The 56,393-nt window shown below is 67.7% G+C and carries 51 protein-coding genes, 1 tRNA gene, 1 other RNA gene and 3 pseudogenes (1 of these 56 running past the window's edge); 31 read left to right on the top strand and 25 right to left on the bottom strand.

Annotated elements, in window-relative coordinates:
• The 3 genes from nusB to EV657_RS17505 form a co-directional block, all read left to right on the top strand.
• Positions 1 to 205 carry the final stretch of a transcription antitermination factor NusB gene (gene nusB, locus EV657_RS17515; RefSeq protein ID WP_075787085.1) on the top strand. It extends 269 nt beyond the left edge of the window, so only the last 205 of its 474 coding nucleotides appear in the window; its start codon lies beyond the left edge, outside the window; its stop codon occupies positions 203 to 205.
• A 278-nt stretch (positions 206 to 483) separates the two neighbouring features.
• A complete protein-coding gene (locus EV657_RS17510) occupies positions 484 to 813 on the top strand; it encodes a hypothetical protein (protein ID WP_075787084.1) in 330 nt (109 codons plus the stop codon).
• A gap of 382 nt (positions 814 to 1,195) precedes the next feature.
• Entirely contained in the window at positions 1,196 to 1,660 is a 465-nt protein-coding gene (locus EV657_RS17505) for an MmcB family DNA repair protein (protein WP_134079124.1), read from the top strand.
• Here the strand turns inward: EV657_RS17505 and EV657_RS17500 are convergent.
• Positions 1,635 to 1,853: a DUF6324 family protein gene (locus EV657_RS17500; RefSeq protein WP_075787082.1), complete on the bottom strand. Its 219-nt coding sequence runs from the start codon at positions 1,851 to 1,853 to the stop codon at positions 1,635 to 1,637. The two genes, EV657_RS17505 and EV657_RS17500, sit on opposite strands and share 26 nt — an antisense overlap.
• 189 nt (positions 1,854 to 2,042) lie before the next feature.
• Here EV657_RS17500 and EV657_RS17495 point away from each other — a divergent pair.
• A tRNA-His gene (locus tag EV657_RS17495) sits at positions 2,043 to 2,119 on the top strand.
• Between the two features lie 163 nt (positions 2,120 to 2,282).
• On the opposite strand, the gene EV657_RS17490 is transcribed toward EV657_RS17495, so the two are convergent.
• A complete protein-coding gene (locus EV657_RS17490) occupies positions 2,283 to 2,537 on the bottom strand; it encodes a hypothetical protein (RefSeq protein ID WP_134079108.1) in 255 nt (84 codons plus the stop codon).
• Positions 2,538 to 2,747: 210 nt separating this feature from the next.
• The gene (locus tag EV657_RS17485) at positions 2,748 to 4,652 is read right to left on the bottom strand and encodes a bifunctional 2',3'-cyclic-nucleotide 2'-phosphodiesterase/3'-nucleotidase (protein ID WP_279587402.1); all 1,905 of its coding nucleotides are present in this window, start codon (positions 4,650 to 4,652) and stop codon (positions 2,748 to 2,750) included.
• 249 nt (positions 4,653 to 4,901) lie between these two features.
• Here EV657_RS17485 and nudC point away from each other — a divergent pair, with 249 nt between their 5' ends.
• Together nudC and EV657_RS17475 are read left to right on the top strand one after the other, a co-directional pair.
• Complete coding sequence (gene nudC / locus EV657_RS17480; protein WP_075787080.1) at positions 4,902 to 5,852, top strand: NAD(+) diphosphatase; 951 nt, start codon at positions 4,902 to 4,904, stop codon at positions 5,850 to 5,852.
• A gap of 34 nt (positions 5,853 to 5,886) precedes the next feature.
• Positions 5,887 to 6,354: an SRPBCC family protein gene (locus EV657_RS17475; RefSeq protein WP_113669195.1), complete on the top strand. Its 468-nt coding sequence runs from the start codon at positions 5,887 to 5,889 to the stop codon at positions 6,352 to 6,354.
• 113 nt (positions 6,355 to 6,467) lie between these two features.
• On the opposite strand, the gene rpsU is transcribed toward EV657_RS17475, so the two are convergent.
• Complete coding sequence (gene rpsU, locus EV657_RS17470) at positions 6,468 to 6,674, bottom strand: 30S ribosomal protein S21 (protein ID WP_042458983.1); 207 nt, start codon at positions 6,672 to 6,674, stop codon at positions 6,468 to 6,470.
• Between the two features lie 110 nt (positions 6,675 to 6,784).
• On the opposite strand from rpsU, the gene EV657_RS17465 reads away from it, so the two are divergent.
• The 3 genes from EV657_RS17465 (at position 6,785) to EV657_RS17455 (ending at position 9,277) form a co-directional block, all read left to right on the top strand.
• Entirely contained in the window at positions 6,785 to 7,501 is a 717-nt protein-coding gene (locus EV657_RS17465) for a COQ9 family protein (protein WP_134079106.1), read from the top strand.
• A complete protein-coding gene (locus EV657_RS17460; RefSeq protein ID WP_134079104.1) occupies positions 7,498 to 8,487 on the top strand; it encodes an NAD(P)H-quinone oxidoreductase in 990 nt (329 codons plus the stop codon). Before EV657_RS17465 ends, EV657_RS17460 begins: the two co-directional genes overlap by 4 nt.
• Before the next feature lie 124 nt (positions 8,488 to 8,611).
• Positions 8,612 to 9,277 (top strand): hypothetical protein, encoded by a 666-nt coding sequence (locus EV657_RS17455; protein WP_075787076.1) that lies wholly within the window; start codon positions 8,612 to 8,614, stop codon positions 9,275 to 9,277.
• A 43-nt stretch (positions 9,278 to 9,320) separates the two neighbouring features.
• Here EV657_RS17455 and EV657_RS17450 read toward each other — a convergent pair whose 3' ends face one another.
• Positions 9,321 to 9,950 (bottom strand): ribonuclease T2 family protein, encoded by a 630-nt coding sequence (locus tag EV657_RS17450; RefSeq protein WP_075787075.1) that lies wholly within the window; start codon positions 9,948 to 9,950, stop codon positions 9,321 to 9,323.
• 130 nt (positions 9,951 to 10,080) lie between these two features.
• Between EV657_RS17450 and EV657_RS17445 the strand changes: the two genes are divergently transcribed.
• Positions 10,081 to 10,845 carry a DUF1013 domain-containing protein gene (locus tag EV657_RS17445; RefSeq protein ID WP_134079102.1) on the top strand — a complete coding sequence of 255 codons (765 nt, stop codon included), beginning with the start codon at positions 10,081 to 10,083 and terminating at the stop codon, positions 10,843 to 10,845.
• A gap of 92 nt (positions 10,846 to 10,937) precedes the next feature.
• Here the strand turns inward: EV657_RS17445 and EV657_RS17440 are convergent, their stop codons facing one another.
• Positions 10,938 to 11,444: a c-type cytochrome gene (locus EV657_RS17440; RefSeq protein WP_075787073.1), complete on the bottom strand. Its 507-nt coding sequence runs from the start codon at positions 11,442 to 11,444 to the stop codon at positions 10,938 to 10,940.
• 121 nt (positions 11,445 to 11,565) lie between these two features.
• Between EV657_RS17440 and EV657_RS17435 the strand changes: the two genes are divergently transcribed.
• The 9 genes from EV657_RS17435 (at position 11,566) to EV657_RS17395 (ending at position 21,375) form a co-directional block, all read left to right on the top strand.
• Positions 11,566 to 12,399, top strand: a complete 834-nt coding sequence (locus tag EV657_RS17435) for a prephenate dehydratase (protein WP_134079101.1) — start codon at positions 11,566 to 11,568, stop codon at positions 12,397 to 12,399.
• A gap of 71 nt (positions 12,400 to 12,470) precedes the next feature.
• Positions 12,471 to 12,567, top strand: an RNA gene (ffs, locus tag EV657_RS17430) — signal recognition particle sRNA small type.
• Between the two features lie 148 nt (positions 12,568 to 12,715).
• Complete coding sequence (locus tag EV657_RS17425; protein ID WP_134079099.1) at positions 12,716 to 14,476, top strand: DNA polymerase III subunit gamma/tau; 1,761 nt, start codon at positions 12,716 to 12,718, stop codon at positions 14,474 to 14,476.
• 26 nt (positions 14,477 to 14,502) lie between these two features.
• Positions 14,503 to 14,847, top strand: coding sequence for a YbaB/EbfC family nucleoid-associated protein (locus EV657_RS17420; RefSeq protein WP_108027371.1), 345 nt, complete (start codon positions 14,503 to 14,505; stop codon positions 14,845 to 14,847).
• 16 nt (positions 14,848 to 14,863) lie between these two features.
• A complete protein-coding gene (recR, locus tag EV657_RS17415; protein WP_113669203.1) occupies positions 14,864 to 15,463 on the top strand; it encodes a recombination mediator RecR in 600 nt (199 codons plus the stop codon).
• Between the two features lie 124 nt (positions 15,464 to 15,587).
• Positions 15,588 to 17,537, top strand: a complete 1,950-nt coding sequence (locus EV657_RS17410; RefSeq protein WP_134079097.1) for an extracellular solute-binding protein — start codon at positions 15,588 to 15,590, stop codon at positions 17,535 to 17,537.
• 19 nt (positions 17,538 to 17,556) lie between these two features.
• Entirely contained in the window at positions 17,557 to 18,657 is a 1,101-nt protein-coding gene (locus EV657_RS17405; protein WP_134079095.1) for a microcin C ABC transporter permease YejB, read from the top strand.
• Position 18,658: 1 nt separating this feature from the next.
• Positions 18,659 to 19,768: an ABC transporter permease gene (locus tag EV657_RS17400; protein WP_113669205.1), complete on the top strand. Its 1,110-nt coding sequence runs from the start codon at positions 18,659 to 18,661 to the stop codon at positions 19,766 to 19,768.
• A complete protein-coding gene (locus EV657_RS17395; protein WP_134079093.1) occupies positions 19,765 to 21,375 on the top strand; it encodes an ABC transporter ATP-binding protein in 1,611 nt (536 codons plus the stop codon). Before EV657_RS17400 ends, EV657_RS17395 begins: the two co-directional genes overlap by 4 nt.
• Before the next feature lie 5 nt (positions 21,376 to 21,380).
• Here the strand turns inward: EV657_RS17395 and hemN are convergent, their stop codons facing one another.
• Complete coding sequence (gene hemN, locus EV657_RS17390) at positions 21,381 to 22,736, bottom strand: oxygen-independent coproporphyrinogen III oxidase (RefSeq protein ID WP_113669206.1); 1,356 nt, start codon at positions 22,734 to 22,736, stop codon at positions 21,381 to 21,383.
• 62 nt (positions 22,737 to 22,798) lie between these two features.
• Between hemN and fnrL the strand changes: the two genes are divergently transcribed.
• On the top strand, positions 22,799 to 23,545 hold the full coding sequence (gene fnrL, locus EV657_RS17385; protein ID WP_134079091.1) for a transcriptional regulator FnrL: 747 nt from the start codon (positions 22,799 to 22,801) through the stop codon (positions 23,543 to 23,545).
• A 33-nt stretch (positions 23,546 to 23,578) separates the two neighbouring features.
• Here fnrL and EV657_RS17380 read toward each other — a convergent pair whose 3' ends face one another.
• Positions 23,579 to 24,418, bottom strand: a complete 840-nt coding sequence (locus EV657_RS17380; RefSeq protein ID WP_134079090.1) for a universal stress protein — start codon at positions 24,416 to 24,418, stop codon at positions 23,579 to 23,581.
• Between the two features lie 212 nt (positions 24,419 to 24,630).
• Between EV657_RS17380 and ccoN the strand changes: the two genes are divergently transcribed.
• The 8 genes from ccoN to ccoS all read left to right on the top strand — a co-directional run bounded on the left by ccoN (position 24,631) and on the right by ccoS (position 32,678).
• Complete coding sequence (ccoN, locus tag EV657_RS17375) at positions 24,631 to 26,232, top strand: cytochrome-c oxidase, cbb3-type subunit I (RefSeq protein WP_113669207.1); 1,602 nt, start codon at positions 24,631 to 24,633, stop codon at positions 26,230 to 26,232.
• Between the two features lie 11 nt (positions 26,233 to 26,243).
• Complete coding sequence (gene ccoO / locus EV657_RS17370) at positions 26,244 to 26,972, top strand: cytochrome-c oxidase, cbb3-type subunit II (RefSeq protein WP_134079088.1); 729 nt, start codon at positions 26,244 to 26,246, stop codon at positions 26,970 to 26,972.
• Between the two features lie 10 nt (positions 26,973 to 26,982).
• Positions 26,983 to 27,189 carry a cbb3-type cytochrome c oxidase subunit 3 gene (locus EV657_RS17365; protein WP_075787059.1) on the top strand — a complete coding sequence of 69 codons (207 nt, stop codon included), beginning with the start codon at positions 26,983 to 26,985 and terminating at the stop codon, positions 27,187 to 27,189.
• On the top strand, positions 27,186 to 28,073 hold the full coding sequence (gene ccoP / locus EV657_RS17360) for a cytochrome-c oxidase, cbb3-type subunit III (RefSeq protein WP_134079086.1): 888 nt from the start codon (positions 27,186 to 27,188) through the stop codon (positions 28,071 to 28,073). The genes EV657_RS17365 and ccoP overlap by 4 nt, the downstream gene beginning before the upstream one ends.
• A gap of 351 nt (positions 28,074 to 28,424) precedes the next feature.
• Entirely contained in the window at positions 28,425 to 29,858 is a 1,434-nt protein-coding gene (ccoG, locus tag EV657_RS17355; protein ID WP_075787057.1) for a cytochrome c oxidase accessory protein CcoG, read from the top strand.
• A complete protein-coding gene (locus EV657_RS17350) occupies positions 29,858 to 30,319 on the top strand; it encodes a FixH family protein (RefSeq protein WP_134079084.1) in 462 nt (153 codons plus the stop codon). Before ccoG ends, EV657_RS17350 begins: the two co-directional genes overlap by 1 nt.
• Positions 30,320 to 30,322: 3 nt before the next feature.
• A complete protein-coding gene (locus EV657_RS17345) occupies positions 30,323 to 32,512 on the top strand; it encodes a heavy metal translocating P-type ATPase (RefSeq protein ID WP_134079082.1) in 2,190 nt (729 codons plus the stop codon).
• Positions 32,513 to 32,519: 7 nt separating this feature from the next.
• Positions 32,520 to 32,678: a cbb3-type cytochrome oxidase assembly protein CcoS gene (gene ccoS / locus EV657_RS17340; RefSeq protein ID WP_075787054.1), complete on the top strand. Its 159-nt coding sequence runs from the start codon at positions 32,520 to 32,522 to the stop codon at positions 32,676 to 32,678.
• Between the two features lie 10 nt (positions 32,679 to 32,688).
• On the opposite strand, the gene EV657_RS17335 is transcribed toward ccoS, so the two are convergent.
• The 6 genes from EV657_RS17335 to EV657_RS17310 all read right to left on the bottom strand — a co-directional run bounded on the left by EV657_RS17335 (position 32,689) and on the right by EV657_RS17310 (position 37,978).
• Positions 32,689 to 33,399 carry a glycosyltransferase family 25 protein gene (locus EV657_RS17335; RefSeq protein WP_166673731.1) on the bottom strand — a complete coding sequence of 237 codons (711 nt, stop codon included), beginning with the start codon at positions 33,397 to 33,399 and terminating at the stop codon, positions 32,689 to 32,691.
• A 77-nt stretch (positions 33,400 to 33,476) separates the two neighbouring features.
• On the bottom strand, positions 33,477 to 34,010 hold the full coding sequence (rfbC, locus tag EV657_RS17330; RefSeq protein ID WP_134079078.1) for a dTDP-4-dehydrorhamnose 3,5-epimerase: 534 nt from the start codon (positions 34,008 to 34,010) through the stop codon (positions 33,477 to 33,479).
• A complete protein-coding gene (locus EV657_RS17325) occupies positions 34,007 to 35,236 on the bottom strand; it encodes a class I SAM-dependent methyltransferase (RefSeq protein ID WP_134079076.1) in 1,230 nt (409 codons plus the stop codon). Before EV657_RS17325 ends, rfbC begins: the two co-directional genes overlap by 4 nt.
• Positions 35,233 to 36,285 carry a CDP-glucose 4,6-dehydratase gene (gene rfbG / locus EV657_RS17320; RefSeq protein WP_208323299.1) on the bottom strand — a complete coding sequence of 351 codons (1,053 nt, stop codon included), beginning with the start codon at positions 36,283 to 36,285 and terminating at the stop codon, positions 35,233 to 35,235. The genes EV657_RS17325 and rfbG overlap by 4 nt, the downstream gene beginning before the upstream one ends.
• Positions 36,282 to 37,052, bottom strand: a complete 771-nt coding sequence (gene rfbF / locus EV657_RS17315) for a glucose-1-phosphate cytidylyltransferase (protein ID WP_075787049.1) — start codon at positions 37,050 to 37,052, stop codon at positions 36,282 to 36,284. Before rfbF ends, rfbG begins: the two co-directional genes overlap by 4 nt.
• Before the next feature lie 236 nt (positions 37,053 to 37,288).
• Positions 37,289 to 37,978, bottom strand: coding sequence for a hypothetical protein (locus EV657_RS17310; RefSeq protein ID WP_134079073.1), 690 nt, complete (start codon positions 37,976 to 37,978; stop codon positions 37,289 to 37,291).
• A 369-nt stretch (positions 37,979 to 38,347) separates the two neighbouring features.
• On the opposite strand from EV657_RS17310, the gene EV657_RS17305 reads away from it, so the two are divergent.
• Positions 38,348 to 39,487, top strand: a complete 1,140-nt coding sequence (locus EV657_RS17305; RefSeq protein WP_134079071.1) for a DegT/DnrJ/EryC1/StrS family aminotransferase — start codon at positions 38,348 to 38,350, stop codon at positions 39,485 to 39,487.
• A gap of 752 nt (positions 39,488 to 40,239) precedes the next feature.
• Here EV657_RS17305 and EV657_RS21945 read toward each other — a convergent pair.
• A pseudogene (locus EV657_RS21945) lies at positions 40,240 to 40,456 on the bottom strand (IS481 family transposase); the annotation flags it as partial.
• A 322-nt stretch (positions 40,457 to 40,778) separates the two neighbouring features.
• On the opposite strand from EV657_RS21945, the pseudogene EV657_RS22620 reads away from it, so the two are divergent.
• Positions 40,779 to 41,369: pseudogene (locus EV657_RS22620) on the top strand (ATP-binding protein); the annotation flags it as partial.
• Between the two features lie 69 nt (positions 41,370 to 41,438).
• Here EV657_RS22620 and EV657_RS17290 read toward each other — a convergent pair.
• The 10 genes and pseudogenes from EV657_RS17290 to EV657_RS17245 all read right to left on the bottom strand — a co-directional run.
• A pseudogene (locus EV657_RS17290) lies at positions 41,439 to 41,858 on the bottom strand (VOC family protein); the annotation flags it as partial.
• 171 nt (positions 41,859 to 42,029) lie between these two features.
• Positions 42,030 to 44,351, bottom strand: a complete 2,322-nt coding sequence (locus EV657_RS17285) for a multicopper oxidase family protein (RefSeq protein WP_134079070.1) — start codon at positions 44,349 to 44,351, stop codon at positions 42,030 to 42,032.
• 300 nt (positions 44,352 to 44,651) lie between these two features.
• Positions 44,652 to 45,149 (bottom strand): DUF411 domain-containing protein, encoded by a 498-nt coding sequence (locus tag EV657_RS17280; RefSeq protein ID WP_134079068.1) that lies wholly within the window; start codon positions 45,147 to 45,149, stop codon positions 44,652 to 44,654.
• Between the two features lie 58 nt (positions 45,150 to 45,207).
• Positions 45,208 to 45,678, bottom strand: a complete 471-nt coding sequence (locus tag EV657_RS17275) for a cupredoxin domain-containing protein (protein ID WP_134079066.1) — start codon at positions 45,676 to 45,678, stop codon at positions 45,208 to 45,210.
• 100 nt (positions 45,679 to 45,778) lie between these two features.
• Positions 45,779 to 46,168 carry a hypothetical protein gene (locus tag EV657_RS17270; RefSeq protein ID WP_134079065.1) on the bottom strand — a complete coding sequence of 130 codons (390 nt, stop codon included), beginning with the start codon at positions 46,166 to 46,168 and terminating at the stop codon, positions 45,779 to 45,781.
• Between the two features lie 238 nt (positions 46,169 to 46,406).
• Positions 46,407 to 48,638 (bottom strand): patatin-like phospholipase family protein, encoded by a 2,232-nt coding sequence (locus EV657_RS17265; RefSeq protein ID WP_134079063.1) that lies wholly within the window; start codon positions 48,636 to 48,638, stop codon positions 46,407 to 46,409.
• A gap of 28 nt (positions 48,639 to 48,666) precedes the next feature.
• The gene (locus EV657_RS17260) at positions 48,667 to 50,340 is read right to left on the bottom strand and encodes a peroxidase family protein (protein ID WP_134079061.1); all 1,674 of its coding nucleotides are present in this window, start codon (positions 50,338 to 50,340) and stop codon (positions 48,667 to 48,669) included.
• Between the two features lie 47 nt (positions 50,341 to 50,387).
• On the bottom strand, positions 50,388 to 52,382 hold the full coding sequence (locus EV657_RS21940; protein ID WP_208323297.1) for a catalase family protein: 1,995 nt from the start codon (positions 52,380 to 52,382) through the stop codon (positions 50,388 to 50,390).
• A gap of 72 nt (positions 52,383 to 52,454) precedes the next feature.
• The gene (locus EV657_RS17250; RefSeq protein WP_134079060.1) at positions 52,455 to 54,332 is read right to left on the bottom strand and encodes a c-type cytochrome; all 1,878 of its coding nucleotides are present in this window, start codon (positions 54,330 to 54,332) and stop codon (positions 52,455 to 52,457) included.
• Positions 54,333 to 54,604: 272 nt separating this feature from the next.
• Complete coding sequence (locus EV657_RS17245; protein WP_075787041.1) at positions 54,605 to 55,204, bottom strand: LysE family translocator; 600 nt, start codon at positions 55,202 to 55,204, stop codon at positions 54,605 to 54,607.
• 106 nt (positions 55,205 to 55,310) lie between these two features.
• On the opposite strand from EV657_RS17245, the gene EV657_RS17240 reads away from it, so the two are divergent.
• Entirely contained in the window at positions 55,311 to 55,757 is a 447-nt protein-coding gene (locus EV657_RS17240) for an Lrp/AsnC family transcriptional regulator (RefSeq protein WP_134079058.1), read from the top strand.
• The last annotated feature ends 636 nt before the right edge of the window (positions 55,758 to 56,393 follow it).

Raw genomic sequence — 56,393 nt, 5'->3', positions numbered from 1 at the left:
GCCGATTGCCCGGATCGACCCGACGCTGAGGGCGCTGTTTCGCGCCGCCGGGGCGGAACTGGTCGAGGCCAAGGCGCCGCCGAAGGTCGTCATCACCGAATATGTCGACGTGGCCAAGGCGTTCTTTCCCGAAGGCCGCGAGCCCAAATTCGTGAATGCCGTGCTCGATCACATGGCCCGCGAAGCGCGCCCCGAGGCGTTCTGAGCCTGACGCTTCGGGCCGTCGCATCGTTTCCGGTCTTTGCTTTTTGCGTCCGCGACTCTTCGGATTGTTCGGGGCTGCTTCGGCGGCCCCGGCGGGGTTGGTGCGCCCGAGTCGGCTTTCGGTAACCTTCTCTTAACCGTTCTAGCGCCATGATGACGCAACGGAAACAGGCGGCCTGACGCTGCGCCGGGCCGGGCCGATCGACAGGTGCTCCGAAGTTTGCTCTTGGAATCCTTCTCGGAATGGCTACCTAATTGGCGCAAGGAACGGAGACACCGATGCCAAAGCTCGTGACCCTCTACATACGCCAGACTGCCATCGGGTTCGTCCTGTCGGGTCTGTTCGTCGGCCTTCTGATGTATTTCGACGTCGCCAATCTCTGGCATCTCGTGACCAACGTCTCGGGGGGCTGGCTGGCCGGGGCGCTTCTGTTCCTGTTCAACGGGATCGTCTTTGCCGGGGTGCAGTTCGGCATCGCGGTGATGGCGATGGGCCGGGACGACGACGCCGATAACGGACGCCGCGGCCGGGAACCGGTGCGCGGCCTGGCCGAAGTTCTGGTGCCGATCCCGGTGCCGGTGAAGGACGACCGCCGGATGCGGCGCTGACCCGCCGCTTCCCACGTTTCAGATGCACGATTCTGGCGGCCCTTGGGCCGCCTTTTTCATGCGCCGGGGACGGGCCTTGCCGCAGGGCCGCCGCATCGCGGGCGGTCCCGCCGGGACGCGGTCGACATCGACAAGGTGCGGAAGAACGGGCGGGACCACCGCAAACGTGGAGGCATTGCAATTCCCGAGGACCTGTTACTACAGGTGGGCGCCGGGTAACCGGACCAGGATCCGGACAGAGCCAGCTCCCTCGGATTTGCTTAAGGCCACCGGAATTTGACCTCTGCACGGGAAGGGCAGACCCCGCCTCGGCGATAGATAGGATGCCGGTGCCGTGCCGACAAGGCTTGTCGAAGGGCGGCGCGTCGATCATGGTCGCGCCATGTCCGATCCCGGCCCGATCCCGCTTGCCCCCGGCCAGCTTCTGGCCCGCGGCGTCTGCCGCCACCTGCGCGATCTGGGCTTTGCCACGGTCGAGGAACTGGTGCCCGCGCCGGGGCTGCGGGTCGACGTGATGGCGCTGGGCCCGAAGGACGAGATCTGGGTGATCGAGTGCAAGTCGAGCCGCGCCGATTTCACCTCGGACCGGAAATGGACCGGCTATCTCGACTGGTGCGACCGGTTCTTCTGGGCGGTGGATGCCGATTTCCCGTCCGAGCTGCTGCCGCTGGACACCGGGCTGATCCTTGCCGATGGCTATGGCGCCGACCTGGTGCGCGAGGCCCCCGAAGCCCGGCTGGCGCCGGCGCGGCGCAAGGCGCTGGTCCACAGATTCGCCCGCCATGCCGCGCTGCGGCTGCAGGCGCTCCGCGATCCCGGGCTCAGCCCTTCGGCTTGGGGGGCTTGACCTTCTTCTCGGTCATGGCGCGCGCCTGCGCCGCGGCGGCGCGCAGTTCGTCCGCGATTTCCTCGGCTTCCTCGGGGTCGAAATCCATCGGGATCTCCAGCCCCTCGCCTTCGACATAGATCCGCACCATGCCAAGGCTGGTCGGTCCGATCTGCAGATTGGCGGCGAAATCGCTTTGCTTGTCGATGCCCATGGCGCTGGTTCCCCGGGGTGATGAAGCCGCCGGGTTACCGCGTTGGCCCGGGTCTGGCAAGGGTGGCGAGGGCGACGCGGGCCGCTCGGGGCCTGTTTATCAGGGGTGCGGCTGTCTTGCGATGGCGTGCCTGCGGTCGAGAACGGGTCTTGCAATCGTACCGGGGGGGCGCTAAATCGCGCGGACAGTGCCGCCTTAGCTCAGTTGGTTAGAGCACCAGATTGTGGATCTGGGGGTCCCCCGTTCGAGCCGGGGAGGCGGTACCAAAAACCCGGACGAAAATCGAACGCTCCGTCTCTGGTGTGGGATTATCGATCCGGCGGGATCACATCCCGCGTCATTCGCCGGGATCTGCAGCCGCATCCCTTCCCTGATCCGTCCAATGTCCCGCGCCGCCCCCGGATTTTTGTGCAGGGTCTGGAAAACCACCTAACGCGCCGGGGTCACGAAGATGCCTGCGACCGCCGCGGCCCGCATCCCGCCCCCGAGGCTGCCAGCAGCAACCAGTCCCAAGATCGACCGTCGGAGGACCGGCGCGCGCGCCGCCGCCTCGGCCGTGCGAAAGGCGCCGTCGGCCTCCTTGACCGTGGTTTCGAACGGGTCCTTCTCGATGCGGAACAGCACCTGGGCCTTGGCAACCAAACCCCGGGGGTCGCAGCCGATCTTTCCAGGCATCCCGCGCATGCGCGCGAAAATCCGACGGGGACGGCATCTGCCGGGCCTGGGCTGCGCCGGCAAGTCAGAGCATCCCAGGACCCAGGCGTGGTGCGGTCACGCCGAAATCCCTCCCCTTGGGCGTGCATCGGAGAGGGTCCGGGGATAGTTTTCCGGGTTTGGCGCTTTCTATGGGGGATTTCCGATCCGGGCGTTTCCCGACTGCCATTCGGACCGGCGCTAAAGCGAGATCCGCAGCCGCACAAAGCCATCGGGACCCTCGCCTGCGGGTTCGAGCGCGAGGTCGCGCAGCTCGTCGAGATGGTCGAGCGCGGCCGGGCTGGTGTCGAACAGGACGGTGGTGCCCGGCAGAGCCTCGAACCGCCAGGTGGCATCGGCCCGGGGCGCGACGGTGCCGTGCTCTGCGATATAGCGCAGCAGGACGTCGCGGTTCGCATCGGGCGCCTCGAACGCCATGCTTTCGACCCCTGTGCCCGGAAAGCCGCCGCCGCCGCTGGCCCGGAAACTGTTGGTCGCGACCACGAACTCCATGTCGTCGCTCACCGGCTGCCCCCGCCAGCTGAGACCCGCGATGCGCCCGGCAGTCGGGTCCACGAGCCGCCCCCCCGGCCCGAAGCGCGGCGGTCGGCTGAGGTCGATCCGGTATTCGACCCCGCCGATCACGTCGAAATCATAGCACGGGGCCTCGGGGTTCAGCAGGATCTGGTCGGGCTGGCCCGGCTCGATCCGGTTGAAGATCGCGGCCGAGCGCTCGAGCCAGCCGCGCAGCTGGGCGCCGGTGACACGCACCGCGCGCACCGTGTTGGGGTAAAGGTAAAGATCGGCGACGTTGCGGATCGCGATGTCGCCCACGGGGACGTCGGTGTAGTAATCGGGTCCGCCATGACCGCCCGCCTTGAAGGGCGCCGCCGCCGACAGCAGCGGCAGGCCCTCGTGGGGGGTGCCCTTCAGCATCTCGGCCAGGTACCAGCGCTGGGCATCGGCGACGATCTTGACCGAGGCGTCGTTCGTCACCAGCGAGAAATAGCTGTGCAGCGGCACCGCGGTGCGGCCGACGGCGCGGCGGGTATAGGCCAGCGTCTCGGCATGGGCGCGGGCCGCCGCGGTCATCACGGCGGGATTGCTGGGCGCCAGCGGCACGACCCCGCAGCCGGGCTTGCGGATGGCGATGGGGTGCAGCGTGCTCTGGTGCTCGGCCACCCGCCAGCCCGGCCCGTCACGGTCCAGCAGCAGGTCGATCACGCCAAGATGCGACCCCCAGAAGCCGGGCATGACGGCGGGCTTGCCGCAGATTGTGCCGGCCTCGGCATCGACCCCGGCGATGCCCGCGAAATCGGGGCCGGGGAAGGTCAGGTGCTGATGGCCCGACAGGATCGCGTCGATCCCCTCGATCCCGGCCAGCGGCAGGCAGGCATTCTCCTGACGCGCGACATGGCCGGGCTCGCCGATGCCCGAATGGGCCAGCGCCACGACCAGATCGGCGCCTTCGGCGCGCATCTTCGGCACCAGAGCCCGGGCGGCCGCGACGATGTCGCCCCCCTCGGCCCGGCCGTCCAGATGGCGGCGGTCCCAGACCGCGATGGGCGGCGGCAGGAAGCCGATCACCCCGATCCTCAGTCGATGGGTCGCTCCGGCGCCATCGCGCACGGGTCTCTCGAGCAGCGTATAGCGGGGCAGGGCGGCCAGCCCGGGCGGGGCGAGCGGGCCGGGCAGCAGATTGGCCGACACGACCGGGAACCGCGCGCCATCGAGCGCGGTCAGCAAGAAATCGAGCCCGTAGTTGAAATCGTGATTGCCCAGCGTCGCCGCGTCATAGCCGACCGCATTCATCGCGGCGATCATCGGATGCATCTCGCCCGGGCGCAGACCGCGCTCATGGGCGATATAGTCGCCCATCGGGTTGCCCTGCAGGAAATCGCCATTGTCGAACAGAAGCGTATTGGCCGCCTCGGCCCTGAGCGCTGCGATCAGCGCAGCGGTGCGCGCCAGCCCGGCCGAGTCGATCGGCCGGTCGGAATAATAGTCATAGGGAAAGACATGCACATGCAGGTCCGAGGTTTCCATCAGCCGCAGATGCACGCGGTCGGCGGCGGGCGAAGCGGAAAATGGGTGCAGCGCGTTCAAGGATGCCCCCGCCTAGATGCCGGCCGACAAGAGGCGCGGCTGGCCGATGCCAAACTACTCTGGCCGCGTCCGCAGCCTGCCGGGGAAATGGCTTTGACTTGGGGGCGGAATGCGACCATCACCAGCCTGCGACAGTAAAGGGTTCGCGGGCGGATGGCGAGAGCCAATTCGCGTCAGACGAATGTCGGATTGTTAGCATTCGCCTCAGAATGACGCCCGCCCTGCACCATTGCAAGAAAAGGAGCGGCCATGCGACCGGCCGAGCAGGTGACTTTCGGAGGCGGCGGCCTGGACCGGGCCGCGCTCCGGCGTGGCGATGCCGTCTGGCTGGACGACGCCTGGGCGAAGGGGCGGGTTCTGCCGCTTTGGCGTGGCAAGCCGCTGTGTTGCGAGGATGGGCTTGGCTGGGTGCCCTGCGCGAACCCGGTTGCGGCTGAGCGGCGCGCGCGGGCGATCTTTCTCGGGCTGGCCGATGGCGCGCCGCATTTCGCCGTCGACATCTCGGACTGGCGCCCGGACGAGATCCCCGACACGCTGGGGCTGTTTCTCGATCCGTCCGAACAGCGCCATCCCGATCTGCCCGAGGATCACCTCTTTCGCGAGCTGCGCCGGGTCATGGCGGGGCTCGACCCGCTGCAGGCCGAACTGGCGGCGACCGCCAAGGGGATCTGCGAATGGCATCGCACCCACCGGTTCTGTTCGCGTTGCGGCCAGCCCAGCCGAATGGTCGACGCGGGCTGGCGCCGGGTCTGCGAGGCCTGCAGCACGCCGCATTTCCCGCGCACCGATCCTTGCGTCATCATGCTGATCCTTCATGGCAATTCGGTTCTGCTGGGGCGTTCGCCCGGCTGGCCCGAGGGGATGTTCTCGCTGCTGGCGGGCTTCATCGAACCGGGCGAGTCGGTCGAGGCCGCGGTGCGGCGCGAGGTCGCCGAGGAAACGGGCATCCGCGTCGGCCGGGTCCGCTATCTGGCCAGCCAGCCCTGGCCGTTTCCGGCCTCGCTGATGCTGGGCTGCCGAGGCGAGGCCCTGTCGCTCGACATCACCGTGGATCCGGCCGAGATCGCCGAGGCGCGCTGGGTTTCGCGTGAAGAGATGTTGGCGGTTCTCGCGGGCGAACGCACCGACATGCTGCCGCCCCGCCCGGGCGCGATTGCCGGGCACCTGATCCGCAGGTGGCTTGCGGACCGGCTGGATTGAGGCCAGAACGGTCAAAGCCAGCCCGGAGCCAGACATGCAGCTTACCGCCCGCGAAGACATTGCCGCGCCGATCGAGGAGGTCTTTGCCGTGCTGTCGGACTTTCCGCGGGTCGAGGCCGCGGCCGGTCGCCGCGGGGCAGACTTGCGCCGGCTCGACGACCGCAGCGAACCCGGGCCGGGCATGGCCTGGGCGGCCGAATTCACGCTGCAGGGCGCCCGGCGCGCGGTCGAGACCGAACTGGTCGCCTTCGAGCCGCCGCAACAGATCCGGCTGCAGTCGCGCTCGGGCGGGCTGCAGGCCGCCAGCGCCATCGAGCTTCAGCTTCTGGCGCCGCGCCTGACCCGGCTGGCGATCTCGATCGACCTGGCCTCGAAGACCATCGGTGCGCGGGTGCTGCTGCAGACGCTGCGGCTTGCCCATCACCGGCTGGCCGATCAGCTTGAGACCGCCGTCGCCCGGCTGGCCCGCGAGATCGAGGCGGGCCGCTTCCGCCAGGGCTGAGCCCCGGCCGCAAGGCAAAGATTTTCAGGGTGCCAGAATCGACAAACCCCCGGGCGGGGCCTCGGGGGTCGTCTCGCTGGAGCATTGCTGCTCCGGTTCGCATGCCGACGGTCTTACAGAAGACCTTCGCGCTGGGCTTTCTTCCGCGCCAGTTTGCGCGCACGGCGGACGGCTTCCGCCTTCTCGCGCGCTTTCTTCTCGGACGGTTTCTCGAAATGCTGCTTGAGCTTCATTTCGCGGAACACGCCTTCGCGCTGAAGTTTCTTCTTCAGAGCCCGAAGCGCCTGGTCGACATTGTTGTCGCGAACGCTGACCTGCATGTGGTTGTCACCACCTTTCTTGCTGGAGTTTCGAATTTCGCAGGAGGTGGCCGTATAGCAAAGCCGCGCGAACTTGTCTATAGAGGGGACCGTCGAAAGGAGGCCCCCGCATGACCGACACGCCCCAAGGCCTGGATGCCATCAAGCAAGAGCTTCTGGATGCTGCCCTGATCCACGTCCCGTTCGATGGCTGGAGCGAGGCCGCCTTCTGCGCCGCCATCGCCGATTCCGGCGCCGATGCCGCCATGGCCCGCGCGGCCTGCCCGCGCGGTGCGGTCGATCTGGCGGTCGCCTATCATTTGCGCGGCGACGACGAGATGGTGCGCCGCCTGACCGAAACCGATCTGTCCGCGATGCGCTTCCGCGACCGCGTGGCGCTTGCCGTGCGCTACCGGCTGGACGCGGCCGAGGACAAGGAGGCCGTGCGCCGGGGCGCCACGCTGTTCGCGCTGCCGCCTTACGCGGCCGAAGGCTCGCGCCTCGTCTGGGGCACCGCCGACCGGATCTGGACCGCGCTCGGCGACAGCTCCGACGACGTGAACTGGTACACCAAGCGCGCCTCGCTGGCGGCGGTCTATGGCGCGACCGTTCTTTACTGGCTTGGCGATGAAAGCCCGGGCCATGCCGAGACCGACGCCTTTCTGGACCGCCGGATCGGCGACGTGATGCAGGTCGAAAAGGTCAAGGCGCAGGTCAACAAGGCCTGGGTGCTCAAACCGCTGATGCTGGGGCCGAACTGGCTGGCGCGGCAGATCCGTCCGCCGCATCTGCGGCCGGAGCGGCGGCTGCCCGGCTCGGTCCGTCCCTGCCTGCAGGATCGCACATGACGCTTCCGTCGACGATGCGGGCGGTCGAGATTTCCGAACCCGGCGGCCCCGAGGTCCTGCGTCCGACCGAACGCCCGGTGCCGGTGCCGCGGGCGGGCGAGGTTCTGATCCGGCTGGCCTATGCCGGTGTGAACCGCCCCGACGCGCTGCAGCGCGCGGGGTCCTACGCGCCGCCGCCGCAGGCCTCGGACCTGCCCGGGCTGGAAGGCGCGGGCGAGGTTGTGGCGCTGGGCGAGGGTGTGTCGGGACTGCGTGTCGGCGACCGGGTCTGCGCACTGTTGCCGGGCGGCGGCTATGCCGACTACGTTGCGACCCCCGCGGCGCATGCGCTGCCGGTGCCGGACGGGCTGGGGCTGAAAGAGGCCGCCTGCCTGCCCGAGACCTTCTTCACCGTCTGGTCCAACGTCTTCATGCGCGGCGGGCTGAAGGCGGGCGAACGGTTTCTGGTGCATGGCGGGTCCTCCGGGATCGGCACGACCGCGATCCAGCTGGCCTCGGTCTTCGGGGCGCGGGTCTTCGCCACCGCCGGCAACCCGACGAAATGCGCGGCCTGCCGCGATCTGGGCGCCGAGCGGGCGATCAACTACGCCAGCGAGGATTTCGTCGAGATTTTGCGGGCCGAGGGCGGGGCCGACCTGATCCTCGACATGGTGGGCGGCGACTATCTTCCGCGCAACGTGCGGGCGCTGGCCGATGACGGCCGGCTGGTGCAGATCGCCTTCCTGCAGGGGCCCAAGGTGGCGCTGAACTTTGCGCAGGTGATGATGCGGCGGCTGACCATCACCGGGTCGACTCTGCGCCCGCAATCGGATCTGGCCAAGGCGCGGATCGCGGACGAGCTGCGCGGACGGGTCTGGCCGCTGCTGGCCTCGGGCCGCATCGCGCCGGTGATGGACAGCGAATTCGACCTGACCCAGGCGGCGCTGGCCCATGCAAGGATGGAACAAAGCGCCCATGTCGGGAAGATTGTCCTGAAGATCGCCTGAGACTGCCCTGCGGCCTGGAAACACACCGTTTCCGGGGCGCGTAAGGCCTTGCAAAAGCCATGGAATCATCACAATCCCGATCCCCGGTGGCAGCGGCCGCCGGGTTTTTGAAGGGGTGATTTCGATGAAGGGCATTTTCTCTCTCGCGGGGCTGGCGCTGGCCGCCGGACTGGGAACGGCGCAGGCCAGCACGCTGACGCTGGACTATACCGGGCAGACCCCCGGCGCGAAGACGGTCTATTATTCCTTCTACGGCCGGTCGGACTCGGTCAGTGCCGGACAGTTCGCCTTCGATGTCGCGGGGCAAAGCGACCCGCTTCTGGCCTGGTGCGTGGACCTGACCCATGCGCTGAGCAAGACCGCGACCGGCTACGCGACCGGCGCGTCGCTCTTCGGCAGCACCGTCCTGACCAATCTCGACCGCCTCTTCACCCAGCATTACGCCGATGTGGTCGACGCGGTCAGCTCGGCCGCGTTCCAGGTCGCGATCTGGGAGGTCGTCTATGACAGCAACAGCCTCAACCTCGGGCGCGGCGCTTTCCGCCTGAGCCGCTGGACCGACGACCGGGTCGAGCGCAAGGCCGCCGATTTCCTTGCGCTGACCGACGAGACCGGGGGCTATCAGCTGGACTTCCTGAAATCGACCTCGTGGTGGCGGCCGAGCCAGAGCCTTGTGACCGCGGTCGCCACGCCCGACCCGGCGCCGGTGCCGCTTCCGGCCCCGGTCCTGATGCTGGGCTCGGGGCTTCTGGCGCTGCTGGGCCTGTCCCGGCGCCGCAAGGCGGCCTGAGCGCCTCCGTCCGACACCATGCGGCCCCCGGTCCGGCTGACGGTCAGCGGATCGGGGGCATCGCCGCGTCGCGCAGCGTGCAATCCTCGACCGTGTCGGCGGCGCAGGGGCGGGGCCTCAGATCCCTGGTCAGGCAGATCCGCACCTCCTGGATGCGGCCCGCCTTGCAGGTCACCGTCAGCATGTCGGGCAAGAGGCCGGGATTGGCCTGCAGGAAGGCCTCTTCCACCACGCCCGCGGGCAGCCGGACCGGAGCCGCCAGCTTGCGGAAGGCGGGCGGCCGGATGACCGCGCCATAGGCCCGGCGCGCCGCGGCAAAATAGTCGCCTGCCGACAGGCCGGAACAGCGCCCGTGTTTCTTCCACTGATACCAGGCCGCGCCCGAACTGCCCATCAGATCGGCCATCCGCGCGGTCTGGGCGCGCGAGGGGTCGGGTTTCGCCCCGCGGCAATAGCCGGGCCAGCCCTGTTCGTATTGCGGCCAAAGCCCGTGCAGAACCCATCCCGCGCCCCCGCCCGGCGCGCAATGCGGGCTTTGCCGGGCCTCGCCCTCCAGCGCGCACCAGCTTGGCGCCCAGCTCAGCGCCAGCAGGTAATACGCGAAGTCCCCGGCGGGCTCGCCATCGGCGCGGGCCAGGGTCGCAGACAGCAGCAGCACGGCCAGCCAGCGCATTTTCTCTTTTCTCCGGGCGTTTCGCCGACTATATACACGGGAACTTCCCCGAAAACGAGGAACCGCGCCAATCCGGCGCAGCCGTTTCCCGGCCCGGGGAGCGCTATGGTCGCACGAGAGGAGAAGGCCGATGAACAAACCGATCATGGCCAAGGCCACCGCCGTCTGGCTGGTCGACAACACGACACTGAGCTTCCGGCAGATCGCCGATTTCTGCGGCCTGCACGAGCTGGAAGTGCAGGGCATTGCCGATGGCGACGTCGCCGGCGGCGTGCGCGGCTTCGATCCGGTCGCGAACAACCAGCTCGACCAGTCGGAAATCGACAAGGCCGAGAAGGACCCGTTTTACAAGCTGCGGCTCAAGTTCAACCCGGCCGCGCTGGGCGAGGAAAAGCGCCGCGGCCCGCGCTATACGCCGCTGTCCAAGCGGCAGGACCGGCCCGCCTCGATCCTGTGGCTGGTGAAGTTCCATCCCGAACTCAGCGACGGCCAGATCGCCAAGCTTGTGGGCACCACCAAGCCGACGATCCAGTCGATCCGCGAACGCACCCACTGGAACATCTCGAACATCCAGCCGATCGACCCGGTGGCGCTGGGGCTCTGCAAGCAGTCCGAGCTTGATTCCGCCGTGCAGAAGGCCGCTCGCAAGCGCGCCGCCGAAGGCGGGCTGATGACCGATGACGAACGCCGCAAGCTGGTCTCGACCGAACAGTCGCTGGAAATGGGCACCGAGCCGCGCCTGCCCACCGCCATTTCGGGGCTCGAGACCTTCACCCTGACGCGCCCGGACGACGACGAAGAAGAGGACCGGTCGGTGCCGGATGCCGACAGCTTCTTCAACCTGCCCGATCACGGCGACGACGACGAAGACGACGACGACGATCCGCGCGGCTGATCCGCGGCCGGGCGATCCTCTCCGGACCAACAGAAACGGGCGGCGCGCTTTCGCGGGCCGCCCGTTCGCTTTTGCGGGACCTTCCCGGACGCTCAGTCGCCGAGCGAGTCGAGATAGGCGATGACGTTGGCGCGGTCCTGCGGGTCCTTGAGCCCGGCAAAGGTCATCGCCGTGCCCGGAACGACGTCGCGCGGGGCCGCGATGAACTCGTAGATCCGCTCGGCCGTCCACTCCCCCTCAAGCCCCGCCATCGCGTCGGAATAGGAAAAGTCGGCCACCGCATGCACGGGCCGCCCGACCACGCCGTAAAGCGACGGCCCGACCGCGTTCACGCCCTCCTCGACCCGGTGGCAGGACTTGCACTGGTTGAAGACCCGCTCGCCCGCGGCCGCATCGGCCTGGGCCATCCGCTCTTCGAAGGTCAGCTCCTGTTCCGGTTCTGCCGGGGTCTCGGGCTCTTCCTCGATGACCACATAGGCGGGTTTTTCAAGCTCGGGCGGCGTGAAGTAGAATCCTCCCGCCCGATTGACCAGCACAAACAGCAAAAGCGCCCCCGAGCCCGCGCCCAGAAGCTTGGTGAAGCTCACCTTCCTCAGCATAAATTCGATCCCATGTTTTCCCGCGAACTTCCTATGTGCTTCCCCTTCGGCTTGGCAAGAAGTATTCAGTTTAACCATTGACCCGGCCGGTTCCGGCCAGCCAAAGGATTAAAGTCCCCCTATGACCAGCCGTATCGCCTTTCAGGGAGAACCCGGCGCCTATTCGCACCAGGCTTGCCACGACGCCCGCCCCGAGATGGAGGCGCTGCCCTGCCGGACCTTCGAGGACGTGATCGAGGCCGTGCGCAGCGGCGTGGCCGATCTGGCGATGCTGCCGGTCGAGAACTCGACCTATGGGCGGGTGGCCGACATCCACCAGCTTCTGCCGGATTCGGGCCTGCATATCGTGGGCGAGGCCTTCGTCCGCGTTCATATCAACCTGCTGGCGGTGCCGGGCACGAAACTTGCGGGCATCCGCCGGGCGATGAGCCATACCGTCCTGCTGGGGCAATGCCGGGACTTCCTGCATGCGCATGACATTCACCGGGTGACGGGGGCCGATACCGCGGGTTCCGCCCGGCAGGTGGCCGAGATCGGCGACCCCGAACTTGCCGCGCTCGCGGGCGATCTGGCGGCAGAGATCTACGGGCTTGAGGTGCTCGCCCGCCATATCGAGGATCACGACAAGAACACCACCCGCTTTCTGCTGATGTCGCGCGAACCCGACCGGACGCGGCGGGGCGATCTGGGGATGATGACCACCTTCGTCTTCCGGGTGCGCAACATTCCGGCCGCGCTTTACAAGGCGATGGGCGGTTTCGCGACCAACGGCGTCAACATGACCAAGCTGGAAAGCTACATGGTCGACGGGTCCTTCACCGCGACCCAGTTCTACGCCGATATCGAGGGCCATCCCGACGACCCCCATGTCGCCCGCGCGCTGGAGGAGCTCGACTACTTCACCTCGCATCTCGACATTCTCGGGGTCTACCCGGCCGACCGCAAACGCAGCTGAGCCGCGGCTGCGGTGCCGGGGCCGGACCCCGACCCTTGCGAATCCGCTGCGTGACGTCTATGTAACGCCTCGAGAGGTTGGCGCGGGCGAGCGCCTCGCCAACCCGGTCAGGTCCGGAAGGAAGCAGCCGTAACGAGCCCCGTTCGGGCCGCTGTCCAGCCTCTCACCTTATCCCCGGCAGGCGTTCAGGTGTTTTGCAGTCCGGCAGCGGGCGCTTCGGTCCGGCGGTCTCTGCCGGGGACTGTCCGCGATCCGCTGGACGCCGCCCGGGTCTGCGCCTACCCTGTCGCCCGGACCCGCGATTTCGAGAGGACCCATGGCCGACCCCCAAGGCACCGCCTATCAGGTGCTGGCGCGCAAGTACCGTCCCGCCACATTCGCCGATCTGATCGGGCAGGATGCGATGGTGCGCACCCTCAAGAACGCCTTTGCCGCCGACCGGATCGCACAGGCCTTCATCATGACCGGTATCCGCGGAACCGGCAAGACGACGACCGCGCGGATCATCGCCAAGGGCATGAACTGCATCGGCCCGGACGGGCAGGGCGGCCCGACGACCGAGCCCTGCGGGCAATGCGAACATTGCCGCGCCATCGCCGAGGGCCGCCATGTCGATGTGATGGAGATGGACGCGGCCTCGCGCACCGGCGTCGGCGATATCCGCGAGATCATCGACAGCGTGGCCTACCGGGCGGCCTCGGCGCGCTACAAGATCTACATCATCGACGAGGTTCACATGCTGTCGACCAGCGCGTTCAACGCGCTGCTGAAGACGCTGGAGGAACCGCCCGCCCATGTGAAATTCATCTTCGCCACCACCGAGATCCGCAAGGTGCCGGTCACGGTGCTGTCGCGCTGCCAGCGCTTCGATCTGCGCCGGATCGAGCCCGAGGTGATGATCGCCCATCTGAAAAAGATCGCGGGGCTCGAATCCGCGCCCATTTCGGACGAGGCGCTGGGGCTGATCACCCGCGCCGCAGAAGGGTCCGTGCGCGACGCGATGAGCCTTCTCGATCAGGCGATTGCCCATGGTGCGGGCGAGACCACGGTCGATCAGGTCCGCGCCATGCTGGGGCTGGCCGACCGGGGCCGGGTGCTCGACCTGTTCGACATGATCATGGCGGGCGATGCGGCCGGCGCGCTGGGCGAGCTGGCCGGGCAATATGCCGACGGGGCCGATCCGCTGGCGGTGCTGCGCGATCTGGCCGAGATCACCCACTGGCTCAGCGTCATCAAGATCGCGCCCGAGGCCGCCGACGACCCGACCGTCGGCCCCGACGAACGCGCCCGTGGCCGCACCATGGCCGAGCGGCTGTCGATGCGGGCGCTGGCGCGGATGTGGCAGATGCTGCTGAAGGCGCTGGAAGAGGTCTCGATGGCGCCGAATGCGATGATGGCGGCCGAGATGGCGGTGATCCGGCTGACCCATGTCTCGACCCTGCCCGCGCCCGAGGATCTGGTGCGCAAGCTGCAGGAAAACCCGCCCTCCGGCCCCGCGCCTGGCGGCCCTGCGCCCTCCGGTCCCGCGCCCTCGGGCGGCGGCGGGATGCAGGCGCAGGCCCGGGGCGTCCCGGTTCATGCCGCGCCCTCGGGCGGCGGCGCCGTCACCGCGCTGGCCCGCGCGCCCGATCAGACGCTGGCCCTTTACCCCAGCTTCGAGGCGGTGGTCGAGCTGATCCGGGCCAATCGCGACATGGTGCTGCTGGTCGAGGTCGAGGCGGGGGTGCGGCTGGTCAGCTATTCCCCCGGCCGGATCGAGTTCGAGCCCGCGCCCGGCGCGCCCGCCGATCTGGCCCAGCGGCTGGGCCAGCGGCTGCAGACCTGGACCGGCGCGCGCTGGGCGGTTTCGGTCGTGGGCAAGGGCGGTGGCCCGACCATCGACGAGACCCGCAACGCCGCCGAGGCCGCGCGCAAGGCCGAGGCCGCCGAACATCCGCTGGTCCGCGCCGTTTTTGCCGCCTTCCCCAAGGCTGAAATCATCGACATAAAGCCGCCCGAGGTCCTGGCGGCCGAGGCGGCCGCCGAGGCTCTGCCCGAGGTCGAGGAGGAATGGGACCCGTTCGAGGACGACGACTGAACGCATAACAGGCGAAGGAGACACGCATGTTCAAGGGAATGGGCGGCCTTGGCGACATGGCCAAGATGATGAAAGCCGCGACCGAGATGCAGGGCAAGATGGCGGCTCTGCAGGAAACGCTGGCCACCACGCTGGTCGAGGGCGAAAGCGGCGCGGGGCTGGTGAAGGCCACGGCGACCGCCAAGGGCACGCTGACCGCGCTGTCGATCGACCCCTCGATCTTCAATCCCGACGAAAAGGAAGTGGTCGAGGACCTGATTCTGGCGGCCATCAAGGACGCCCAGCAGAAGGCGATGGAAAAGACCAAGGAAGAGACCCGCAAGCTGACCGAGGAAATGGGTCTGCCTCCGGGGCTCGGCCTGCCGGTCTGATCCCGGGGCCCGGCCGATGGCCGACCGCCCGCACGAGATCGACGCGCTGATCGACATGATGGCACGGCTGCCGGGGCTTGGGCCCCGGTCGGCCCGCCGTGCCGTGCTGCATCTGGTCAGGAAGCGCGCGGTGCTGCTGTTGCCGCTGGCCGAGACCATGCGCAAGGTCGGCGAGGCGGTGCATGACTGCGCCGTCTGCGGCAACATCACCACCGCCGATACCTGCGAGATCTGCGCCGATCCGGCCCGCTCGAACGGCGAGATCTGCGTCGTCGAGGACGTGGCCGATCTTTGGGCGATGGAACGCGGCGGCGCCTTCGGCGGGCGCTATCACGTGCTGGGCGGCACGCTGTCGGCGCTCGATTCGGTCGGGCCCGAGGATCTGCGCATTCCCGATCTGGTCGAACGGATCGGGCGCGAGGGGATCACCGAGGTGATCCTGGCGCTGAACGCCACCGTCGACGGCCAGACCACCGCCCATTACATCGCCGAGGAACTGGCCGAGACAGGCGTGCGGCTGAGTTCGCTGGCCCAGGGCGTGCCGATCGGGGGCGAGCTCGATTATCTTGACGACGGCACGATCAGCGCGGCCCTGAAGGCGCGCCGGGGGCTCTGAGCCCTGCCTTGCCCCCCGCGATTGCGGCAGTCTCACGGAATCTCAACTTGAACCTGCGGCGCCCGGGCCATTAGCTAGGGCAGGTCTCGCGTCCGTCCGACCGCAGAAGACAGGGAGTTTGCCGATGCCCACCCCCCGCCGCCATCCGCACCGTGCCGATCTGCCGGTTCCGGCCAGACCCGCGTCCCGCCATCCGGTCCGGGCGCTTGCGCTGCTGCTGGCGCTGCTGCTGGGCGCGGGTCCGGTGCTGGCGCAGGATGCGCCCCCCGCTGCACCGGCGGCGGACAGCACCGAGACCGTCATCAGGACCCATGCCTTTTCGGAACTGGGCCAGCCCAAGTATCCGGCCGATTTCCAGCGGCTCGATTACGTGAACCCGGACGCGCCCAGGGGCGGCGAGATCTCGATCTGGGCGCCGGGCACCTTCGACAGCTTCAATCCCTTCACCCGCAAGGGCCGGGCCGGGGCGCTGGCGACGATCAACATCGAACGCCTTATGACCGATGTCGCCGACGAGCCCGGAACCTCGTACGGTCTGATTGCCGAAAGCCTCGAATATCCCGAAAGCGAGGACTGGGTGATCTTCAACCTGCGGCCCGAGGCGCATTTCAGCGACGGCACGCCCGTGACCGCCGAGGACGTGAAATTCACCTTCGATCTGCTGATGGAACAGGCGCTGCCGTCCTATCGCGAGGCGGTCAAGAAGCTGGTCTATTCGCCCGAGGTGCTGGATACCTACCGGATCAAGTTCACCTTCAAGCCGGACGTGCCGCGCGACGGGCTGATCAGCCAGATGGGGTCGAACCCGGTGATGTCGAAGGCCTGGTTCGAAAAGACCGGCGCGCGTCTTGATGAAAGCAGCCTGACCCCGATCATGGGCACCGGGCCTTACGTGCTGGACAGCTACGACATCAACCGCCGCATCGTCTACAAGCGCGACCCCGACTACTGGGGCAAGGACCTGCCGATCAATATCGGGCGGTACAATTTCGACCGCATCCGGGTCGAGTATTTCTCCGATTCCATCGCGGCGCTCGAAGGCTTCAAGTCGGGTGCCTACACCTTCCGCGAGGAGGACAGTTCCAAGACCTGGGCCACGGGCTACGATTTCCCGGCAGTGGCCGCGGGCTGGGTAAGGAAGGACGAGCCCCATGACGGCAACCTGCCGCCCGACAGCGGCTGGATCTTCAACCTCGCCCGGCCGCAGTTTCAGGACTTGCGGGTGCGGCGCGCCATCGGGCTGATGTACAATTTCGAATGGACCAACGAGACGCTGCAATTCGGCCTCTTCAAGCAGCGCAGCTCGTTCTGGGAAAACAGCGACCTCGGCGCACCCGATGCGCCCCCCGAAGGCCGCGAGCTTGAACTGTTGCAGGAGGTTGCGGATCATATCGACCCCGCGATCCTGACCGAGCCGCCGGCGCAGGCCCATACCTCGGGCGACCGTCAGCTCGACCGGCGGAACCTGCGCAAGGCCTCGCAACTGCTGGACGAGGCGGGCTGGGTCGCGGGCGATGACGGGATGCGCCGGAACGCCGATGGCCAGATACTGAAGCTCGAGATCCTCGACGACAGCCCGGTGACGGAACGGATCGCGCTGCCCTTCGTCGACAACCTCCGGGCGCTGGGGATCGATGCCAGCTTTTCGCGGGTGGACCCCTCGCAATTCACCAACCGCAGGCGCGCACGCGACTACGACATGATCCTTGCAAGCTACCAGACCAACCTGGTGCCGGGGCTGGGCATGCAGCAGCGCTTTGGCTCGGCCGATGCCGAATACAGCCTCTTCAACCCGGCGGGCTTTGCCAATGAAGGCGCCGATATCCTGATGCGGCACCTCGTCTCGGCCAAATCCGAGGACGAGTTCCGCGCCGCGACCCGGGCGCTCGACCGGATCTTCCGGCACGCGTATTTCGTGGTGCCGACCTGGTACAAGGACGTTCACTGGGTGGCCTATTTCGACATGTACCGCCATCCCGACGCGCTGCCGCCCTACGATCTGGGCTATCTCGATTTCTGGTGGTACGACGCCGACCGCGCGGCCGAGCTGCGCGCGGCGGGCGCGCTGCGCTGACAGGGACAGACCGGACCAGATGGGCGCCTATATCCTCCGCCGGCTGCTGCTGATCGTGCCCACGCTGATCGGCATCATGGTCATCAACTTCACCCTGACGCAATTCGTGCCGGGGGGACCGATCGAACAGATCATCGCCCAGATCGAGGGCGGCGGCGACGTCTTTCAGGGCTTTGCCGGGGGCGGGGCCGATGCGCAGAACCAGCAGATGAGCACCGCGGCGGGCGGCGGCAGCGACAAATATGTCGGCGCCCGCGGCCTGCCGCCCGAATTCATCGAGGAACTGGAAAAGGAATTCGGCTTCGACAAGCCGCCGCTGGAGCGGTTCCTGACGATGATGTGGAACTATGCGCGGTTCGATTTCGGCGAAAGCTACTTCCGGTCGGTGTCGGTCGTCGATCTGGTTCTGGAAAAGATGCCGGTGTCGATCAGTCTCGGGCTCTGGTCCACGCTGATCGCCTACATGGTCTCGATCCCTCTTGGCATCCGCAAGGCGGTCCGGGACGGGTCGGGCTTCGACACCTGGACCTCGGCCGTCATCATCGTGGGCTACGCGATCCCGGGGTTCCTGTTCGCGGTGCTGCTGCTGGTGGTCTTCGCGGGCGGGTCCTATCTGCAATGGTTCCCGCTCCGCGGCCTTGTCTCGGACAACTGGGCGGACCTGAGCTGGCCCGCGAAGATCCTCGATTATTTCTGGCATATCGCCCTGCCGGTGATCGCGACGACGATTTCCAGCTTTGCGACGCTGACGCTCTTGACCAAGAATTCCTTCCTCGACGAGATCAAGAAGCAATACGTGGTGACCGCCAAGGCCAAGGGCCTGTCCGAGGCGCGGGTGCTGTACGGCCATGTCTTCCGCAACGCCATGCTGATCGTGATCGCGGGCTTTCCGGGCATGTTCATCGGCGTCTTCTTCGGCGCCTCGATCATCATCGAGACGATCTTCTCGCTGGACGGTCTGGGGCGGCTCGGCTTCGAGGCGGCCGTGGCGCGCGACTATCCGGTGATCTTCGCGACGCTCTACGTCTTCGGGCTGATCGGGCTGCTGGTCGGCATCCTGTCGGACCTGACCTATGTGCTGGTCGATCCCCGGATCGACTTCGAAAGCCGGGAGACCTGAAATGGCCTGGCTGTCTCCCCTCAATCAGCGGCGCTGGCGCAACTTCAAGCGCAATCGCCGGGCGCTCTGGTCGCTGGCGATCTTCGGCGTGCTGTTCGGACTGTCGCTCTTTGCCGAGCTGCTGGCGAACGACAAGCCGATCTATGTCAATTATCGCGGCGAGAGCTTCTTTCCGATCTACCGGTTCTACCCCGAAACCGCCTTTGGCGGCGATCTGCGGACCGAGGCGGTCTATCGCGACATCGAGGTGCAGTGCCTGATCGTCACCGGCGGGCTTGACGCCTGCTGGGACGACCCCGAGGGCCTGATCGCCGATGCCGCCGACGGCATGGTCGAGGGCGAGCCCATCGCGAAGGGTCAGATGATCTGGCCGCCGATCCGCTACAGCTACAACACCGTCAACGACATCCAGGGCACTGCGCCCTCGGCGCCGGATGCCCAGCACTGGCTGGGCACCGACGATACCGCGCGCGACGTGCTGGCGCGCGTGATCTACGGGTTCCGGCTGTCGATCCTGTTCACGCTGATGGTGACGGGCATCGCCTCGGTCATCGGTATCCTGGCGGGCGCGGTTCAGGGCTTCTTCGGCGGGCTGATCGACCTGATCTTCCAGCGGGTGATCGAGATCTGGACCTCGACGCCCCAGCTTTACATCATCATCATCCTCTTCGCTGTGCTGGGGCGCAGCTTCTGGCTGCTGGTGTTCCTGACCGCGCTGTTCGGCTGGCCCGCGCTGGTCGGCGTCGTCCGCGCCGAATTCCTGCGCGCGCGCAACTTCGAATATGTCCGCGCCGCCCGGGCGCTGGGCGTGTCGAACTGGACGATCATGTTCCGCCACATGCTGCCCAATGCCATGGTGGCGACGCTGACCATGCTGCCCTTCATCATCACCGGCACCATCGGCACGCTGGCCTCGCTCGACTTCCTGGGCTTCGGGCTGCCCTCCTCGGCGCCCTCGCTGGGCGAGCTCACGCTGCAGGCCAAACAGAACCTGCAGGCGCCCTGGCTGGGCTTCACCGCCTTTTTCACCTTCGCGATCATGCTGTCGCTGCTGGTCTTCATCTTCGAGGGCGTCCGCGATGCCTTCGACCCGAGAAAGACGTTCCAATGAGCCCGGTCCTGAAGGTCGAGAACCTGCATGTGTCCTTCCAGCAGGACGGCCGGCAGGTCCCAGCCGTCCGGGGCGTCAGCTTCGAGATCGGGCGCGGCGAGACGGTGGCGCTGGTCGGCGAATCCGGGTCGGGCAAGTCGGTGACGGCGCTGTCGACGGTCGGGCTTCTGCCCGGGGCGGCGACGGTCTCGGGCTCGATCGTCTATGAGGGCGAGGATCTGGCGGGTGCTCCGGAAAAACGGCTGAGGCAGGTTCGGGGCAACGATATCAGCTTCATCTTCCAGGAGCCGATGACCTCGCTCAACCCGCTGCACACTCTGGAAAAGCAGATCGCCGAAAGCCTTGCGCTGCATCAGGGGCTGACCGGGGCGGCGGCGCGGACGCGCATCCTCGAACTTCTGGCCCGGGTCGGCATCCGCGACCCCGAAAGCCGCCTGGGTGCCTATCCGCACCAGCTGTCGGGCGGCCAGCGGCAGCGGGTGATGATCGCCATGGCGCTGGCCAACGGGCCCGACCTGCTGATCGCGGACGAGCCCACCACCGCGCTCGACGTCACCATCGAGGCGCAGATCCTCGAGCTGCTGGCCGAACTGAAGCGCGAAGAGACCATGAGCCTTCTCTTCATCACCCACGATCTGAACGTGGTGCGCCGGATCGCCGACCGGGTCTGCGTGATGAAGGACGGCGAGATCGTCGAGACCGGCCCCACGGCCGAGATCTTCCGCGCGCCGCAGCATCCCTATACCCAGAAGCTTCTGGCCGCCGCCGCCGTGGGCGGGCCCGATCCGGTCAAGCCCGGCGCGGCCGAGATCGTGCGCACCGATGCGCTGAAGGTCTGGTTTCCGATCCAGCGCGGCTTCATGCGCAAGACCGTGGGCCATGTGAAGGCTGTCGATGGCGCCGACATTTCGGTCCGGGCGGGCGAGACGTTGGGGATCGTGGGCGAATCGGGGTCGGGCAAGACAACGCTGGCCCTGGCGATCATGCGGCTGATTTCGTCGGAGGGGCGGATCGTCTTTCAGGGGCAGGGCATCGACGGGCTGAAATCGCGGCAGATCCGGCCGCTGAGGCGCGACATGCAGATCGTCTTTCAGGACCCGTTCGGCAGCCTCAGCCCGCGGATGACGGTCGAACAGATCGTGGCCGAGGGGCTTGGGGTGCACGGGGTCCGGCCGGGGCGGACGGCGCGCGAGGATGTCGCGCAGATCCTGGCCGAGGTCGGACTGGACCCCGCGATGATGCACCGCTATCCGCACGAGTTTTCGGGCGGGCAGCGTCAGCGGATCGCGATCGCGCGGGCGATGATCCTGCGGCCGCGCATGGTGGTGCTGGACGAGCCGACCTCGGCGCTGGACATGACGGTGCAGGTGCAGATCGTCGACCTGTTGCGCAGCCTGCAGCGGAAATACGACCTGGCCTATCTGTTCATCAGCCACGATTTGCGCGTGGTGCGGGCCATGGCGCACAAGGTCGTGGTCATGCGGATGGGCCAGATCGTCGAGGCGGGAGAGGTCGAGGCGGTCTTCGAGGCGCCGAAGACGGACTATACGCGCACCCTGATGCGGGCGGCCTTCGCGGCGTCCGGGGAAACCCCGGGCGCCGCCTGAAAGCGTCAGATCGCCGAGCTGTGGCCGGCTTTCGACAGGTCGTAGGCGTCGAAGCCACGGGCGATCATCCGGGTCAGCGGCTTGCCGTGTTCCGGCACCGTCAGCCCGTCATTGCTGAGGTCGATGAACCCGGCGAACCGGTCGGCGACCTCCTGGAACATCGCGTTCAGATCGGCTTTCGAGATGCTGAAACTCTCGGTGATCTCGGCGGTCGAGATGTGGAAATCGCACATCAAGGCCTCGATCATCCGCGAGCGCATCTTGTCCTCGTCGCTGAAGACATGGCCCCGGCCGGTCGCAAAGCGCCCGTCGCGGACCCGCGCGGTATAATCCGAGGTGCCCGACAGGTTCTGGGCATAGCCCTGCGGGAAGCGCGAGATCGACGAGGCGCCCAGGCCGATCAGCGCGGCCGCGGTGTCGTCGGTGTAGCCCTGGAAGTTCCGGCGCAGCTTGCCCGCGTCCAGCGCCCGGGCCAGCCCGTCATCGGGCCGCGCGAAGTGGTCGATGCCGATTTCGCGGTAGCCGTCCCACAGGAACAGTTCCTTGGCGGTTTCGTAAAGCTTCAGCCGGGTTTCCGGGGTCGGCAGCGCCTCGGCCGGGATCATCGACTGGCGCCGGGCCATCCACGGCACGTGGGCATAGCCGTAAAGCGCGACCCGGTCGGGCGACAGCGACATCAGCTTCTGCACCGATTCGGCGATCCGCTCGTTCGACTGGTGCGGCAGGCCGTACAGGATGTCGGCGTTCAGCGAGGTGATGCCCTTGGACCGGATCAGATCGACCGCGTCGCGGGTGATGTCATAGCTCTGGATCCGCCCGATCACCGACTGGATCTGCGGGTCGAAGTCCTGGATGCCGATCGAGGCGCGGTTCATGCCCGCCTTGGCCAGCACGTCCAGCCGGGCCTCGTCGATCTCGTTCGGGTCGATCTCGACCGAGAACTCGCCCTGTTCGTGCATCGGCGCGACGGCGAAGATCGCCTCGGTCAGCTGTTTCATCATGTCGGCCGACATCAGCGTCGGCGTTCCCCCGCCCCAATGCAGGCGCGACAGCGTCACGCCCTCGGGCAGCCGCTTGCCCAGCATCGCGATCTCGGTCTTCAGCGTCTCGAGATACGCTTCGACCGGCGCGTCGGACCGGGTGCCCTGGGTGCGGCAAGCGCAGAACCAGCACAGCCGGCGGCAGAACGGCACGTGGATATACAGGGAAATCTGCGAACCGGGCTCGATCTGGCCGATCCAGCCGGCGAAGTCTCCATCGTCCACCGACGCATTGAAATGGGGTGCCGTCGGGTAACTGGTGTACCGGGGCACCTTGGCGTCGAATAGACCGAGACGGGTGAGTTGCGATTCTGTGCTCATTCGACTAGCGTTAGGTCCACCCAAGGAACCTCTCCTTGATCGAAGTCAAAATTGGAAACGGAATGGCCGTTACCGACACGCCCGTTGCTCATGTCGAGTGCTTTGATTGTCCGATTCGTCACCGCGCGGTCTGTGCCCGCTGCGAGACTGACGAACTCGAGGCGCTCGAGGCCATCAAGTACTACCGCACCTTCGACGCCGGTCAGACCGTGATCTGGTCCGGCGACCGGATGGATTTCGTCGGCTCGGTCATGGAGGGCATCGCCACGCTCAGCCAGACGATGGAGGACGGCCGCACCCAGATGGTGGGGTTGCTGCTGCCGTCCGATTTCGTTGGGCGCCCGGGGCGCGAGAGCGCGGCCTATGACGTGACCGCGACGACTCAGCTCACGATGTGCTGCTTCCGGCGCAAGCCGTTCGAAGAGCTGATGATCCGCACGCCGCATATCGGCCAGCGGCTTCTGGAAATGACGCTGGACGAACTGGACGCGGCGCGGGAATGGATGCTGCTTCTGGGCCGCAAGACCGCGCGCGAGAAGATCGCGAGCCTGCTGGCCATCATCGCCCGGCGCGACGCCACGCTGAAGCTCGGCCCGACCCGCGGACGGATCGTGTTCGACCTGCCGCTGACCCGCGAGGCGATGGCCGACTATCTGGGCCTGACGCTGGAAACCGTCAGCCGCCAGATCTCGGCGCTGAAGCGCGACGGCGTGATCGTGCTGGAAGGCAAGCGCCATGTGACGGTTCCGGATTTCGATCGGTTGCTGGGCGAGACCGGCGATGACAGCGACGGCGGCATGCCGGCCTGAGGGCGTCCCCCAGGCCGGGCCGCCTGCGGCGCGTCAATGCGCCATCAGGACCGGGACCGTGGTCTTTTCAAGCATGCTGCGGGTCGCGCCGCCGAGGATTGCCTCGCGGAAGCGCGAATGGCCATAGGCCCCCATGATCATCATGTCGGCGCCGATATCCATCGCATGGCGCTGCAGCACGTCCGAGACCCGCGGCGTGGTCTTGGCCAGCACCGAGATTTCGGTCTTGACGCCATGGCGCGACAGCATCTGCGACAGCGCGCCGCCGGGGTCCGACCGGTCGGGGCCGTGCTTCGGCGGATCGACCACCGCGATATTGACCACTTCGGCGGCCTGCATCAGCGGCATCGCCTCTTTCAGCGCGGCCATGGCCTCGTCGCTCTGGTTCCAGGCGATGACGATCTTGCGCCCGATATGGGCGGTGTCGGCCCCGGCCGGCACCACCAGAAGCGGCGCATGCCCGTCGAACAGAACCGCCTCGGTCGCCGCCTCGTCCTCGATCCCGCGACCCTCTCCATAGGGGCGGGGCATGATCACCAGATCCGAGAACCGCGCCCGCTGTGCCACCAGATGGCTGAGCCCGGCGATCTGCGCCACCGCGGCCTCGCTGCTCCAGGCGAGAGTTTCACGGCCCATGCGGGCCTTGACGGCACTCTCGATGGCGGCGGCATCTTCCTGGGCCTTGTGCAGGGTCTCCTGCTGGATGAAGGCGTTGGTGCCCGCGTAGTAATACCCGGTCTGGGTGCGGTCCACGCCGAGGCAGAGGATGTCCAGATGCCCCTCCTCGCGGGCGGCGAGGGCGATCGCAGGTTCGAGCGCCGAGTCGGAGATATCCGTGTCGGTGATGATGGTCAGGATGGTCTTGTAGCCCACCGCTATACTCCTTCGCGTCGTTGGTGACGTTGCGCAGACCATAAATGACCGCAATGTTCCAAGGCTTTGACCAAGATCAAGCTTGAATTGGACAAGCTAAAGAGAGATTGACTTGGATCAATGCATATCTGTGCATACCATAGAATACGTCACGGCATCGTGAGGGAGTCGGCCGAAGGCGGTTCGGTCGGTGAAAGACGAAGGGACTATCAATGTGGGACTACGTTAAGATCGCCGTCCTGGGCGTGATTGCGGTGTTCGCCGCAGTCGCCGCGTTCATGGCACGCGACATGGCATACATGGTGCACGCGGTGATCATCCTGCTGGTCGCGGGCGGTCTTGCCGCCTGGACGGTGCGGGGTCTCGGCGCGCCGAAACCGGTGATCGACAAGACCGGCTACATGGACGATGTCATCCGGGCGGGTGTCATCGCGACCTGCTTCTGGGGGGTGGTCGGCTTTGCCGCCGGCACGTTCATCGCCAGCCAGCTGGCCTTTCCCGGCCTGAACTTCGAATGGGCCAGCGGGTACATGAACTTCGGCCGGCTGCGTCCGCTGCACACCTCTGCCGTGATCTTCGCCTTTGGCGGCAACGCCCTGATCGCGACGTCTTTCTACGTGGTCCAGCGCACCAGCGCGGCCCGGCTCTGGGGAGGGGACCTGGCCTGGTTCGTGTTCTGGGGCTATCAGCTCTTCATCGTGCTGGCGGCGACCGGCTACCTGCTGGGCGCGACGCAGTCCAAGGAATATGCCGAGCCCGAATGGTATGTCGACATCTGGCTGACGATCCTCTGGGTGACCTACCTGGCGATCTTCCTGGGCACGATCTTCAAGCGCAAGGAACCCCATATCTACGTCGCCAACTGGTTCTATCTCAGCTTCATCGTCACCGTGGCGATGCTGCACCTGATCAACAACCTCAGCCTGCCGATCTCGATCTGGGGCTCGAAGTCGGTTCAGGTCTTCTCGGGCGTGCAGGACGCCATGACCCAGTGGTGGTACGGCCATAACGCGGTGGGCTTCTTCCTGACCGCGGGCTTCCTTGGGATGATGTACTACTTCGTGCCGAAACAGGCCGAACGCCCGGTCTACAGCTACAAGCTCAGCATCATCCACTTCTGGGCGCTGATCTTCCTTTACATCTGGGCGGGTCCGCACCACCTGCACTACACCGCGCTGCCCGACTGGGCCGGCACGCTGGGCATGGTCTTCTCGGTCATGCTGTGGATGCCCTCCTGGGGCGGCATGATCAACGGCCTGATGACGCTGTCGGGCGCTTGGGACAAGATCCGCACCGACCCGGTCATCCGGATGATGGTCGTGGCCGTCGGCTTCTACGGCATGTCGACCTTCGAAGGTCCGATGATGTCGATCCGCGCGGTCAACTCGCTGTCGCACTACACCGACTGGACCATCGGCCACGTCCATTCCGGCGCCCTTGGCTGGAACGGCATGATCACCTTCGGCGCGCTCTACTTCCTGGCGCCGCGGCTGTGGAGCCGCGAGCGGCTCTATTCGACCGCGCTCGTCTCCTGGCACTTCTGGCTCGCCACCATCGGGATCGTGCTTTACGCCGCCTCGATGTGGGTCACCGGGATCATGGAAGGCCTGATGTGGCGCGAAGTCGATGCGCAAGGGTTCCTGGTGAACTCCTTCGCCGACACCGTCGCGGCCAAGCACCCGATGTATATCGTCCGCGCGCTTGGCGGGGGCATGTACGTCACCGGTGCCCTGATCATGTGCTACAACATCTGGAAGACCGCGACCTCCGCGCCCGCCAAGCAGGCGACGCCGGTTGCGGCCCCGGCTGAATAAGGACGGAAGCCATGTCCATTCTCGAAAAACACAAGATCCTTGAGAAGAACGCATCGCTTCTGCTGGTGTTCAGCTTCCTCGTGGTGACCATCGGCGGTCTGGTCGAGATCGCCCCGCTGTTCTACCTTCAGAACACCATCGAGAAGGTCGAGGGCATGCGCCCCTATTCGCCGATGGAGCTGGAGGGGCGCGACATCTACGTGCGCGAGGGCTGCTATGTCTGCCACAGCCAGATGATCCGCCCGATGCGCGACGAGTTGGAACGCTACGGTCATTACAGCCTGGCGGCCGAGTCGATGTACGACCACCCGTTCCAGTGGGGGTCCAAGCGGACCGGGCCCGACCTGGCGCGGGTCGGCGGGCGCTATTCCGACGCCTGGCATGTCCACCACCTGCGCGATCCGCAATCGGTGGTGCCGGAATCGGTGATGCCCAAATACGCGTTCCTGGAACGGCGCATGGTCGACCCGGAACACATGGCCGACAAGATGCGCACCCATGTCGCGGTGGGCGTACCCTATACCGACGAGATGATCGAGAACGCGGTCGCGGATTTCAACGCCCAGATCGACCCCTATGCCGATGGCGTGGACGGTCTTCTGGAACGCTATCCGGGGGCGCAGGTGCGCAATTTCGACGGCAATGAGGGCATCTCGGAAATGGATGCGCTGATCGCCTATCTGCAGATGCTGGGCACGCTGGTCGACTTCTCGACCTTCGAGCCGGATGCGAGCCGCTGAGGACGGGGTCATGGATACCTATTCCGTCATGCGCGAGTTCGCCGACAGCTGGATGTTGCTGGCACTCACGGTGTTCTTCGTCGGCGTGATCGTCTGGGCCCTGCGCCCGGGCAGCGCCAAGGAACACCGCGACACGGCCAACATCCCGTTCCGGCATGAAGACAAACCTGCAGGCACCGAGGACGGTGCGACGTGCCGAAAGGAGGCGCGGACATGAGTTCGAGCGATCACAACACCAAGCCCGGCGAAGTCGGCACCACCGGTCACAGCTGGGACGGCATCGAAGAGCTGAACAATCCCTTGCCGCGCTGGTGGCTCTGGACCTTCTACGGCTGTATCGCCTTCGCCTTCATCTACTCGATCCTCTATCCGGCCTGGCCGCTGGTGACCGGGGCGACCCCGGGGCTTCTGGGCTATTCGACCCGGCACGCGGTAGAGGTCGAGATCAAGGACTACGAGGACCGCAATGCCGAGCTTATTGCCCGGGTGGCGGCGGCGCCGATGGAGGACCCGGCGGCGATCGAGGCGGATCCCGCGCTTTACAACTACGCGGTTCAGGGCGGCGGCGCGGTGTTCCGCACTTATTGCGCCCAGTGCCACGGGTCGGGCGCGGCCGGCGTGCAGGGGCAGGGCTATCCCAGCCTGCTGGACGACGACTGGCTCTGGGGCGGCAAGCTCGAGGACATCTACTACACCGTGACCAACGGCGTGCGGAACGAGGACAACCCCGACGCGCGCTGGTCGCAGATGCCCTCCTTCGGCACCGACGGGCTTCTGTCCGGCGAGGAGATCGGCCAGGTGGTCCAGTACGTCCGGAAAATCTCCGGGCAGGAACATGATGCCGCATTGGCAAGTCAGGGCGAAACGGTGTTCCTTGATAACTGTGCTGCATGCCATGGCGAGGACGGCCGCGGCGACCGCACCGTAGGCGCGCCCAATCTGACGGACGCGATCTGGCTTTACGGTGGGGACGTCGCGACGCTGACCGAGACTGTGACGAAGGCGCGCTTCGGGGTCATGCCGACCTGGCAGGACCGTCTCAGCGAGGCGGAGCGCAAGTCGGTCGCGGTCTATGTCCACCAGTTGGGTGGCGGCGAATGATCAAACGACTTCCGGGGGCCAATGGCCCCCGGTCGATGGCACCGGCCCCCATCCTGTTCGCGCGTTTCCACGGGGGCCGGTGTCTATCCTCGCCCAAAACCTCCCCCATCGTCCAGCGCGCAATCTAAGAGAGCACTGTGCGTCCGCGCGCAGAATTAGAGTTTTTCCAGTTCTCATCCCCCAGCCTGTGCGATTCGCCGTCAAAGACTCCGCAATCCGCCTCAGAAGTGAACGCCTCGTCGCTTTCCTTGTGAGGACGCAGGTTCTAGCTATCGAAGAACGAGGGCCCACGTCGCGACGCGACCGAAACGGCACGCCGGACCCGGCCCGCAGCCCGAACGGAGTGAGCGTGTGAGCTCGACTGATCAGAATCCCGACCGTCTTTATTCCGCCCGCGAGCCGATCTTTCCCCGGCGCGTGTCGGGCAAGTTCCGCAGCCTGAAATGGTGGTTGCTGGCGATCTGCCTCGGCATTTACTACCTTCTGCCCTGGTTGCGCTGGGACCGCGGGCCGAACCTGCCCGATCAGGCGGTGCTGATCGACCTCGCCAACCGGCGCTTCTTCTTCTTCTGGATCGAGATCTGGCCGCACGAATTCTACTTCGTCGCCGGGCTCCTGATCATGGCCGGGCTGGGGCTTTTCCTCTTCACCTCGGCGCTGGGCCGGGTCTGGTGTGGCTATTTCTGCCCGCAAACGGTCTGGACCGATCTCTTCATCCTGGTCGAGCGTTGGGTCGAGGGCGACCGCAACAAGCGCGTGCGTCTGTGGACTGCCCGCTGGGACGCCACCAAATGGCGGCTCCGGCTGACCAAATGGGGCCTCTGGCTCGCGATCGCGGTGGCGACGGGCGGCGCCTGGGTCTTCTATTTCGCCGATGCGCCGACCCTTCTGTGGAACCTGATCACCTTCCAGGCCCATGCGGTGGCCTATTCCACGATCCTGGTGCTGACGCTGACCACCTTCATTCTGGGCGGCTTCATGCGCGAACAGGTCTGCGTCTACATGTGCCCCTGGCCGCGCATCCAGGCCGCGATGATGGACGAGGACACCATCACCATCGGCTACCGCGAATGGCGGGGCGAACCGCGCGGCAAGCACCGCAAGGCCGAGGGCGCCGAGCGGCTGGGCGACTGCATCGACTGCTACGCCTGCGTCAATGTCTGCCCGATGGGCATCGACATCCGCGACGGCCAGCAGCTGGCCTGCATCACCTGCGGGCTGTGCATCGACGCCTGCGACGAGGTGATGGACAAGGTTGGCAAGCCGCGCGGTCTGGTCGACTACATGGCGCTGTCGGACGAGGCGCGGGAACGCGCCGGCAACCGGCCGAAATCGATCTGGAAGCATGTCTTCCGGGTCCGCACCATCCTCTACACGGCGCTCTGGTCGGCCGTCGGCATCGGCCTTCTGGTGGCGCTGTTCGTGCGGTCCGACATCGACATGACGGTCGCGCCGGTCCGCAACCCGATCTTCGTCACCATGTCGGACGGCTCGATCCGCAACACCTATGACGTGCGGGTGCGCAATATGCATGGCGACGAACGGGCGTTCCGCCTGACCGTGACCCCGGACGAGGCCTATGCCATTTCGGTCGAGGGCTCGGACGACGGGACCTTCACGGTGCCGCCCGATGCAACGCTGCTCAAGCGGGTCTATATCGTGGCGCCCGCGGGCAGCGCGCCGGCCAATGCGACGACGACCGATGTGCGGATCTGGCTCGAAGACGCCGCGGCCGCAGAGCGGACCTATGACGACACGGTCTTCAACGGAAAGGGGATGAAGTGATGGGCAGGGAACTGACGGGCCGGAAGGTGCTGATCTTCACTGTGTCCGCCTTTGCCGTGGTGGTGGGCGTCAACCTGACGCTGGCCTATCAGGCGGTGCACACCTTCCCGGGTCTCGAAGTCGCCAATTCCTATGTCGCCAGCCAGGAGTTCAACGCCAATCTGCACGAACAGCAGGCGCTGGGCTGGACCACCAGCCTCGACTATGACGAGGCCGAACGGGTGCTGGCGCTGCGTTTCGAGGGGGCGGACGGACAGCCGGTCGAGGTGCGCGATCTCGACGTTCTGGTCGGCCGCGCGACCAGCGTGCGCGACGACAAGAGACCGGCGATGCTTTACTACAACGGCACCTTCTCGTCGCCGCTCGATCTGGGGCCGGGCTTCTGGACGATCCGCGTGACGGCCGCGGCCGAGGACGGCACGCCGTTCCGGCAGCGGCTGCAACTTCACGTGGACGGCTGACCCATGGGCGCCGAGATGCAGATGCGTCCGGCGGCCTGCCCGGCCTGCGCCGTCGCGCCCTCGGCCGAGGCGCTGGCCGATGCCGAGGCCCCCAAGGACGCGCGGCTGTTCCTGTCCCTGCCGACGATCCATTGCGCGGCCTGCATTTCGGCGGTCGAACGGGCGCTGAACGGGACCGAGGGGGTGCGCAACGCCCGGGTCAACCTGACGCTGAAGCGCGTCGCCGTCGAGGCCGAACCCGCCGTCACCGCCGACCGGCTGGTCGGGGTGCTCGAGGCCATCGGCTACGAGGCGCATGAACTCGACCCCGGGGTGATCGCGGCCACCGCGACCGACAAGGCGGGGCGCGATATCCTGATGCGGATCGCCGTCTCGGGCTTTGCGATGATGAACGTGATGCTCCTGTCGGTGGCGGTGTGGTCGGGCGCGGCGGATGCCACGCGCGACCTCTTTCACTGGGTCTCGGCGATGATCGCGCTGCCAACCATCGTCTTCGCCGCCCAGCCTTTCTTCCGGAACGCCTTTGCGGTCTTGCGGCACGGGCGGCTCAACATGGACGTGCCGATTTCGCTGGCCATCGCGCTGGCCGCGGGCATGTCGCTCTATGAAACCGCCCGGCACGGGCCGCATGCCTATTTCGACGCGGCGCTGTCGCTGACCTTCTTCCTGCTGGCGGGCCGCTATCTCGATCACCGCACCCGCGCCGTGGCGCGCTCGGCCGCCGAGGAACTGGCCGCGCTCGAGGTGCCGCGCGCGCAGCGCCGGACCGCCTCGGGCGAAGAGACGGTGCCGATTGCCGAGATCGCGGTCGGCGACGTGGTGCTGGTGCGCCCCGGCGCCCGGGTGCCGGTCGACGGGATCGTGGCCGAGGGCCAGTCGGAAATCGACCGCTCGCTGCTGACCGGCGAGAGCCTGCCCGCCTTTGCCGGACCGGGCATGGCGCTGAGCGCGGGCGAGGTGAACCTGACCGGGCCGCTGGCCATGACCGTGACCGCGGCCGGGCAGGACAGCTCGCTGCACCGCATGGCCGATCTGGTCGCCATCGCCGAAAGCTCGAAGAACCGCTATACCTCGCTCGCCGACCGGGCCGCGCGCATCTACGCGCCCGGCGTGCATCTGCTGGCGCTGGCGGCGTTCCTGGCCTGGCTCTGGATTTCCGGCGGCGATATCCGGCTGGCGCTGAACATCGCGGTCGCCGTGCTGATCATCACCTGCCCCTGTGCGCTGGGGCTGGCCGTGCCCGCCGTCACCACCGCCGCGTCGGGGCGGCTTTTCCGGCGCGGGCTTTTGATCAAGGACGGCACCGCGCTCGAACGTCTGGCCGAGGTCGATGCCGTCGTCTTCGACAAGACCGGCACGCTGACGCTCGGCGCGCCCGAGCCGACCAATCTGGGCGATCATCCGCGCCGCGATCTGGAAATCGCGCTGGCGCTGGCCGAGGGGTCGGCCCATCCGCTGGCCCGCGCGCTGGCCGAGGCGGGGCGCAAGGCCGGGCTGCATCCGGCCCGGGTGAGCGACATCCGCGAGGTGCCGGGCTACGGGATCGAGGGCGCCTTCGGCGGCGAGCGCGTGCGTTTTGGCCGGGCCGCCTGGGTCGGGGCGCAGTCCGGGGCCGAAACCGCCTCCTGGCTGCAGGTCGGCGCGCGGGCGCCGGTGGGCTTCACCTTTGCCGACCGGCTGCGCCCGGGCGCCGAAGCGGCCGTGGCGGGGCTCGTGGCGCTGGGGCTGTCGGTGCGGCTGGTGTCGGGCGACGCGCCCGGTCCGGTGGCGGATCTGGCCGCCCGGCTCGGGATCGCCGACTGGCAGGCCGAGGCGCTGCCCGAGGACAAGGCCGCAACCGTGCAGGCGCTCAGCCGCGACGGACGGCGCGTGCTGATGGTGGGTGACGGGCTCAACGACACCGCCGCGCTGGCCGCGGCGCATGTCTCGATCTCGCCCGCCAGCGCGCTGGACGCGGCGCGGGTGGCGTCTGATATCGTGCTGCTGGGCAAGGACCTGTCGACGCTGTCGGGGGCCGTGACGACGGCGCGCAAGGCCACCCGGCGCATCCGCGAAAACTTTGCGATCTCGGCGCTTTACAACCTGATCGCGGTGCCGATCGCGCTGGTCGGGCTGGCGACGCCGCTGGCGGCCGCGCTGGCGATGTCGGCCTCGTCGATCACCGTGTCGCTGAACGCGCTGAGGGTGAGGTAGGGGCCCCATGCAGATCATCGCCTACCTCATCCCGATTTCGCTGTTCCTCGGAGGTCTGGGGCTTGGCGCCTTCTTCTGGGCGCTGCGCGCGCATCAGTTCGAGGACCCCGAGGGCGACGCCCGGCGGATCCTGAACGAGGACTGGGACGACCGCCCCAAGCCCTGACGCGGGGCCGCTAGCTGACCCGCCGCGTCGTCAGCTTCAGCAGCTTGCGCCGGTAATACTCCGCCCGCAGATACCGGCCCAGCCGCAGGCCCCGCCTGTTAGTCCGGCCTGCGGCCAGCAGCGACTGGCCGGGGTCCGCGATCCGGTCGGGATGGCCGACCAGCTGCGGCACGACGACCAGGGCGCCCAGCGTCGCGATGTCCATCGGCCAGTCGGCCTTGCGCACCACCGGCGTCTGTGCCGCCAGAAGCGCCTTTGCCGCGGCGCGGTCCAGACTGTAGGCCACCGCCCCGTTCGCGGGCAGCGCCAGCCGGAACAGCAGATGGTCCCCAAGCGCGGGCACGCCCGGCTTGCGCAGGACGCGGGCGCCCGAATGGTAATACAGGATCATCGGATGCCTAAGGTGCCCGCCCGCGCCCAGGAACGCGGCGAAGGCGGGCGAGGGGATCGCATCGTCCTCCAGGATCACCGCATGGCTGTCCTCGCCGGCCAGAAACGTCTCATAGGCCTTGCGGTGGCTGAGCGCGCAGGCCTTTTCCCCGTCGCTCATGTCGCGCTCCATCGCGGCGCGGATCCGGGCCGCCGGCGCGACCGGCGTCAGGGCATCGCGGCGCGCATCGACCGCGTCGACGAAGCGGAAGGCCAGCCCGAGGGCATCCATGGCGGCGGTGACGGCCTGCCTCCGCGCGTGCGAGCGGTCAAGCGAGATGACGAGGATCATGTGCCCCCCGGACGGGTGTTTCTGTGCGGTTCGGGACGCCATAGCACGGGCGCAAACGGCAGGCGAGCGGCCTTGCGTCAGGTCCGTTCTGCCAGACCCGGCCAGGTCCTGTCGGCCTCGGACATCATCTCGGGCGGCGCGGGCCAGGCGATGGCCAGATCCGGGTCGTCCCAGCGGATGCCCCGGGCCTGCCCGGGCACATGGGCCGCGCCCATGTGGTACAGAACGACCGCCCCGGGCGTCAGCGTCAGAAACCCGTGCGCCAGACCTTCGGGCAGGAACAGCGCGTTGGCGCGCTCGGCCGACAGCTCGACCGCCTGCCAGCGGCCGTAGCCGGGGCCGGGGCGCAAATCGACCGCGACATCCCAGATCCGCCCGGCCACGCAGCGCACCAGCTTGGCCTCGGCATAAGGCGGGTCCTGATAATGCAGCCCGCGCAGGGTGTGCCGCGCGGTGTTGGTCGACAGGTTCGCCTGCACCGGATCGAAGTCGATCCCCGCCGCGCGGAACGTGTCGCGGCACCAGGCGCGCGCGAAGCTGCCGCGCGCATCGGCATGAACCGGGCTTTCGACCAGATAAAGGCCGGGAAGATCGCCCTCGGTCAGCCTCACCGGACGATCAGCTCCGGCACCGCGGTCACGAAGCGCCCGCCCCAGTCGCGGATCGCGGCCTGCTGGCCCATCACTTCCTCGGCGATGTTCCAGGGCAGGATGACGAGGTAATCGGGCCTCTGCCGGGCGATTTCCTCGGGCGCCAGGACCGGGATGTGGCTGCCCGGCAGCAGGCGGTCCTGCTTTTGCGGGTTGCGGTCGACGACGAAGGCGATGTCGTCGGGACCGATCCCCGCCACGTTCAGGAAGGTGTTGCCCTTGGCCGCCGCGCCATAGCCCGCGACCGTCTTGCCCTCGGCCCGGGCGCTGGCGACGAAGGCGCGGAAATCGGCGACGACCCGCGCGACCCTGGCGGCAAGGCCCGCATAGCCCTCGGGCCGGTCGAGTTGCAGCGCCGCCTCTTCGGCCCTCAGGGCCGCGACCGCCTCGGTCTCGGCATGGGCGCCCGGATGGCCCACGAACACCCGAAGCGAGCCGCCATGGGTCGTCAGCCGCTCGATATCGAAGACCGAAAGCCCGACCTCGCGCATCAGCCGCTCGACGAAGGTCAGGGACAGATAGGAATAATGTTCGTGATAGATCGTGTCGAACTGGACCTGGTCGATCAGCCGGGCCAGATGCGGAAATTCGAAGGTCGCGACGCCCTCGGGCTTCAGCAGCACCCGGAACCCGGCGGCAAAGCTGCGGATGTCGGGCACATGGGCCAGCACGTTGTTGGCCGCCATCAGATCGGCGGCAAAGCCCTCGTCGCGCAGCGCCGCCGCCGCCGTTTCGTCGAAGAACATGACCCGGGTCGGCACGCCGATGCTTTCGGCCACCTCGGCGGCATGGCCCGCGGGCTCGACCCCCAGCACCGGCACGCCCATGGCGACGAAGTGCTGCAGCAGATAGCCGTCATTCGAGGCGATCTCGACCACGCGCGACCCGGCCCCCAGGCCGAAGCGGTCGGCCATCGCCTCGGCATAGCGGCGGGCATGGGCGACCCAGCCGGCCGAATAGGACGAGAGATAAGCATAGTCATGGGCGAAGATCGCGTCGGCAGGCACCGTCTCGGTCGTCTGGGCCAGCCAGCAGGTCGTGCAGACCATCACATGCAGCGGAAAGCGGCGTTCCGCGGCGATGGCCTCGGGGCTGTCGGGCAGGAAGCTGTTGGCCAGCGGCGTCTCGCCCAGATCGACGAGGGTCTGCTCCAGCGGGGCCTGGCAAAAGCGGCAATGGCGGGTCACGGCGTCCTGTCCTGATACTGGTCGATCTGCTGGTCGGTCAGGCGGGCCGCATCCTCGCCCGCCAGAAAGCCCGCATACCAGCGGGCGGTAAGGTCGAGCGTCTCGGCGCCCGACAGCCGGGGCCGCCAGCCCAGCGTGCGTGCGGCAAGCCCGGCATCGATGGCAAGATGCGCCATCTCGTGCGGGCCGCGTTCGGCCGGGGTGCCAAGCGTGGGGGGGCGCCCGAGTGCCGCATAAAGCCCCTCGGCAAGCTCCGCGACGGTCACGGCAGGCGTGCCGGGGACGGGGCCGAAATTCAGCGCCTCGGGCAGGGCGCGGCCCTCGGCCAGCGCCTGCACGAAGGTCAGATACCCGTCCAGACAGTCCAGCACATGCTGCCAGGGCCGGGTGGCGCCGGGATTGCGGATCTCGGGCGGGGTATCGGCCATCAGCGCGCGCACGATGTCGGGCACCAGCCGGTCGGCCGAGAAATCGCCGCCGCCGATCACGTTGCCGCCCCGCGCGGTCGCCAGCGGAATACCGGCCTCGGCGAAGAAGGCGCGGCGGAACGAGGCGACCGCGATCTCGGTTGCGGCCTTCGAGGCGGAATAGGGGTCATGGCCGCCCAGCCGGTCGGTCTCGGCAAAGGCGCGGCCGGACGTGTCGTTCTCGTAGACCTTGTCCGATGTGACCACCAGCACGGCCCGCAGGGCGGCCTCGCGGCGCAGCGCGTCCAGCAGATGCACCGTGCCCATCACGTTGCTGCCGAAGGTCAGCACCGGGTCGGCATAGGACCGCCGCACCAGCGGCTGCGCGGCCAGATGCAGCACGATCTCGGGCCGCGCCGCGCGCACCAGTTCCGCGGTCCGCCCGGCATCGCGCAGATCCGCCATATGCGAGGCCGCAAGGTGGTCCTGTCCGAGACTGTCGTAAAGCGCAGGGCCCGGTTCGGGCGGCAGCGAAATCCCGGTGACCTCGGCCCCGCGGCGCGCCAGCCAGCGGCCCGCCCAGGCGCCCTTGAACCCGGTATGCCCGGTCAGCAGCACCCGTTTGCCGGCCCAGAAGCTCACGCCCAGATCTTCCAGGGCGCGGTACCCGAGGCCCAGAGGCTTTCCAGGTAGTTGCGGTCGCGCAGCGTGTCCATCGCGTGCCAGAAGCCGGGATGGCGCCAGGCCATCAACTGGCCGTCGCGGGCAAGCCCTTCCAGCGGCGCTCCCTCGAACGGGGTCGGGTCGCCCTCGATCCGGTCAAGCACGCTCCGGTTCAGCACGAAGAAACCCCCGTTGATCCGGCCCTCGTCGCCCGGCGGTTTCTCGGTAAAGCGCCGGACCTCGGCCTCGGCGGTCATCTCGAGCGCGCCATAACGTCCCGGGGGGATCGCCGCGGCGACCGTCGCCTCGCGCCCGTGGCGGATGTGGAACTCGATCTCGGCGCGGATGTCGATATCGGCCAGCCCGTCGCCATAGGTCATGCAGAACTGCTCGCCCAGATAGGGGCGGACCCGCCTGAGCCGCCCGCCGGTCATCGAGTCGGCGCCGGTATCGACAAGGGTCACCCGCCAGGGTTCGGCGACCGAGTTGTGATAGGTGATCTCGCCGGTTCGGGTATCGACGGTCATATCCGAGGAATGCAGCACGAGATTGGCGAAATATTCCTTGATCATGTAGCCGCGATAGCCGCAGCAGATCACGAAATCGGTGATGCCATGGGCGGCGTAGATCTTGAGGATGTGCCACAGGATCGGGCGGCCGCCGATCTCGATCATGGGTTTCGGCCGCAGATGGCTTTCCTCCGAGATCCGTGTCCCGAATCCGCCGGCCAGAATGACTGCCTGCATGCCGCTGCCGCGCCCCCGTCGCCGTTCATTGCCTCGGCCCTCGCCGTATCCTATCAAGGCGTGGCGCGCAATTCCGAAGCCCCCGCGCCGCGCCAGGCGGCCTGTCGAAAAGTGACCCCGCGATGTCCACACCCTCCGGCGCTTCTGCCGATTCCGCTCGCCAGCCCGGCATCGGCCTTCCGGCCGTTGTCACCGGCTTGATGGGGCGAGCCGAAATCGGCCAGGTCGAAAGCGCGTCAGGCTTGGCTATGGGCAATGAGCCGCGAAACCAGTGCTTGATCGGAAAGCACCTGAGACATTGTCAGATCTTTGTAGCTCTGCGGGTGCCACGAATTTTGTAGCATGACTACCCCGTCGCGACAAATGCGCACAACGTCATCAACTGGAATTCCGGGATCGAACCAAAGGTCTTTATACCCCTTAAATTTCGGATTCTGTTCCAAAAGCTTGGATGTCGGGTATGCTCCGCTCGCGTGGGCGCTTCTTAATTCCAGGTAATCCGAAAAACTGCCATCGCGTAGCAGGTCATCAAGGATGCCGTTGCCAAGGTAATGCCACGGGACTTTCGCGGGTTTGCCGCTAAGGCGTTTGCGAAGCCACCACTTCAGTCTCATGGAGCGAGTATTGTGCCGCCCGATTCTTCGGCTTGCTTCTTCAAGCCATCTTAAAAGGATAGGGTTTTCTTTCGTGCCGGTGCAGAGGAAGCTGGTTGAGTGATTTCCAAGGTGTTTTGCGTTTCCGTATATCGTCAATTTTTTGGGGTCGTATCTTTTTATGTCGAACCCGCTAAGCAATATCGTATCGGCATCGAGAAACAAGCCGGGCTGCTCGATGAGGACGGCCACGGCGGCGATGTCGGACTGCAGGGGGTACGAGAATTTTGCGACATCAGCTGCCTTGATCCTTCCCCCGGAAAGGTCACTCAAGTTCGACTGATCAACTCGTTGGATGCTGCTGTTCGGACATGCCCGTCGCCAGGTTTGGAGGCAGAGTTCCAGATATGCCGGCATTGCGCATTGGGGGGGGGACTCCCAATAATAGAATATATTCACTTGCTTCCTCTCGTTTCAGTGTGCCCGTTTTCCCCTTCGGCCGAACGTGCCCACATTTGGGGCGAATGGGAAGAGGCTCAGGCCAGCGGGCTTTTGACGCGGGTAGCTGGCCTATTGTGCGGCGCAGGGCGCCAGCGCCCCTCTCGTTGAACCCGACGCGAACCTTCCGTTGTGAGGTGTCGCGCTTTCGGATATTCGATTCGACGCGGCTCTCAAACGTCTTTCCGCGACGAGGAAACCCCCATGACGACCGAAGATCTGCCCCGCATCCCCGTCGCTGCCCCCTCGATCACCGCGCGCGAAGGCGATCTGGCGCGAGAGGCGGCGCTGAATGCCTGGGGGCCCGGGCATTACGCCTACAATGCGCGGTTCGAGGCGATGATGGCCGGCCATGTCGGCGTCGCTCATGCCGCCAGCCTGCCGCACGCGACCTCGGGGTTGCATCTGGCTCTGGCCGCGGCCGGGATCGGGCCGGGCGACGAGGTGATCGGCCCCGACGTGACCTGGATCGCCTCGATGGCGCCGGTCAGCTATGTCGGCGCGACGCCGGTCTTCGTGGACATCCTGCCCGATACCTGGTGCCTCGACCCTGCCGCCGTCGAGGCCGCGATCACGCCGCGCACCCGGGCGATCATCGGGGTCGATCTGTACGGGTCGATGTGCGACTGGACGCGGCTGCGCGATATCGCCGACCGCCACGATCTGGTGCTGATCGAGGACGCGGCCGAGGCGCTGGGCTCGACCTTTCAGGGCCGGGCGGCGGGTGCCTTCGGCGACATGGCGGTGTTCTCGTTCCATGGCTCGAAAACCATCACCACCGGCGAGGGCGGCATGATCGTGACCGACGATGCCGCGCTGTTCGCCCGCATCCAGAAACTGCGCGACCATGGCCGCCCGCCGGGGGACCGGTTCTTCCAGAACGACGAGGTCGCGTTCAAATACAAGATGAGCGGGGTTCAGGCCGCGCTTGGCATCGCCCAGATGGAGCGGCTGGACGATCTGATCGCGCAGAAGCGGCAGATCTTTCAGTGGTATGCCGAACGGCTGGCCGGTCTCGAGGGGATCGCGCTCAATGCCGAACCGCAATCGGTGCGCAATTCCTACTGGATGGTGACGGTCGTGCCCCGGAACCCGGAGGGTCCCGACAAGTTCGCGATACAGGCGGCCCTGTCCGAGCAGGCCATCGACAGCCGCCCGTTCTTTTCGCGGCTGACGACGCTGCAGGCCTATCGCGGCCGCACGGAATGCGCGCGGTTCCTGCCGGGCCGTCCCCGCGGCGATCTGATGGCCCGCAACGGCGTGAACCTGCCCTCGGGCTACAACATGACCGAAGCCCTGGTGGACCGGGTGTCGGGCGCGCTGACGCGGATCCTCGGCCTTTAGCGGCTCGGGCGCGTCCGGCCCGACGGGTCCGCGGCGCCCCGCGTCTGCCTGAAACTCGCTCGGGCGGTCCAGGTCAAAGGCGAATGCCCGCTCCTGGGCCGGTTCTGCCCGCGCGGGAAAAGGGGAAGGCAGTCCCGAGGTTTTCCGGCCCGATGCCCGGGGCGGCGGTCTCCGGGAAGAGGCGATGGCCGGGTCGAAAACCGTTCTCGCGCCCCCCGAGGTGCCGGGGTCCGATCCCGCTCCCCTGGGCGCACCGGTTTGCGAAATCCAAGAAACCGCGCTGCGGCCCGAAGCCTCTGGGCGGATGGCCGATGCCCGGAACCGCGCCATGGCCCGGCCGGGACCGCTGGCCGCGCCGGGTCTCGACCCCGGGGCGGCGCCGTGGGGATCCGGAAAACCGCCCTCCGGACCGCGACTCGTCCGGCAGCCGCAGCCGTCGCTCTCCTTTGCCCGGCCGACGTCAGCGTTAATCTGCGGGCTTCATGGGGCGTGTGCACCGCTTACGAGTGGCATCGCGGTCTCTGGTCAGGCCGGACATGACGCTTGCGGGCAGGTGCGGGCGGGGCGCAAAGCCGCGTCTGCCCGGCGGCGCGTGCGGCCGCCCCGTCGGCGAACAGCATCTTGTCTGCGGGCCGCAGGCGGGCCCGACGCTCGGCTTCGTCCAGGGTCGAGACGTCTTCCAGCGGCCGGGCGGCGCTCCGGCGCGCCCGACGGCGTCTTCGGCCCGAACCTGCCTGCGCGGCCGGGCCTCATCGCTGCAGGCAGCGCTGCAGTGCCGAGCGTGTCAGATGCGGGATGGACGGCTGCAGGGCACGGAGGCCGTCGTCCAGCGGCAGCAGCGTGCGGCGCCGAAACGCGACGATGGCCGCCTCCTCGGCCTCGGTGAGGACCGTCGAACGTGGGCTTCTTAGGGCCGGTCTTGCGATCATCGACCGTCTGCCATTTGCGCCGCTTCGCAACCGTCTCGGGGGTCGTCGGGAAAACGATTCACCGGATCGTTTTCCGATCCTCTCCACTCCGGGCGCGCCGGAATTCCGCAAGATCGCCGACGCGGTCAACCGCCTCGCGCAGCAGTTCACGGCCAGCACCGGGGCGCGGCGGGTCCTGACCCGCCGCCTGATCGAGGTCGAGGGTGTCGGGCGCAGGTTGCTGGCGCGCGACCTGCATGGCGAATTCGGCCAGATGCTGACAGGGACGGCGGCGCTGGCCGCCTCCATCGGCCTGGCCGCGCCGCCCGGACACCCGGCGCTGACCCGCGACGCCGAGGCCATCGGCGCCAGCATCCGGGCCCATGACGACCTGCCTGCGCGGCGCCTTCGCCCGGCTCCGGCCGCCCGATCTGGACGAGGTCGGGCTGGCGGCCGGCCTGCGCGGCATGCTCTCGGGCTGGCAGGCGCAAAGCGGCGCCCGGCCGCGGCTGGACAGCACGCTGGACGAGGACGGCCTGAGCGGCGCCGTGGCGCTCGATCTCTTCCGGATCGTGCAGGAATGCGTCACCAATGCCATGCGCCACGGCATGCCCTCCCGGGTCGATGTCGTCCTGCATGCCGAGGGGCGCGATATCGTCCTGACCGTCGAGGAAGGCTGCGGCGGGATCGACGGGCGCGCCCGGCCATGGCCTGATCGGCATGGCGGAACGCACCGGGGCGATGGGCGGCAGGCTCCGGCTGGAAGAGGGGGCCCGCGGGGGGCGCATCCGCGTGCGCGTGCCGATGGCGCGGGGGCGCTCTGCGGCATGAAGTCTTACGGCGTCATCATCCCCGACGACCCCCCGGTCCTGCGCGAGGGCTACCGCCGCCTGATCGACCTGCAACCGGGCCTGACGGTCGCCGGAGAGGCCGAGGACGCGCGCACCGCCTGTGCCCGTTTCCGCGCCTTGCGCCCCGATGTCGTGGTGATGGACGTGACCCTGCCTGGCGCCAGCGGGATCGAGGCGACGCGCCTGGACCTCGATCGTGACCGACCGCGCGCTGCGTTTCGCCTCGCCCTGATAGACGGCTTCGATGTTTTTGCCATCGGGGTCCAGCACGAAAGCGGCATAATGTTCCGGGTGACAGGCCCGCAGGCCCGGCGCGCCGTTGTCGCGGCCGCCATGGGCCAGTGCCGCGCCGTAAAACGCATCGACCGTCGCGCGATCCTTCGCCTGAAAGGCCAGGTGATGCCGCCCGGTCAGGGCGCCCGCGGCTGTCGGACTGTCGGCCGCGGACACGACAAGCTCGTCGGCCACGAAATACCCTTGGTCGGTGCCCATCACCGAGATCTCCAGCACGGCCATGACCGCCCTGTAGAAGCCCTCGCTTGCCGCGAGATCCCGGACCACAAGCTGAATGTGGTCGATCAGCCGTCCTCGGTGGAGCCGGGTCTGTTCCATCGTCCTGCCTTCCATCCTGCAAAGCGAGCCTCCCTCCTTCTCATGCTCGCGGGCCAAGGCAAGGCCCCGGACGTGGATCCGTGCCCGAATTTCGGCCGCAGGGGTGCGCGCCCGTCCGGCCACAGGCTTCGAGGCGATGGCCGCTCATGGCCCGCCGCGCGCCGTCGTGCGTCAGTGCATCGCGTGTTCCGTCATCGGGCGGTCGAAGCCGCCCCTGCCGTCGGGAATGGCGATCCGGACGTTCTGCATCATGCCCTCGTCCTCGTGGTCGAGAATGTGACAGTGCAGGACGAAATCGCCGATATAGCGCTCGTAGCGGGTGCGCAGTTTCACCAGATGGCCGGGCAGGATGAACAGCGTGTCCTTCCACGCGCCCTTGAGCCCCGCATATTGCGGCTCGTCGCTGTCCGGCCCGCTGACATCGACATAGGTGGCCGGATCGTTCGGGTCGATCTCGCAATGCCGCGCGCCCGCTGCCCCCGTCGGGCAACCGGCATCGGGCTGGTATTTCAGCACCTCGGCGATCTGGAACGGATTGACATGGATGTGGAACGGATGCCCGCCGCCCCCGAACGAGGTCAGCGTCCATTCCTCGACGCCCCCCAGAGGCAGGATGCGGTCGAACCGCGTGGCTTCGTAGGACGCGGCCCCGACCAGCGCGAAGGGCGCGCCGTTGTCGACATGGGTGGGCGCGATCCGGCCGATCATGAAGGCGAAGGGCGGTCCCTGGATGGTAAAGCCCACGGTCTGCTGCCCCGACACCTCTTGATCGGCGATGTCGCGATGCTTGACGAAGGCGTCAAGCCGGCCCTCGGCCAGCTCCGCAAGGATCGCCTCGCGCGCCGCCGGGTCCTCGATCCGGGCCTCGACCGACCGTTGCAGCATCGCCATCACCTGATCCACCCCGCCATCGCCCGCCAGAGGCGCATCGGCGGGTGCCACGTCCAGAAAGCCCAGAAGCGCGGTGTCGTTGTCGTTGAGGTTGATGTCGGACCCGGGCGCCGTGGCCGCGTCGACGATGCAATAGGTGCCCGCCGAGGGGAAACTGACCAGAACGTCCTCGCGATAGGCGGGCTGCAGCAAAAGCTCGGGGCCGGTCCGGATATCCGGCCGGGTCAGACCGTCGGTCGCCACCCGCACCAGATCCAGCGGCGCGCCGGAACAGACCTGCGCGACGGTCCCGGCCATGGCGTCCCGGCTCTTGCCCCCGGTGCCCTCGGCCAGCCGTGCCCGCAGGTCCTCGGCGGTGCCGCCCTCGACCTTGCGGATCTCGAGCCCGATGGTCTCGCGCACGCCGCCATGGATCAGCCGCCAGCGTTCGACCCGTCCGGCCACGGCGCCCTGCTGCTGTTTCTGGATCTCGCCATTGATCGCGGTGTGGCGGCCCGAGCGCGGCCAGCTGCCGAAACCGACCTGATCGAAGGCGTTGCCGGGGCCGGGTTCGACCATGCCGACGTCGCCCTCGTCGCAGAACCAGCCATCCGCATCGGCCTTGATCGCGCCCACCGCCGGCAGATCGGCGGCGGGCGTGCCCCCGGCGGCCAGCGCATCGACCTCGGCGCGGGTCCAGCGGCAGGCATAGGCGATCTGCTGGAACAGGAAGGTGCGTTCGGGGAAGCGGACCCCGGCCGTTCCGTCATAGGCACCGGCCAGGCCTTCGGGACGGGGCAGGATCACGTCCAGATCGCCCGGCGCGGCCCAACCCGTGGCCCCCAGCCGGGGCTGGCGGTCGCCGCGGATCAGCAGGATACCCGCCATGCCGCTCGACACCTGCGGCGCGGTCGAGCCGTGCCGGTGCGCGTGATACCAGAAGGTGCCGGCCGGATGGTCGTTGGGGATGTTGTATTCATAGGTGAACCGGATGCCGGGATTGACGGTCAGCAACACGTTGTCGCTGTTGCCTTGCGGGCTGACCCAAAGCCCGTGGGTATGCATGTTGGTCAGGTTGAAATTGGCGCAGCTGGGCTCGTTGTGATCCTCGGGCGCGCCGGTACAGCGCAGCGGGTTGCCGTTCGCGTCCTCGCCGGGCAGAACCATGTCCTGCGGGCGCGGCAGCGCGTTCTCGAAGGTCAGCCGGAAGGTGTCGCCCGGCGCGATCTCGACCACCGGCGCGACATAGGCGTTCGGCTGGGCGACCGGGGCGCCGGTCTCGTCCAGCACCAGCCCGGCATAGGCGCGCAGCCGCACATCGTCATAGCCGCGCGGATCGGTTTCGGCAAAGGCCGGGTTGCGCAGCCGCCCGTCGACATAGCGCAGCGCCAGATTGTAGCAGACATCGGCGCCGGCGCAGCGATCCCCGGCATCGGAGGGGGCGGCACTTTCCAGCGCCGCGCGGGCCCCGGCCCCCTCCGCCTCCGGGCGCAGCATGGCCGCGCGGGGCGGCGGTTCGGCAATGTCCTGCGCCCGGCCGGGGTCGGCCCAGAGGCTGCAGGCAAAGGCGGCAAGAAGGGTCGCGGTCGGCAGGCGCGAGACGATGAACCGGTCTCCGGACATGAAATATTCCCCCGTCGAGTGAGTGCTGAAAATTCCCGGACCTATTCCAGAAGCCTCTCACGGGGGCCGATTCCCTTCAAGGGAAAGGCCTTACGTAACGTCAAACGCCGGAAGCGATCTTCCGTCGGGGACCTTTGTCTGTCCTTGGGGGATGGCGCCTTCCGGCGCTCCGGCGCTCCGGCGCTCCGGCGGCCGGTCCCGGTCCGGCGCGGGATCTCCCCTGCGCGCGGACCGCAGGGCGGGGAGGGGGCCGGGCGACACTGGGCCGCCCGGCGCCGTTCTTTCAGGATCGCGGGCGCGTCACGCCGCGTCGTAGCGGGCGAAGATCCCGGTCGATCCGTCGCGCCGGATCAGGTGGACGTCATAGGCGTCGCGGCGGCTTTCCGGTCCCATCCCGGGCGATCCCATCGGCATGCCGGGCACCGCCAGACCCACGGCCTCGGGCCGCTCGTCCAGCAGGCGGCGGATGTCGGCCACGGGCACATGGCCCTCGATCATGTAGCCCTCGATGGTGCCGGTATGGCACGAGATCATGTTGCGCGGAATCCCGTTGCGGGTCTTGAAGCGGGCGAGCGCGGTGCCCATCGACGCCTCGACGGTCACCTCGAACCCCTCGGCCCTGAGGATATCGATCCAGGCGGTGCAGCATCCGCAATTGGGGTCTTTCAGCACATGCATCTTCGGGCTTGCCGGGTTGGCCGGGTTGGCCGCGCGCGCGGCCAGCGGCAGCGCGGCGGCGATCCCGAGGGCCGCGCCCCCGAACAGGACGGTGCGGCGGGTGGGTCTTGCATTGGTCATGTCAGTGCTCCTGATCCTTGGCACGGGGCCGGTCGCCCCGTGCGCGGGGGGACGATCTTCAGTTGACGGTGATGGTGCCGTGCATCCCGGCCTCCATATGGCCCATGATGAGGCAGGCGAACTGGACGCTGCCCGGTTCGGAGAAGGTCCAGACCAGCTCGCCCGCTTTGCCCGGCGCAAGCTGCAGGGCGTTCGGGTCGTGGTGCCGCATCGGGCCCATCTCGGCCATCTTCTGCATATGCGCGCGGTTGCCCTCGACGGTGCCGAGGACGATCTCGTGATCCATGTGGCCGGTGTTCTCGACCTCGAAGCGGATCGTTTCGCCCTGTTTGACGTCAAGCGCGGCGGGCTCGAAGCCCATGCCGTCGGCGGTCTCGACCATGCGGATCGTGACGCTGCGGTCGGCCTCGGCGGCACTGCCAGGCTGGCCGATGGAGGTCTGGCCATGGCTGTGACCAGAGGCGTTGCCGTCCGCGACGGCCGTGGTGGAGGCAAGCGCAAGAGCGGTTGCGACGAGAAGGGATTTCATGATTCTGTCCTGAACGAAAGCGCCTCGCGCGAGGCGCGGATGAGGAAGGTCCGCAGCCCTCCGGTCATGCCGGGCCGGGCTTGCGGCGGATACAGGCTGTTCAGGACTGGCGTCGGGGCGGTCGGTGCAGGCTTTCGGCACGGGTGCTCGGCGGCCTGACGCCCCGCGCTGCCGCATGATCCGCCGGGGCCAGCACCAGCGGGCGCGCCAGGCAGGTCTCGGGCGCCGCGATCCAGACACAGGCGTGCGCTCCGCAGAAGTGGCAGGGAGCCGACGCGCCATGCCCCGACGACCCTTCGTCCCCGAAGGCCGCTTCGGCGACCGGCATCGCCTCCCCCGTCCCGGGCATCGCCATGACCGCCGCGCCCGCGCAGCCGTCGTCCCGCGCCGCCGCATCGCCCGTTGGCCCATGACCCGCCTGCGCCAGCATGGCGGCGGGCAACAGGAGCGCTAGGCAAAGCACCCTCAGGACTGTCAGCAGCGGTCTCATCGTGGCCGCACCTAGCCAGCCGGGCCGGGATGCGGCAAGCGCGCTGCGATCACGTCGTCGCGACCCGCCTGCCGCGCGGCGCCGGTTTCGGGCGTCTCCGGCAACGGACGCCCCGTTAATCCGGACGATGCGGGGCCAGGCCGTCTTGCCCGCAACCTTCCCCATGGGGAAGATCCCGACCGGCCAGCCCGGCGCCGTCCCGGCCCGCGCGCCCGCCGATCCGCCCGCCGGTCCGCCCTCAGCCGCCATTGCCCGGGGAAAACGCATAGCGCGGCGGCCCGAAGATGTTGCGCAGCGGTTGCCGCGCCAGACCGGCGCCCTGCATCCAGAGCAGCCCGCGTTCGATCTCGGCCTCCTGCGGGATTTCGAGCGTCGCGGGATAAAGCCCCGCCTCGCGCGCCTCGGTCAGCCGCTCGCGCAGATCGCGGGCGTCCAGCGCCTCGCCATGGGCGTCGATCAGCGCGGTCAAGGCCAGGCGCACCCCGGTCGAAAAATCCTCCGAGGTCTCAAGCTGGCGGCGCAGCAGGAAGGCCTTCAGCACCGCGCGGGCGGCCGCGTCCCCGACATCGCCCTTGAGGCCCTTCGGATAGACCGGCCACAGCCCCTGCCACAGGCGCTTCAGCGCCCATTGCCCGATGCCGCCCATCGCGCGGCTGTCGAAGAGATGCCCGCCGATCCGGGTCAGGCGCACGAGAAACTGGCGCCGCATCCGTTGCAGCGCGCCCAGACCGACCTGCGGCCAGGCGGGCATCGGGATCTCGGCATCGAGCCCGGCACCGGGGCTGACGCAGGGATCGACGATGCGCAGCCCCTCGGGGATCGCCTCGCCCTTCTCCCGCGCCGCGCGGGCCGCCTGCAGGTGCGGGTGATCGGCATCGAGCGCCAGGATCGGGTTGTCGGCATCCAGCAGGAAGTGGCTTTCGAGGAACTTCTGGCAGTTGCGCTGTCCCAGAACGAAATCGTGCAGCCGGAAGCCGCGGTCGAAGAACCCGCTGAACCCGTCCAGCGCACCGCAGGCGATGGCATCCGCCCCCCGGGCCGCCGGGCTGGTCCCGCTTGCCGAGCGCACCGGCGCGATCATGAAGCGCGAATGCACGTCGCTGTTGGTGGCATGCAGCAGCTCGTCGATCTTGAACCGCGCCTGGCTGACCAGCGTCGGAAACAGCCGCATCACGCTGGGCAGCAGGCCGCCAAGCCGCAGGGTCTCGTCCGGGGTCAGCGCGACATAGTCGGGCGCGCGCGGGAAGGGGTCGATCATGATGACGGCGCGGTCGGCCCGGTTGCCCTCGCGGGCGTTGCTCAGCAGCGCGGACCCCGCCGCGGACCGGCGCAGCGTGAACCGGGCGATGTCGAAGGGTTCGTTGTTGATCACCCCCCCGTCCACCGCAAGATAGGTCGCGGCTCCGGTCAGCGCCGTGCCGGTCCCGAAATAGGGGCGCGGCAGGACCGTGTGATCGGGCGCGGCCTCGATGGTCAGCGCGCCGCCCTCGGTGAAGGGGTTCTCGGGGTCCCAGGCCCCCAGTTGCAGGGGTGTTGCGGCGATGGTCCGGGGCGCGAGCCCCACCGGAAAGGCCCCCGAGGCCAGCGCCGACACGGTCATGTCATACCAGCGCGAGCCCGGGTCCGACACGAAGGGCACGGTCCCCGCGGCATCGGTCTGATCGGGGTCGAGCGCGATCCCCCGGTCGCCCCAGCGGTCGAGCCAGGCCGAGGGATGCCCGGTCGCGCCAAGGCCATGCACCCGGAAATGCCGCGACAGCCCGTGCTGTTGCATCCGGTATTCGCTGCCGGGAAAGCGGATCTGGTAGAGCACGCCGTTCAGCCCGGTCGTGGTCACGAAGACATCGAGATCCTTGGCCAGGAAGTCATAGCGCGGCTTGCCGCCCAGCGGCGGAACGCCCGTCAGCGCGGCCCGCGTCGCATCGTCGAGATGCGAGGAATCGAGCACCGAGAGGATCGGCACCGGCGCGCCTTCGGGACGCTCGGGCGCGCCCAGAAGCGGCGCGGGATCGTCCAGATCCTTCGTCGCCAGAAACCCCGTTCCGGTCGCGGGGTCCCAGAACCGGATCTGGTCGACCCAGGCGTCGAACAGCGGCTCCAGCGCCGCGCGGCACTGCGCCGTGGTCCCGTCGGCGGCGGGATAGTCGACCGGGCGCCCCTCGGACAGCCGCGCGGTCTCGCCCGCATGACCCTTCAGCAGGCCTGCCAGGGTCAGGCCCGCGCACATGCCGCCAGCCGAGGCGCCGGTCATGACCTTGACCACCACCCTGTGGCGCGGCGGGGTCGGGTCCCCGGCGCCGGGACCGGCCCGGACCCGCGCGTTATGCGCGTCGATGGCGCGGAACAGATAGTCCAGAACGCCCGCCGAATAGGCCCCCGCCGACACCGCGCCCGCCATGGTCAGGCCGATCAGGAAGACCGGGGCGTCCCCGGTCGGCGTGTCTTGGGGCGGGCTGGCGGTGTCGGGCATGGCGCGAGGCTCCGGAAGGCGGCGGGGATCAGGTCAGGGTCGGAAGGGTCATGGTGATGGCATAGCGGCCGGTATCGCCACCGAGGTTGCGGTCGAGGATCTGCTGCAGGCGGGTGGTCTTCCGGATCTCGCGCCAGCCGACCTGCGAGAAGGTGCGCGGGTTGAAGGCATGTTCGGACAAGAGCGGGTTGGTCAGCGCCTGCGAGAAGGCGTCGAGCGCCACCATCCGTCCGATCAGCGGCGGCACCGCCGCGCGCGGCGCCACGTCCTCGGCGAAGAGCCCGACGAAGAATTCGACCTTGTCGACATCGCCGTCGTAGAGCTCTTTCAAGAGGCGGATCCGTTCGGGATGGCCGGTGATCTGCTCGAACCGGCGCACCCGGCCATAGCCCACCGCCGCGCGGTAGTCGTTGTAGGAGGCCAGCCGATGCGCGCGGCCCTGCGCCACCGAGGCCAGTTCGACCGGGATCAGGAACTCGGCCGTGTTCAGAAGCCCCATGTTCCAGGCCCGCTGGGTGCTGGCGCGCTGCATCGCCGGGCCGAGGCCCAGTTTCGTCAGATGGCTGTTGTCGAACAGCAGCCGTTCGCCCGGCACCGGCGTATCGGCGAGGTCGAAACAGGCAGGCGTCAGGCTGTGCCAGCGGTAGAGCAGGTTGAACTCGATCGGGATCCAGTTCGGCTTGTTCCAGGGCTTGTTCCAGCAGGCCGAGGGATCGGCCGTCAGCTGGAAGTGGTAGGGCGAGATGTGGTTGATGTACTCCTCGACCACGATCTTGATCAGCAGGCAGATGTTCACGTTCCGCGCGGTCTGGAACACGCGCTCGTCGTCCCAGTCGGGGTTCGCGTCCTCGATCAGCCCGGCAAGGCGGTTATGCTCGCGCAGGAACAGGATGTTCATCATCGAGGTGTAGGGCGAGGTATTGGCGCGCTCGCCCGCGAAGGCGAAGATCGTGGGCTTGATCTCGGCCGCGCGCTCCGACCCCACCAGGTTCAGGTACTCGGTCAGCCGCAACGGCGGGCGCAACGCCTTGAATTCGGGCTTCACCTCGCCGTCGGGGCCGAAATAGCGCGGCGCCCAGACCTCGCCCGTGTCGGGGTCAGTCTCGGTCTTCAGCCGACCCCTATGGCCCTTCTCCTCGGATTTCGCGCGGATCGCGTCGCTTTCGGCCCGGCTCAGCCCATAGAGCGGGTTGAAGTCAATATGATGCGAGGTGTGGGTCTTTCGCACATCCGACGGGTCGGTCATCAGGAAGCCGTCGGTGAACCATTGCGCGAAGGACGGAAACAGCAGGCTGCTGTTCTCGGACAGCGTCTCTTCGCCCGGCGGGGTGCGAAAGAGCGCCTCAAGCGCTTCCAGCGGCGGCAGCGGCCCGCGCTTGTCGCCCTCCTGGCCCAGCGTGCCGGGCGGCAGGTGCCGCTTGAACCAGGTGCGGTCCATCATCAGCTCCCACGAGGTGTAATCGGCCATGCCGTTGGCCGTGTCCCCATGCACCGCCATCGATCCGTAGGGCGACGGCCGGAACCGCGCGCGCCGCACGGCAAGGTCGATGATCGTCCGGTTGGCAAACCGCCGGAGCGGTTCGATCGACATCACGAAGCGCCAGAGCGCGGGGTAGTTGCTGAGGACATGGGCCTCGATCCGGTTCTCGAGCCCGTCGGCCGACTCGTCGCGCGGCGGGTGATTTCTCAGCGTCGTGGGCATGCGGTCTCTTTCGGCGCGGGCCGCCCCCGACGGAGGCGGCGGTGGGGTCAGTTGTTCTGCGGCTTTTCGGCGGCGGCACGGACGGCGCGCGCGCCGGGATAGACCAGCGCCCGGGCATGACCGAGCGAGGCATATTGCCTGGGCGAGGTCGCCAGCGGGATGCGGATGCAGGCCGGGCTGCGGTTCGGCGTCATGTCGAGCGCACTGACCGCCTCGTTGTCGAGGATCGGCTCGTCGATGCGGATCTCGCAGAGGTCGCGCCAGGGATAGTGGATCTCGTTCCAGGCCCGCGCCGGGTTCAGCACCTCGTGATCGGGGTGCACGTTCTCGGGTTCGGGGTGGATCTGGCCCTGCAGGATGTAGCGCACCTCGGAATGCTTCACCTGATAGATCCATTCCTGGCGCAGGAAGTCGGGCGCGCGCGGATCGTCCGGGACCGGGTCCATCGAGGGCGCGCCCTCGGCCCGGAAGCCGGGGTCCGGCAGGCCGCGTTCGGGGCCGCGGTCGCCGGGGATCAGGCGGAAGCGGATGTAGGACCGGGTGCCCGCGCTGTCGAAGAATTCGAAGCACTGCCAACTGTGATAGCGGCTGTCGAGGAAGGACCCGCGAATCCGGTAGGCCTCGATCAGTTCGGGTTCCATCATCAGGCCCTGGCGGACCAGCTCCTTGCGCTCGTCGGGGCTGGCATGGACGAAGGTGCTGAAATCCCGGATCGAGCGGACGAAAAGCTGGCGCCCGGCATTCATCAGGATATCGAGCACGCCCGGCCCGTCATGGCCGGTCTCGCCCGAGAAGAACTTGACCGAGGCGGCCATCCCGTCCCGCGCCCGGTCGTCCTCGCGCGCGCCGGGCGAGGAATGGCGCAGGATCACCGGCAGCACCTTGCCGAAGGTGAAGAACTCGTTGGCCGGGAAATCGGGGTCGGTGATGAACCGCGCCGTGCCGCGGCCCGCGACGCCCCAGGTATGGGTGCCCCGGCCGCGCTTGGTGCTGGACAGGAACCCGAAGGTGCGCGCGAGCTTGTCGATCAGCGCCTTGAATTCGTCGTCGATGCCTTCGCGCAGTTCCTCTTCGGTCAGGCGCAGGTTGTCCTGGCCCAGCGGCGCGATCTTCGCCCGTTCGGTCTGGCTTGCCGGATAGACCGCCTTGCGGATCTCGTTGATCTGCCCGACCGGGCGGTGGTCGGCCAGCGCATGCCAGGGAGAATAGCGCAGCGCCTCGCCGAAGGCGTGGCGGTCATGGGTGTCGAAGACCTGCGGCGGGATCGTGACCGTCGCCACCGGGATGTAGTCGGGCGCCCATTCGACGGTCGGATTGTCGAGGACCGCCGCATCCGCATCGGTGCGCAGCTGGACGCGGAAATCGAAGACGACCGGCGCCGCGCCCTCGGCAAGGCCTGCCACCATCGCCTCGCGCAGGTAGTCGTGGCCTTCGCCCGCCGACCCGGTCGCGACACCCGCACGCGGGGTGGCGCGGTAGCGGCAGGCATGGGTCGGGTCGGGCCCGAAGCCATAGGGCACCTGGCTCCAGTAGTCCGCGCTCAGAGGGCTTGTCTGCACCTGCTTGTTGAAGCCCTGCAGGACGGCGATGTCCTCGGGATGGGTCTTCGACAGATGCTCGATGAATTCGACCGGGGGCTGGCCCCGCGGGGCGTTCCTGGCCAGCGACTGCATGAAGATCGCGTAATCCTCGGCCGTGCGGATGAAGAAGACCGGGTTGTCGGCCAGGATGAAATCCTGTTCGCCCTCGGGCGCGTCGGGATGCGCCCTGTCGCCTGTAACGCCCAGCACCTTGATCGCCATGCCGTGAATGTCGGGCGTGCGGTCGTCCTTTTCGCGGCCGTTCGAGAACCGCACCAGCGCCTTGTAGCGCCCCGGCGCGGCGAAGAGGCCGACATTCAGCGGGGGCGCGACCTCGGCCACCTCGAAGACTGCCTCGACGCAGCCATGCATCTTGAAATGCTGCCCGCGCAGCTGCGGCTGGGTGGCCCGCATCATCCCGATCTGGATGGCGGTCACCGTCTGGATGCTCGTGTCGGTCATCTGCTGGGTCTCCTCAACCGGCGGCGGGGATGCGCGCCCGGGCAGAAGGCGGCGGAAGGCGGGGGCCGCCTTCTACCGGGTCTTGAGGTATTCGATCAGGGCCTCGGCCTGGTCCGACAGGGCCGGGTCGCTCCAGTCGAGCCGGTGCATCCGGCCCTCGATCATCAGGTCGCGGTCATGGCCCCGATTGGACCAGCCGTCGCGCGCGGTGTCGTGCAGCGACACGGTCGGATACCGGGCCTTGTAGCGGTCCAGATCGCCCGGCTGCCATCGCCAGCCGACCTCGGCCGGGTCATACTCGATCACGCCGCGCAGGAAGACCGGCGCCCGGCTGGCCGGTTTCAGCAATTGCGCCAGCGTCGGGACCGAGCCGTTATGCAGGTAGGGCGCGCGCGCCCAGATCCCGTCGAGCGGCGGCGCGAGATAGCCCTGGTTCGCGGCCTCGGTGGTGTCGCGCAGGATGCGGTAGGCGGGCATGGTGCAGGGTTCGATCCGGCGGCCATAAGTGTCGGTATAGCCGAAGTCCGGATCGTGGCAGGCCGCCTGGAAGGCCGCGAGGAACATCGCGCTGCCCGCCGGGTTCAGCACCTGCGCGCGGTTCATGTCGGTGCCGATCACCGGATAGCGCGCCTCGTTGCGCGGCCGGTGGCAGGTGCCGCAATTCTCGGCGAAAAGCGCCTCGCCCGCCGCTGCCTTGGCCAGATCGACCTCGAAGGGATAGGGCGCGGGCGGCAGCCGCAGCAGGAATTCGGCGCTGATCCCGGCATTCATCAGATCGACCTTGGCGGGCACGCCGATGATCGGCAGCTCGGCCGCGATATTGCGCCAGAACCGTTCCAGCACGCTGCCATCCCATTGCCCGACCGACCGGTCGCCCTGGTTCCAGACCGCGGGAATGTCGGTCACCGTGGCAAAGCGGGGCAGGGCCTCGGGCAGCGGCCCGGACAGAAGCTCGGTCAGCTTTCCCGCCTCGGCGGCCTGCCCGGCCAGCAAGTCCGACAGGAGATCGCCGCTGCCATCCGATTGTCCGGCGCTGTGACCGCCGAGGCCCGGGGACCGGTCGCCATGGCCATAGCTCGACCCCGGCCGGGTCTGCAGCGCGACAGAGGCCGCGCGCACACCGGTGCTTTGCGCCAGCCCCGACAGGATCGGCACGGCATTCTGCGCAAAGATCGCCCGCTGGGTCTGGTCGACGGCCGCGATCTGGTCTGCGCGGATCTGCGGCAGGCCGCGCGCGAAATAGCCCGCGGGCTTGGCCGCCACGAGATCCAGCAGCTTTTGCGTGGTCTCGCCCGGGGCCTCGGCTGTGCCGATCTGCGCGTCCGAGAGATAGCCCTCGCGGAGCGCGGAAAAGGCCCCGCGCCATTTGCGCACGTCGAACTGGGTGTTGGGTGCGCCGTCCAGCACCTGATACCGGTCGCCCAGATCGATCTGGCCGGTATGGCAGGCACCGCAGGCCAGCGTGACGAAGAGCGGCTGCGGCTGGCTGTAATCGACCTCGCCCGAGGGGCTGCCATCGGCCGCGACCGGCCGCCCGTTGGCCCCGGTGATGCCAAGCCCGCGCGGCAGGATGCGGTCGGTGATGTCGGGGTCCGGGAAGAGCCCGAAGCTCCCGAAGAAATCCTCGGGCGTGCCCCAGATTTCCGGCGCCAGATCGGGCAGGATCTTCTGCACGACCAGAGGCACGCCGAGGAACCCGTTGCCCGCATTGACGAACCATCCATGGCCGATGGGATCGGACGCCTTCGCCGCAACAATCGTGGCCTCGCAGGCGGTGCGAAGGGCGTCCCAGGTCAGATCCGGCTGTTTGGCCAGGGCAGGCTGCAACGCGTCGCGGCGGGCGCAGGTCGCGGCCTCGGACTGTGGGTCGGCCTGTGCCGGGCAAATCCCGGCCGAGAGTGCCAGCGAAATGGCAAACCCCGAAAAGAACGATCTTGAAAAAGTCTCCATCTGATCCCCCCTGGTATCGACGAAGATGGGACGCCTGGCCGTGCCAGGGATGCGCCTGGAAATGGAAACGTCGAGGCTCCTCTTGACCCAACGTTACCCGATGGCGCGCATTCTGGAAAGCTTCGAAAAACACCAGCCAGACGAGAATGGTTTCTGAGTGGACTCTGCTGCGCATGCTGCCGAGGTCCGGAGAGCGGGACTTGGCGGACCCCAACCCGATGCCACAGCCAGTTCAATTGATCTTTGGAGCCGAGTTCGGGCAATGCCCCGGTTCAGGTTCCGAGGCCCAGGACTGGATAAAGGGACGCGACCAGCAAAGCTGCCATGGTGATGTTGAAGATCCTGAGCCGGGTGGCGTTCGACAGCCATTGCCGGACGACAGTCCCGAGCCATGCCCAGACCGAGATCGCCGGAAAGCAGACGAGCGCGAATGCACCTGCCACGATGGCGACCGACAGCAGCGAGCGATCGGGCGCGTAGAGCGTGATGGCAGACAGGCACATGGCCCAGGCCTTGGGGTTCACCCACTGGAAAGTGGCCGCTTGAAGAAAGGTCATCGGATGGCTGTCCTCGTCCCGCTCCTCCACCGAAGCGGCCGTGGCGATCTTGAATGCGAGCCAGAGCAGGTAGCCGACGGAAGTGACCTTCAGCACCAGGTTCAGCGCGGGCACTGCGTCGAACAGCGCCATCAGTCCCGCACCTACGAGGAGAGCCATGACCGACACGCCCCCGACGATTCCGAGCATGTGCGGCAGTGTCCGCCGGAAGCCGAAGTTCGCGCCGGACGCCATCAGCATCAGGTTGTTCGGTCCCGGTGTGACGGTTGCGACAAATGCGAAGCCCAAAAGAGCAGTCAGGATAGCGAGAGTCATCGAGCGTTCCTCCTATAGCGCCTGTTCGCAATAATAGCGGGATGAGGTCGCCACATATCGTCTAATGTTCTATCCTAAGAGAAAAATGCACAACGATTGGCGGCTCATGGACGAGATTGACCTGAAAATATTGCGCGAGCTGCGACTCGACGGCCGGATCAGCAATGTCGCTCTGGCTGAACGGGTTAGCCTGTCTCCCTCGGCGTGCCTGAGACGGGTTCAGGAACTCGAGCGAACAGGCGTGATCCTCGGCTACAGGGTCGTGACCAGCCCTGAGCGGATGGGTCGCGGTTTTGTCGCCTATGTCATGGTCGGCCTTTCCTCCCATACCAAGGCGGCCCAGGAGGGCTTCGAGCGCGCCATGGCAGTCGCGCCCGAAGTCGTCGAGTGCCATAACATAGCAGGGTCTTTCGAGTACCTCCTCCGTGTCCAGAGCGCCGATCTCTCGGAATACAAGCGTTTCCACACGGAGGTCTTGGGCACCCGATCCCATGTCCATGCAATCACATCCTACATCGTGATGGGGTCACCCAAGGATGAACGCGCCACATGATCTGAACGTGCAAGTTGGCGTTGGTCGTGGATTTGTCTGCAGGCGCTGCCGAATGTCGCGGAAGGGCTCGGAGCGAACCTGCGGCGGTGCAGCATGACGCTTGAGTGTCTCGGGCCGCCCGCCGGGGCGCTCGCTGCCGATAGCCGCCGTCGAGCGCCCAAGCCTCCACCGCGTGCGGAACCACGAAAGCAGCCATACATCGCGGTTACAGCAGGCCCCGGAGCCGCCAAGGTCCGGAGGGCGGACCATTGCTGCCCTTTGTCAGGCGAGACTGGACAGATCGAGTATCGGTTTCTGGCCCCCCGGTTTTTCGGCCTCCGCAAGGGCCTGCCGCCACTCCCTGGCCGGGAAAACCCGTGGGGGTGAAGGCGGGGCCTCTGCGAGCAGCGGCCAAATTTCGGCAAATGCAGCCTGCATGCCCTGTCCCGCCAAAACCGGGAAGTGATCACGCATGTGAAACCGGTGATAGGCTGTGACCTGCCCTCCGGTCGTCCCTCGTTCATAACGAGAGTCCTTGGGGTTGTGCCCTGCTCCCCAACCTTGGACCGCGGGAAGTTGGATTTTTCCGGCTGCCTCACGATGACGGGCCGGTGACGCCATCGGGATAATGCATGGCAATCGGGACGTTGTATCCGA

Source organism: Rhodovulum visakhapatnamense (assembly GCF_004365965.1).
GTDB lineage: Bacteria > Pseudomonadota > Alphaproteobacteria > Rhodobacterales > Rhodobacteraceae > Rhodovulum > Rhodovulum visakhapatnamense.
This window is presented reverse-complemented; position numbering and strand designations above follow the sequence as displayed.

Coding starts and splice junctions, on each gene's coding strand:
- EV657_RS17510 (WP_075787084.1), top strand. CDS start 484: ATGCCAAAGCTCGTGACCCTCTACATACGCCAGACTGCCATCGGGTTC.
- EV657_RS17505 (WP_134079124.1), top strand. CDS start 1,196: ATGTCCGATCCCGGCCCGATCCCGCTTGCCCCCGGCCAGCTTCTGGCC.
- EV657_RS17500 (WP_075787082.1), bottom strand. CDS start 1,853: ATGGGCATCGACAAGCAAAGCGATTTCGCCGCCAATCTGCAGATCGGA.
- EV657_RS17490 (WP_134079108.1), bottom strand. CDS start 2,537: ATGCGCGGGATGCCTGGAAAGATCGGCTGCGACCCCCGGGGTTTGGTT.
- nudC (WP_075787080.1), top strand. CDS start 4,902: ATGCGACCGGCCGAGCAGGTGACTTTCGGAGGCGGCGGCCTGGACCGG.
- EV657_RS17475 (WP_113669195.1), top strand. CDS start 5,887: ATGCAGCTTACCGCCCGCGAAGACATTGCCGCGCCGATCGAGGAGGTC.
- rpsU (WP_042458983.1), bottom strand. CDS start 6,674: ATGCAGGTCAGCGTTCGCGACAACAATGTCGACCAGGCGCTTCGGGCT.
- EV657_RS17465 (WP_134079106.1), top strand. CDS start 6,785: ATGACCGACACGCCCCAAGGCCTGGATGCCATCAAGCAAGAGCTTCTG.
- EV657_RS17460 (WP_134079104.1), top strand. CDS start 7,498: ATGACGCTTCCGTCGACGATGCGGGCGGTCGAGATTTCCGAACCCGGC.
- EV657_RS17455 (WP_075787076.1), top strand. CDS start 8,612: ATGAAGGGCATTTTCTCTCTCGCGGGGCTGGCGCTGGCCGCCGGACTG.
- EV657_RS17450 (WP_075787075.1), bottom strand. CDS start 9,950: ATGCGCTGGCTGGCCGTGCTGCTGCTGTCTGCGACCCTGGCCCGCGCC.
- EV657_RS17445 (WP_134079102.1), top strand. CDS start 10,081: ATGAACAAACCGATCATGGCCAAGGCCACCGCCGTCTGGCTGGTCGAC.
- EV657_RS17440 (WP_075787073.1), bottom strand. CDS start 11,444: ATGCTGAGGAAGGTGAGCTTCACCAAGCTTCTGGGCGCGGGCTCGGGG.
- EV657_RS17435 (WP_134079101.1), top strand. CDS start 11,566: ATGACCAGCCGTATCGCCTTTCAGGGAGAACCCGGCGCCTATTCGCAC.
- EV657_RS17425 (WP_134079099.1), top strand. CDS start 12,716: ATGGCCGACCCCCAAGGCACCGCCTATCAGGTGCTGGCGCGCAAGTAC.
- EV657_RS17420 (WP_108027371.1), top strand. CDS start 14,503: ATGTTCAAGGGAATGGGCGGCCTTGGCGACATGGCCAAGATGATGAAA.
- recR (WP_113669203.1), top strand. CDS start 14,864: ATGGCCGACCGCCCGCACGAGATCGACGCGCTGATCGACATGATGGCA.
- EV657_RS17410 (WP_134079097.1), top strand. CDS start 15,588: ATGCCCACCCCCCGCCGCCATCCGCACCGTGCCGATCTGCCGGTTCCG.
- EV657_RS17405 (WP_134079095.1), top strand. CDS start 17,557: ATGGGCGCCTATATCCTCCGCCGGCTGCTGCTGATCGTGCCCACGCTG.
- EV657_RS17400 (WP_113669205.1), top strand. CDS start 18,659: ATGGCCTGGCTGTCTCCCCTCAATCAGCGGCGCTGGCGCAACTTCAAG.
- EV657_RS17395 (WP_134079093.1), top strand. CDS start 19,765: ATGAGCCCGGTCCTGAAGGTCGAGAACCTGCATGTGTCCTTCCAGCAG.
- hemN (WP_113669206.1), bottom strand. CDS start 22,736: ATGAGCACAGAATCGCAACTCACCCGTCTCGGTCTATTCGACGCCAAG.
- fnrL (WP_134079091.1), top strand. CDS start 22,799: ATGGCCGTTACCGACACGCCCGTTGCTCATGTCGAGTGCTTTGATTGT.
- ccoN (WP_113669207.1), top strand. CDS start 24,631: ATGTGGGACTACGTTAAGATCGCCGTCCTGGGCGTGATTGCGGTGTTC.
- ccoO (WP_134079088.1), top strand. CDS start 26,244: ATGTCCATTCTCGAAAAACACAAGATCCTTGAGAAGAACGCATCGCTT.
- EV657_RS17365 (WP_075787059.1), top strand. CDS start 26,983: ATGGATACCTATTCCGTCATGCGCGAGTTCGCCGACAGCTGGATGTTG.
- ccoP (WP_134079086.1), top strand. CDS start 27,186: ATGAGTTCGAGCGATCACAACACCAAGCCCGGCGAAGTCGGCACCACC.
- EV657_RS17350 (WP_134079084.1), top strand. CDS start 29,858: ATGGGCAGGGAACTGACGGGCCGGAAGGTGCTGATCTTCACTGTGTCC.
- EV657_RS17345 (WP_134079082.1), top strand. CDS start 30,323: ATGGGCGCCGAGATGCAGATGCGTCCGGCGGCCTGCCCGGCCTGCGCC.
- ccoS (WP_075787054.1), top strand. CDS start 32,520: ATGCAGATCATCGCCTACCTCATCCCGATTTCGCTGTTCCTCGGAGGT.
- EV657_RS17335 (WP_166673731.1), bottom strand. CDS start 33,399: ATGATCCTCGTCATCTCGCTTGACCGCTCGCACGCGCGGAGGCAGGCC.
- rfbF (WP_075787049.1), bottom strand. CDS start 37,052: ATGCAGGCAGTCATTCTGGCCGGCGGATTCGGGACACGGATCTCGGAG.
- EV657_RS17305 (WP_134079071.1), top strand. CDS start 38,348: ATGACGACCGAAGATCTGCCCCGCATCCCCGTCGCTGCCCCCTCGATC.
- EV657_RS17285 (WP_134079070.1), bottom strand. CDS start 44,351: ATGTCCGGAGACCGGTTCATCGTCTCGCGCCTGCCGACCGCGACCCTT.
- EV657_RS17280 (WP_134079068.1), bottom strand. CDS start 45,149: ATGACCAATGCAAGACCCACCCGCCGCACCGTCCTGTTCGGGGGCGCG.
- EV657_RS17275 (WP_134079066.1), bottom strand. CDS start 45,678: ATGAAATCCCTTCTCGTCGCAACCGCTCTTGCGCTTGCCTCCACCACG.
- EV657_RS17270 (WP_134079065.1), bottom strand. CDS start 46,168: ATGAGACCGCTGCTGACAGTCCTGAGGGTGCTTTGCCTAGCGCTCCTG.
- EV657_RS17265 (WP_134079063.1), bottom strand. CDS start 48,638: ATGCCCGACACCGCCAGCCCGCCCCAAGACACGCCGACCGGGGACGCC.
- EV657_RS17260 (WP_134079061.1), bottom strand. CDS start 50,340: ATGCCCACGACGCTGAGAAATCACCCGCCGCGCGACGAGTCGGCCGAC.
- EV657_RS21940 (WP_208323297.1), bottom strand. CDS start 52,382: ATGACCGACACGAGCATCCAGACGGTGACCGCCATCCAGATCGGGATG.
- EV657_RS17250 (WP_134079060.1), bottom strand. CDS start 54,332: ATGGAGACTTTTTCAAGATCGTTCTTTTCGGGGTTTGCCATTTCGCTG.
- EV657_RS17245 (WP_075787041.1), bottom strand. CDS start 55,204: ATGACTCTCGCTATCCTGACTGCTCTTTTGGGCTTCGCATTTGTCGCA.
- EV657_RS17240 (WP_134079058.1), top strand. CDS start 55,311: ATGGACGAGATTGACCTGAAAATATTGCGCGAGCTGCGACTCGACGGC.